54 protein-coding genes, 2 tRNA genes, 1 other RNA gene and 1 pseudogene (1 of these 58 only partly in view) are annotated in these 55464 nt (G+C 70.2%); 30 read left to right on the plus strand and 28 right to left on the minus strand.

Going from position 1 to position 55464, the window contains the following annotated elements; genetic code table 11:
• Nucleotides 1-59 precede the first annotated feature (59 nt).
• Entirely contained in the window at nucleotides 60-1001 is a 942-nt protein-coding gene (locus ACZ6ZR_RS25725; RefSeq protein ID WP_465646059.1) for a metallophosphoesterase, read from the plus strand.
• 101 nt (nucleotides 1002-1102) lie between these two features.
• Nucleotides 1103-1176: transfer RNA gene (locus ACZ6ZR_RS25730), tRNA-Pro, on the plus strand.
• Nucleotides 1177-1294: 118 nt separating this feature from the next.
• Here ACZ6ZR_RS25730 and ACZ6ZR_RS25735 read toward each other — a convergent pair.
• Nucleotides 1295-1768 (minus strand): annotated as a pseudogene (locus ACZ6ZR_RS25735) (tyrosine-type recombinase/integrase); the annotation flags it as partial.
• Between the two features lie 512 nt (nucleotides 1769-2280).
• On the minus strand, nucleotides 2281-3954 hold the full coding sequence (locus ACZ6ZR_RS25740) for a DEAD/DEAH box helicase (protein ID WP_465646061.1): 1674 nt from the start codon (nucleotides 3952-3954) through the stop codon (nucleotides 2281-2283).
• A 781-nt stretch (nucleotides 3955-4735) separates the two neighbouring features.
• Between ACZ6ZR_RS25740 and ACZ6ZR_RS25745 the strand changes: the two genes are divergently transcribed.
• Nucleotides 4736-5059, plus strand: a complete 324-nt coding sequence (locus tag ACZ6ZR_RS25745; RefSeq protein ID WP_465646063.1) for a hypothetical protein — start codon at nucleotides 4736-4738, stop codon at nucleotides 5057-5059.
• 7 nt (nucleotides 5060-5066) lie between these two features.
• Here ACZ6ZR_RS25745 and ACZ6ZR_RS25750 read toward each other — a convergent pair whose 3' ends face one another.
• Nucleotides 5067-6479 carry a DHA2 family efflux MFS transporter permease subunit gene (locus ACZ6ZR_RS25750; RefSeq protein ID WP_465646065.1) on the minus strand — a complete coding sequence of 471 codons (1413 nt, stop codon included), beginning with the start codon at nucleotides 6477-6479 and terminating at the stop codon, nucleotides 5067-5069.
• 9 nt (nucleotides 6480-6488) lie between these two features.
• Nucleotides 6489-7118: an NADPH-dependent FMN reductase gene (locus tag ACZ6ZR_RS25755; RefSeq protein WP_465646067.1), complete on the minus strand. Its 630-nt coding sequence runs from the start codon at nucleotides 7116-7118 to the stop codon at nucleotides 6489-6491.
• Nucleotides 7119-7233: 115 nt separating this feature from the next.
• Here ACZ6ZR_RS25755 and ACZ6ZR_RS25760 point away from each other — a divergent pair, with 115 nt between their 5' ends.
• Nucleotides 7234-7938, plus strand: a complete 705-nt coding sequence (locus tag ACZ6ZR_RS25760; RefSeq protein ID WP_465646069.1) for a TetR/AcrR family transcriptional regulator C-terminal domain-containing protein — start codon at nucleotides 7234-7236, stop codon at nucleotides 7936-7938.
• A 58-nt stretch (nucleotides 7939-7996) separates the two neighbouring features.
• Nucleotides 7997-8524, plus strand: coding sequence for a gamma carbonic anhydrase family protein (locus tag ACZ6ZR_RS25765; protein ID WP_465646071.1), 528 nt, complete (start codon nucleotides 7997-7999; stop codon nucleotides 8522-8524).
• 118 nt (nucleotides 8525-8642) lie between these two features.
• Here the strand turns inward: ACZ6ZR_RS25765 and ACZ6ZR_RS25770 are convergent, their stop codons facing one another.
• Both ACZ6ZR_RS25770 and ACZ6ZR_RS25775 read right to left on the minus strand, forming a co-directional pair.
• Nucleotides 8643-8882, minus strand: a complete 240-nt coding sequence (locus ACZ6ZR_RS25770) for a hypothetical protein (RefSeq protein WP_465646073.1) — start codon at nucleotides 8880-8882, stop codon at nucleotides 8643-8645.
• A gap of 149 nt (nucleotides 8883-9031) precedes the next feature.
• Nucleotides 9032-9466, minus strand: a complete 435-nt coding sequence (locus tag ACZ6ZR_RS25775) for a hypothetical protein (protein ID WP_465646075.1) — start codon at nucleotides 9464-9466, stop codon at nucleotides 9032-9034.
• Nucleotides 9467-9805: 339 nt separating this feature from the next.
• Here ACZ6ZR_RS25775 and ACZ6ZR_RS25780 point away from each other — a divergent pair, with 339 nt between their 5' ends.
• Both ACZ6ZR_RS25780 and ACZ6ZR_RS25785 read left to right on the plus strand, forming a co-directional pair.
• Nucleotides 9806-10315 (plus strand): hypothetical protein, encoded by a 510-nt coding sequence (locus ACZ6ZR_RS25780; protein ID WP_465646077.1) that lies wholly within the window; start codon nucleotides 9806-9808, stop codon nucleotides 10313-10315.
• 80 nt (nucleotides 10316-10395) lie between these two features.
• Entirely contained in the window at nucleotides 10396-12213 is a 1818-nt protein-coding gene (locus ACZ6ZR_RS25785) for a S9 family peptidase (RefSeq protein ID WP_465646079.1), read from the plus strand.
• A 60-nt stretch (nucleotides 12214-12273) separates the two neighbouring features.
• Here the strand turns inward: ACZ6ZR_RS25785 and ACZ6ZR_RS25790 are convergent, their stop codons facing one another.
• The 10 genes from ACZ6ZR_RS25790 to ffs all read right to left on the minus strand — a co-directional run bounded on the left by ACZ6ZR_RS25790 (nucleotide 12274) and on the right by ffs (nucleotide 21914).
• Complete coding sequence (locus ACZ6ZR_RS25790) at nucleotides 12274-13074, minus strand: SURF1 family protein (protein ID WP_465646081.1); 801 nt, start codon at nucleotides 13072-13074, stop codon at nucleotides 12274-12276.
• Nucleotides 13075-13173: 99 nt separating this feature from the next.
• Nucleotides 13174-14256, minus strand: a complete 1083-nt coding sequence (locus ACZ6ZR_RS25795) for a hypothetical protein (RefSeq protein ID WP_465646083.1) — start codon at nucleotides 14254-14256, stop codon at nucleotides 13174-13176.
• On the minus strand, nucleotides 14249-14812 hold the full coding sequence (locus ACZ6ZR_RS25800; protein WP_465646228.1) for a SigE family RNA polymerase sigma factor: 564 nt from the start codon (nucleotides 14810-14812) through the stop codon (nucleotides 14249-14251). The genes ACZ6ZR_RS25795 and ACZ6ZR_RS25800 overlap by 8 nt, the downstream gene beginning before the upstream one ends.
• A gap of 244 nt (nucleotides 14813-15056) precedes the next feature.
• Nucleotides 15057-16124 carry an aspartate-semialdehyde dehydrogenase gene (locus tag ACZ6ZR_RS25805; protein ID WP_465646085.1) on the minus strand — a complete coding sequence of 356 codons (1068 nt, stop codon included), beginning with the start codon at nucleotides 16122-16124 and terminating at the stop codon, nucleotides 15057-15059.
• A complete protein-coding gene (locus ACZ6ZR_RS25810) occupies nucleotides 16121-17401 on the minus strand; it encodes an aspartate kinase (RefSeq protein ID WP_465646087.1) in 1281 nt (426 codons plus the stop codon). The genes ACZ6ZR_RS25805 and ACZ6ZR_RS25810 overlap by 4 nt, the downstream gene beginning before the upstream one ends.
• A 303-nt stretch (nucleotides 17402-17704) precedes the next feature.
• Nucleotides 17705-18358 carry a DUF5063 domain-containing protein gene (locus ACZ6ZR_RS25815; RefSeq protein ID WP_465646088.1) on the minus strand — a complete coding sequence of 218 codons (654 nt, stop codon included), beginning with the start codon at nucleotides 18356-18358 and terminating at the stop codon, nucleotides 17705-17707.
• Nucleotides 18351-18950, minus strand: a complete 600-nt coding sequence (recR, locus tag ACZ6ZR_RS25820) for a recombination mediator RecR (RefSeq protein ID WP_465646090.1) — start codon at nucleotides 18948-18950, stop codon at nucleotides 18351-18353. The genes ACZ6ZR_RS25815 and recR overlap by 8 nt, the downstream gene beginning before the upstream one ends.
• A gap of 154 nt (nucleotides 18951-19104) precedes the next feature.
• Nucleotides 19105-19443: a YbaB/EbfC family nucleoid-associated protein gene (locus ACZ6ZR_RS25825; RefSeq protein ID WP_465646092.1), complete on the minus strand. Its 339-nt coding sequence runs from the start codon at nucleotides 19441-19443 to the stop codon at nucleotides 19105-19107.
• Nucleotides 19444-19532: 89 nt separating this feature from the next.
• Nucleotides 19533-21773 (minus strand): DNA polymerase III subunit gamma and tau, encoded by a 2241-nt coding sequence (locus ACZ6ZR_RS25830; protein ID WP_465646093.1) that lies wholly within the window; start codon nucleotides 21771-21773, stop codon nucleotides 19533-19535.
• Nucleotides 21774-21823: 50 nt separating this feature from the next.
• Nucleotides 21824-21914: signal recognition particle sRNA small type (gene ffs / locus ACZ6ZR_RS25835), an RNA gene on the minus strand.
• 132 nt (nucleotides 21915-22046) lie between these two features.
• Between ffs and ACZ6ZR_RS25840 the strand changes: the two genes are divergently transcribed.
• Nucleotides 22047-22131: transfer RNA gene (locus ACZ6ZR_RS25840), tRNA-Ser, on the plus strand.
• 1287 nt (nucleotides 22132-23418) lie between these two features.
• On the opposite strand, the gene ACZ6ZR_RS25845 is transcribed toward ACZ6ZR_RS25840, so the two are convergent.
• Together ACZ6ZR_RS25845 and ACZ6ZR_RS25850 are read right to left on the minus strand one after the other, a co-directional pair.
• Nucleotides 23419-23910: a TrmO family methyltransferase domain-containing protein gene (locus ACZ6ZR_RS25845; RefSeq protein ID WP_465646095.1), complete on the minus strand. Its 492-nt coding sequence runs from the start codon at nucleotides 23908-23910 to the stop codon at nucleotides 23419-23421.
• A 13-nt stretch (nucleotides 23911-23923) separates the two neighbouring features.
• Entirely contained in the window at nucleotides 23924-25306 is a 1383-nt protein-coding gene (locus ACZ6ZR_RS25850) for a Tat pathway signal protein (protein ID WP_465646097.1), read from the minus strand.
• Between the two features lie 218 nt (nucleotides 25307-25524).
• Between ACZ6ZR_RS25850 and ACZ6ZR_RS25855 the strand changes: the two genes are divergently transcribed.
• From ACZ6ZR_RS25855 to ACZ6ZR_RS25870, 4 genes are read left to right on the plus strand one after another with little or no spacing between them, the layout of a single operon-like run.
• On the plus strand, nucleotides 25525-25761 hold the full coding sequence (locus tag ACZ6ZR_RS25855; RefSeq protein ID WP_465646099.1) for a hypothetical protein: 237 nt from the start codon (nucleotides 25525-25527) through the stop codon (nucleotides 25759-25761).
• On the plus strand, nucleotides 25758-25907 hold the full coding sequence (locus tag ACZ6ZR_RS25860; RefSeq protein WP_465646101.1) for a hypothetical protein: 150 nt from the start codon (nucleotides 25758-25760) through the stop codon (nucleotides 25905-25907). Before ACZ6ZR_RS25855 ends, ACZ6ZR_RS25860 begins: the two co-directional genes overlap by 4 nt.
• Nucleotides 25904-26107, plus strand: coding sequence for a hypothetical protein (locus ACZ6ZR_RS25865; protein ID WP_465646103.1), 204 nt, complete (start codon nucleotides 25904-25906; stop codon nucleotides 26105-26107). The genes ACZ6ZR_RS25860 and ACZ6ZR_RS25865 overlap by 4 nt, the downstream gene beginning before the upstream one ends.
• A 52-nt stretch (nucleotides 26108-26159) precedes the next feature.
• Nucleotides 26160-27167, plus strand: coding sequence for an NAD-dependent epimerase/dehydratase family protein (locus tag ACZ6ZR_RS25870; RefSeq protein ID WP_465646105.1), 1008 nt, complete (start codon nucleotides 26160-26162; stop codon nucleotides 27165-27167).
• On the opposite strand, the gene ACZ6ZR_RS25875 is transcribed toward ACZ6ZR_RS25870, so the two are convergent.
• Complete coding sequence (locus tag ACZ6ZR_RS25875; protein WP_465646107.1) at nucleotides 27164-28027, minus strand: glycosyltransferase family 2 protein; 864 nt, start codon at nucleotides 28025-28027, stop codon at nucleotides 27164-27166. The two genes, ACZ6ZR_RS25870 and ACZ6ZR_RS25875, sit on opposite strands and share 4 nt — an antisense overlap.
• A 28-nt stretch (nucleotides 28028-28055) precedes the next feature.
• On the opposite strand from ACZ6ZR_RS25875, the gene ACZ6ZR_RS25880 reads away from it, so the two are divergent.
• From ACZ6ZR_RS25880 to ACZ6ZR_RS25890, 3 genes are all read left to right on the plus strand, one after another.
• Entirely contained in the window at nucleotides 28056-28814 is a 759-nt protein-coding gene (locus tag ACZ6ZR_RS25880) for a hypothetical protein (protein ID WP_465646108.1), read from the plus strand.
• 10 nt (nucleotides 28815-28824) lie between these two features.
• Nucleotides 28825-30162 (plus strand): hypothetical protein, encoded by a 1338-nt coding sequence (locus ACZ6ZR_RS25885; protein WP_465646110.1) that lies wholly within the window; start codon nucleotides 28825-28827, stop codon nucleotides 30160-30162.
• 504 nt (nucleotides 30163-30666) lie between these two features.
• Nucleotides 30667-33414: an AAA family ATPase gene (locus ACZ6ZR_RS25890; protein WP_465646112.1), complete on the plus strand. Its 2748-nt coding sequence runs from the start codon at nucleotides 30667-30669 to the stop codon at nucleotides 33412-33414.
• A 559-nt stretch (nucleotides 33415-33973) separates the two neighbouring features.
• Here the strand turns inward: ACZ6ZR_RS25890 and ACZ6ZR_RS25895 are convergent.
• Nucleotides 33974-34726 carry a hypothetical protein gene (locus ACZ6ZR_RS25895; RefSeq protein ID WP_465646114.1) on the minus strand — a complete coding sequence of 251 codons (753 nt, stop codon included), beginning with the start codon at nucleotides 34724-34726 and terminating at the stop codon, nucleotides 33974-33976.
• Nucleotides 34710-35045: a hypothetical protein gene (locus tag ACZ6ZR_RS25900; RefSeq protein WP_465646116.1), complete on the minus strand. Its 336-nt coding sequence runs from the start codon at nucleotides 35043-35045 to the stop codon at nucleotides 34710-34712. Before ACZ6ZR_RS25900 ends, ACZ6ZR_RS25895 begins: the two co-directional genes overlap by 17 nt.
• 591 nt (nucleotides 35046-35636) lie before the next feature.
• Here ACZ6ZR_RS25900 and ACZ6ZR_RS25905 point away from each other — a divergent pair.
• Nucleotides 35637-36167 (plus strand): hypothetical protein, encoded by a 531-nt coding sequence (locus ACZ6ZR_RS25905; protein ID WP_465646118.1) that lies wholly within the window; start codon nucleotides 35637-35639, stop codon nucleotides 36165-36167.
• Nucleotides 36168-36290: 123 nt separating this feature from the next.
• Nucleotides 36291-36890: an RICIN domain-containing protein gene (locus ACZ6ZR_RS25910; RefSeq protein ID WP_465646120.1), complete on the plus strand. Its 600-nt coding sequence runs from the start codon at nucleotides 36291-36293 to the stop codon at nucleotides 36888-36890.
• Nucleotides 36891-37023: 133 nt separating this feature from the next.
• On the opposite strand, the gene ACZ6ZR_RS25915 is transcribed toward ACZ6ZR_RS25910, so the two are convergent.
• Nucleotides 37024-37947, minus strand: coding sequence for a helix-turn-helix transcriptional regulator (locus ACZ6ZR_RS25915; RefSeq protein WP_465646122.1), 924 nt, complete (start codon nucleotides 37945-37947; stop codon nucleotides 37024-37026).
• 501 nt (nucleotides 37948-38448) lie between these two features.
• Between ACZ6ZR_RS25915 and ACZ6ZR_RS25920 the strand changes: the two genes are divergently transcribed.
• The 3 genes from ACZ6ZR_RS25920 to ACZ6ZR_RS25930 all read left to right on the plus strand — a co-directional run bounded on the left by ACZ6ZR_RS25920 (nucleotide 38449) and on the right by ACZ6ZR_RS25930 (nucleotide 40170).
• Nucleotides 38449-38664, plus strand: a complete 216-nt coding sequence (locus ACZ6ZR_RS25920) for a response regulator transcription factor (protein WP_465646123.1) — start codon at nucleotides 38449-38451, stop codon at nucleotides 38662-38664.
• A gap of 76 nt (nucleotides 38665-38740) precedes the next feature.
• Complete coding sequence (locus tag ACZ6ZR_RS25925) at nucleotides 38741-39184, plus strand: hypothetical protein (protein ID WP_465646125.1); 444 nt, start codon at nucleotides 38741-38743, stop codon at nucleotides 39182-39184.
• Nucleotides 39185-39615: 431 nt separating this feature from the next.
• Entirely contained in the window at nucleotides 39616-40170 is a 555-nt protein-coding gene (locus tag ACZ6ZR_RS25930; RefSeq protein WP_465646127.1) for a DUF5994 family protein, read from the plus strand.
• Nucleotides 40171-40208: 38 nt separating this feature from the next.
• Here the strand turns inward: ACZ6ZR_RS25930 and ACZ6ZR_RS25935 are convergent, their stop codons facing one another.
• Entirely contained in the window at nucleotides 40209-40460 is a 252-nt protein-coding gene (locus tag ACZ6ZR_RS25935) for a hypothetical protein (RefSeq protein ID WP_465646129.1), read from the minus strand.
• A 161-nt stretch (nucleotides 40461-40621) separates the two neighbouring features.
• On the opposite strand from ACZ6ZR_RS25935, the gene ACZ6ZR_RS25940 reads away from it, so the two are divergent.
• Nucleotides 40622-41014: a PRC-barrel domain-containing protein gene (locus tag ACZ6ZR_RS25940; RefSeq protein ID WP_465646131.1), complete on the plus strand. Its 393-nt coding sequence runs from the start codon at nucleotides 40622-40624 to the stop codon at nucleotides 41012-41014.
• Nucleotides 41015-41026: 12 nt separating this feature from the next.
• Here the strand turns inward: ACZ6ZR_RS25940 and ACZ6ZR_RS25945 are convergent, their stop codons facing one another.
• The 3 genes from ACZ6ZR_RS25945 to ACZ6ZR_RS25955 form a co-directional block, all read right to left on the minus strand.
• On the minus strand, nucleotides 41027-41272 hold the full coding sequence (locus tag ACZ6ZR_RS25945) for a hypothetical protein (RefSeq protein WP_465646133.1): 246 nt from the start codon (nucleotides 41270-41272) through the stop codon (nucleotides 41027-41029).
• Between the two features lie 55 nt (nucleotides 41273-41327).
• A complete protein-coding gene (locus ACZ6ZR_RS25950) occupies nucleotides 41328-41819 on the minus strand; it encodes a DUF5994 family protein (protein WP_465646135.1) in 492 nt (163 codons plus the stop codon).
• 154 nt (nucleotides 41820-41973) lie between these two features.
• Nucleotides 41974-43176 (minus strand): PP2C family protein-serine/threonine phosphatase, encoded by a 1203-nt coding sequence (locus ACZ6ZR_RS25955; protein WP_465646137.1) that lies wholly within the window; start codon nucleotides 43174-43176, stop codon nucleotides 41974-41976.
• Between the two features lie 462 nt (nucleotides 43177-43638).
• Between ACZ6ZR_RS25955 and ACZ6ZR_RS25960 the strand changes: the two genes are divergently transcribed.
• Nucleotides 43639-43917, plus strand: a complete 279-nt coding sequence (locus tag ACZ6ZR_RS25960; RefSeq protein ID WP_465646139.1) for a ribbon-helix-helix domain-containing protein — start codon at nucleotides 43639-43641, stop codon at nucleotides 43915-43917.
• On the plus strand, nucleotides 43914-44183 hold the full coding sequence (locus ACZ6ZR_RS25965; RefSeq protein ID WP_465646141.1) for a hypothetical protein: 270 nt from the start codon (nucleotides 43914-43916) through the stop codon (nucleotides 44181-44183). Before ACZ6ZR_RS25960 ends, ACZ6ZR_RS25965 begins: the two co-directional genes overlap by 4 nt.
• Here ACZ6ZR_RS25965 and ACZ6ZR_RS25970 read toward each other — a convergent pair.
• Nucleotides 44180-47110, minus strand: a complete 2931-nt coding sequence (locus ACZ6ZR_RS25970) for an AfsR/SARP family transcriptional regulator (protein WP_465646142.1) — start codon at nucleotides 47108-47110, stop codon at nucleotides 44180-44182. The genes ACZ6ZR_RS25965 and ACZ6ZR_RS25970 overlap by 4 nt on opposite strands.
• Before the next feature lie 142 nt (nucleotides 47111-47252).
• On the opposite strand from ACZ6ZR_RS25970, the gene ACZ6ZR_RS25975 reads away from it, so the two are divergent.
• From ACZ6ZR_RS25975 to ACZ6ZR_RS26005, 7 genes are all read left to right on the plus strand, one after another.
• The gene (locus ACZ6ZR_RS25975; protein WP_465646144.1) at nucleotides 47253-47402 is read left to right on the plus strand and encodes a hypothetical protein; all 150 of its coding nucleotides are present in this window, start codon (nucleotides 47253-47255) and stop codon (nucleotides 47400-47402) included.
• A gap of 174 nt (nucleotides 47403-47576) precedes the next feature.
• On the plus strand, nucleotides 47577-48488 hold the full coding sequence (locus tag ACZ6ZR_RS25980; RefSeq protein WP_465646146.1) for a CAP domain-containing protein: 912 nt from the start codon (nucleotides 47577-47579) through the stop codon (nucleotides 48486-48488).
• A gap of 45 nt (nucleotides 48489-48533) precedes the next feature.
• Nucleotides 48534-49253, plus strand: a complete 720-nt coding sequence (locus tag ACZ6ZR_RS25985; protein ID WP_465646148.1) for a peptidoglycan-binding domain-containing protein — start codon at nucleotides 48534-48536, stop codon at nucleotides 49251-49253.
• 143 nt (nucleotides 49254-49396) lie between these two features.
• Nucleotides 49397-49543, plus strand: coding sequence for a hypothetical protein (locus tag ACZ6ZR_RS25990; protein WP_465646150.1), 147 nt, complete (start codon nucleotides 49397-49399; stop codon nucleotides 49541-49543).
• 153 nt (nucleotides 49544-49696) lie between these two features.
• Complete coding sequence (locus ACZ6ZR_RS25995) at nucleotides 49697-52165, plus strand: DUF6624 domain-containing protein (protein ID WP_465646152.1); 2469 nt, start codon at nucleotides 49697-49699, stop codon at nucleotides 52163-52165.
• Nucleotides 52162-53349, plus strand: a complete 1188-nt coding sequence (locus tag ACZ6ZR_RS26000; protein WP_465646154.1) for a hypothetical protein — start codon at nucleotides 52162-52164, stop codon at nucleotides 53347-53349. The genes ACZ6ZR_RS25995 and ACZ6ZR_RS26000 overlap by 4 nt, the downstream gene beginning before the upstream one ends.
• Entirely contained in the window at nucleotides 53346-54632 is a 1287-nt protein-coding gene (locus tag ACZ6ZR_RS26005; RefSeq protein ID WP_465646156.1) for a JmjC domain-containing protein, read from the plus strand. The genes ACZ6ZR_RS26000 and ACZ6ZR_RS26005 overlap by 4 nt, the downstream gene beginning before the upstream one ends.
• A gap of 23 nt (nucleotides 54633-54655) precedes the next feature.
• Here ACZ6ZR_RS26005 and ACZ6ZR_RS26010 read toward each other — a convergent pair whose 3' ends face one another.
• Nucleotides 54656-55464, minus strand: the 3' portion of a protein-coding gene (locus ACZ6ZR_RS26010; protein ID WP_465646158.1) for a TerD family protein. 412 nt of this gene lie beyond the right edge of the window; 809 of the gene's 1221 nt are visible here — the last part of the coding sequence; its start codon lies off the right edge, out of view — the gene reads right to left on this strand; it ends in the stop codon at nucleotides 54656-54658.

Here is a 55464-nt window from a genome sequence, read left to right on the forward strand (position 1 = left end):
GACCGAGGGTCAGCCCGGGGACGTTCCCGGTGCGATCAGCAGTCTGAGAGCATGGACCGATGCGACCGCTGTACTCCGTCCCGCTCGGAATCGCCGCCACCGGCGCCGCCTGCCTCGCCTACTCCGCCGGCTACGAGGTCCGTTCCTTCCGGCTCCGCCGGGTCGAGGTACCGATCCTGCCCGCCGGGGCCCGGCCGATCCGGGTGCTCCAGGTCTCCGACATCCACATGGTCGACGGACAGCGGAAGAAGCAGCGTTGGCTCCAGAGCCTCGCGGGCCTGCGTCCCGACCTGGTGGTCAACACCGGCGACAACCTCTCCGACCCGCTCGGCGTCCCCGCCACCCTCGACGCCCTCGGCCCCCTCCTCGACTTCCCCGGCGTCTACGTCTTCGGCTCCAACGACTACTACGGCCCCGCCCGGAAGAGCCCCACCCGCTACCTCAAGGCCCTGCGCACCGGCGTCCACGGCCTCAACAACCCCGACGGCACCAGCCGCCACGGCATCACCGGCGCCGTCCACAACCCGTGGACCGAACTCCGCGACGGCTTCGACGCCGCCGGCTGGCTCGACCTCACCAACACCCGCGGCCGCCTCAACCTGGCCGGCCTCGACGTCGAGTTCACCGGCCTCGACGACCCCCACATCCGCCGCGACCGCTACAACAAGGTCGCCGGCGGCCCCTCCCCCGACGCCGACCTCTCCCTCGCCGTCGTGCACGCCCCCTACCTCCGCGTCCTCGACGCCTTCACCGCCGACCGCTACCCCCTGATCCTCGCGGGCCACACCCACGGCGGCCAGCTCTGCGTCCCCTTCTACGGCGCCCTCGTCACCAACTGCGACATCGACACCCGCCGCGTCAAGGGCCTCTCCGCCCACCGCGCCGGCGGCCACCAGTCCTACCTCCACGTCTCCGCCGGCTGCGGCACCAACCGCTACACCCCCGTCCGCTTCGCCTGCCCCCCCGAAGCCACCCTCCTCACCCTCACCCCCCGCCGCTGACACCCCAGCTCAGAGCCCCGCGAAACCGGATTTCGCATCTCGGCGCCCGTCCGATAGAGTTCTACTCGTTGCACCGGAGACGGAGAGCAACGAAGCAGGACCGGGGTGTGGCGCAGCTTGGTAGCGCGCTTCGTTCGGGACGAAGAGGCCGTGGGTTCAAATCCCGCCACCCCGACCCAGTAAGACCAGCTCAGGGCCGGTCTCCCGCAAGGGAGGCCGGCCCTGACTGGCTTTCAGGGGTCTCTCTGGAGAAATCCTGGAGAAGATCATGGAATCTCTCTCCAGAGCGGCTCCTACTGACGGGCCTTCAGCAGAGCGTCCAAGACGGCCACCGGAGAGCCTGGGCTCATCTCCCGACGGGCGTCGAGTGCCTCCTCCCACATCTCGGTGAGCGCGGCCATGAGCGTCTGCCGCATCCGCGCGGTGACGTGGTCGTAGCGAGCCTGTACCGAGCCGTCCTCGTGTCCCATCCGCTCGTCCATGAGCTTCGGCGGGGTACCCATCTCCCGCATAAGGGTCTTGTGCGTGTGGCGCAGTCCGTGCGGGGTCAGCCCCGGAGCGATCGGCAACCAGCACGCCTCCGCCCGCCGTGAGGCCCCGCGCCCGCGTGCCGGAATTCCCGGCCCGGGCTCAGCGACCAGCGGCACCGGGTGGGCCTCGTGCTGGCCCCGCTTGCGGTAGCGGTGGCGGCGGGGCTGGAACAGCCAGGTGGCGAACCCGGAGCGGCGCCAGTGCGCGGCCAGCTCGCCGGCCGCCGCGTTGCGCACGTTCGAACCTCGGATTCTCCGCACCCGCCCGCCCGGGCAAACGAAGGCCCCGACCGCTCAGCGGTCGGGGCCTTCGCCGTACCGCCCACACGCTCAGGTGATGGCGCCGGCCAACGGGACCGGGCCCTCATCGGGTGAAGCGGTGCCGTGTCCGGCTCACGCCGGACTGCAGCAGATCCGCTGGCTAGGAACGGCCCTTCCTGGGAGTGGCCATCCATGACTGCGGGATTTCGTCGTTCCAGCCGTGCTCGGCAGTGAAAGTAGCTGCTCGGCAGCCTCGGCTACCGTCAGAGCTGTGGAGCCAACGCTCGCGATCCCGGGAGTCGGTCTCAAGGGGCTGCCCGCACTTGGCGCACACGTCCCGATCAGGTTCGCTCGCCTTCGCCGCCTCGTCTGCCCGGCTGACGCCAGGACGGCGGAGCTGCCGTCGAGCGGTGCGCCAGGTTTCCTTATATTCCTCATGAGCTGTCGGTTAGATTATGAACCCGAGATCAGAACTACCCTCAGCCGATTCACCGCACGTCATCGATCCAGCGGTCGAGGATAACCAGTCGCTCGTTGAGCGTCTCCACAGTAGCCTGCTCGATATTGATTTCTCGGAAGGTGTCATGGAGCCTACGGTGGATGCTCTTGTGGGGTTGTCGGGTAAGGGCAGCCAGGTGACCAACCTTACGGTTAACGACCAGCCTCAGCTCCTTTTTCTGCTCAACCAGAGTCTGTTCCTTAACAACGGGCCACGGCTTTCCGTCTCCGAGTCGGACCCCGGCTAGCCGCATCAGGCGGATAATGGCAGACGGTTCGGCGCTGGCCGGAAGCCCGGCTTCCTGGCCCAGGCGCCGAGCCTGCAAGAGGATGGGTTCGCCAAATGCCTCGCCACTGTTGATGGTGTAGGGGTGCACAGCCTGCGACGAACCGATGACCTCGACCGTGCGCGCAAGGGCAGGATGAGAGGTGTCGGTGTTGCCGCCAGCCTCACTGGCAAGCTGACGTGATCGAGCCCTCTCCTCTTCATCGCGCAATACATGCCGGACAGTCAGCTCGATACGTGCAGCAGGACCCAGGAGAGGCTGGATAGTAGGGATGAACACACGCGCGCAAAGGTCGTCATCATCACCGCGGCGGCGGATGCAGCGGCCGACAACCTGGCGGAAGAAGAGCTCAGTGCGAGTGCGAGTGGCGTAGACAATCACTCCTAGACGGGGGATGTCGACACCTTCGGCCACCATCTGTACAGCGACGATCCAGCGGGATGAGTCTGCGGAGAACTCGAAGATGCTTTTTGAGGAACGACGGCTTTCCGAGATCGCGACTGTCGCGGGCTCACCCGTAATTTCTTCGAGGATCGCAGCGTAGGCACGCGCGTGCTTCTGGTTGGTCGCCAGAACCAGGCCACCAATGTCTGGGGTGTCCTGCCGGATCAGTGACAACTCGTCGTTGGCGCGGCGCAGGACCGAGGGAATCCAGTCCTTGCCCGGGTCGAGGGCAGCAGTAAGCGCATGGGCAATGGTCTTCGGGTCGGTCTCGGACAGTCTCTTCGCTGTCGCGTACTCGGATGCCAGACGCCACCTGGCTTCGCCATCCAATGCCGGAAAGACAACTGGGCGAACGACCTCCTGATCCTGCAGAGCCATGCCGTAGTCATAGTTGATATCGGGGATGACACAGCGTTCCTCGTCGTATCGCAAGAACGGAATGGGCTTAGCGTCAGTCCGAAACGGAGTTCCGGAGAGCATGAGTCGCCTGTGTGCGTCGCCGAACGCCTTAAAGAGTGCCGGCCCCCACGAGAGGTGCTCGGCATCTCCGGCGTGGTGGACCTCGTCCAGGATCACCAGGCACGGCCGCCCTGGTTGACTAGCCATCTGCGCCCACAGGTCCGGATTAGCTGCCACAGACTGATAGGTCGCCACCACACCGTCGTAGTCCGGTGCCGTTTTCTTCCAGCTGTTGGTGAATGCCGGGTTTAGCTTGATACCCTCTCGAGCTGCGGATCTCGCCCATTGATCCCTGAGATGATCGGTCGGCACGATGACGGTGATCCACCTGATCTCACTCCGCTCGATCATGGCTTTGGCAGCGAGCACGGCGAACGCTGTCTTTCCTGCACCTGGAGTAGCGACCACAAGAAAGTCGCGGTTCGTCCCCAAGAAACTACGCAGGCCGTCGTCCTGCCATTGTCGCAACCGCATGATCCGCACCTTCCGTCCTGACTGCGCCGGCCATAAAGGGGAGGACATCGACCCAAACCGCGGCAACCAGCGCGGTGAGGGATCGACGAATGAGATTCAGTCGGAACCGCGCATATAACAGCAGAGCCCCTATGGGGGTCTCAGCATGGCACTGCAGGTTGCCCTTTCAGCGCGTCAAACCCAGCAGACGGGGGGCGCTAGTGGGTCAGTTGGAGCAAACCGAAGCGCGGCGGGGGCGCATAGAGCGCAGATGACCCCACCCTGCAGGAAGGCGAGCCTCGACCCTGGCCCCGGGTCCGCCTCTATGCGGCCCCAAGTTGTCCCAGGGGGACGATCTCCTGCACGACGGCTGCAGCCCGTCCGAGCCGCCTTTGTACAGCAGCAAAGTACAGCAACCGGGCCGTCCAGCAGTGACCATCAGCGCCCCTGGTACCACCCCTGACCTGCGCAGATAACCTCAGCAACCACGCTGCCTGTAATTCGGGACGAAGAGGCCGTGGGTTCAAATCCCGCCACCCCGACCCAGTTGCAGAGGCCCTGCCGGAGAAATCCGGCAGGGCCTCTGTCGTTCCTGAGTGACTACGCCTCAGAAGAGTCCGCCCATCGTCCTCGTGCCCGCCTGGATCACCAACCGGATCCTCCCCCGGCACACCATCTCCGTCCGGCAGTGGTGAGGTACCCGACGAGTCGTGAGATCCCCTCCATTGCCACGCCCTTGCGGGTGACGGTTCCTCAGGTGACCGGGCGGCTGCTGGTCTGACGGCCTTGGGATCATGGTGGGGTGACGACGACTTCCGTGCGAATGACCGAGCCGCTGCCCCTCGTCGAGGTTGTGCAGGTGGAGGTGGTCGGGCCGGGGCTCCTGGCTGTCATCGGGCGGTGCCTGGCGGCCACGCGGTTGGGCTCGCGCTTTGGTTGTGCCGGGCAGGACGGCCGCGAGGTCGAGTTGGTGGTGGCGGAGATCCGGCGGTATCCGAAGGTGACGGTGGATGAGGTGGAGCCGCCTCATGGAGCCCGGTGTCTCCTTGCCGTCAGCGGCGGGGACGCAAACGGTCTGGATGTCGGGCCCGGGGATGTGCTTCGGGGGGTCGGGGCCCAGGGGTGAGGGGACGTCAGTTCCCGGCGGGGTGGCGGTTGGGGAGGAGGAGGGCGGGGATGAGGGCGAGGGCCAGGAGGACGGCGGCTGCGGTGTAGGCGGTGCGGAAGCCGGTGGTGGTGAGGAGGGTGGAGATCAGGGCGGTGCCGGAGGCAGCCCAGAGTTGGGAGTTGATGCTGAGGGCGGTGCCGGCGGCGGCGAGGCGTTCGGTGGGGAGGCCTCGGGAGGCGGTGGCCATGGTGGGCATCAGGACGGTGCCGGCGCCTGCGCCCATGAGCATCGCGGTGGCGATCAGGCGCCATGCCGGGACGGTGGGGTCGCCGATCTGGGCGGCGGTCAGGGCCATGCCGAGGGCGCCGACGGCGATGCCGGCCGGGATCAGGCGGCGGGGTGGGGTGCGGTCGATGCGGCGGGCGGCGACCTGCATGGCGAGGCCGACGGTGAGGCCGACGGGGGCTCCGAGGAGTCCGGCCGCGGTGGTGGAGAGGCCTCGGGACTGCTGCCAGTAGACCGGGCCGAGCAGCATCGAGCCGAAGTAGCCGCTGGTGAAGAGGGCCAGGGTGACGACGGAGACCGTGAAGGTGCGGTCGCGGAGGAGCCGGAGGTCGAGCAGGGGGTGACGGGTGGTCAGGGCGTGCCGGACGAAGGCGGTGATCAGGGCCGCGCCGGCGAGGGTCGGGAGGAGCGCGCCCGGGGTGGTGAGGCCGCCGCGTTCGCCGCCGAGGGTGAGGCCGTAGAGGAGCAGCGCCAGGCCGGGCGAGAGGGTGAGCAGGCCAGGGAGGTCGAGTTTGGGCGGGGCCGCCTCGGAGGAATCGGGGGACGGGGTGTCCGGCCGGAGCAGGAGGGCGGCCAAGGTGAGGGCCGCGGCACCGATCGGCAGGTTGACCAGGAAGATCCAGCGCCAGTCCGCGACGTCCAGCAGCCAGCCGCCGAGGACGGGGCCGAGGACCGGGCCGATCAGGACGGGTAGTCCGGAGAAGGCCATGGCGCGGCCGAGCCGGCTGCGGTCGGCGGCCCGCATCACCATCGTCATGCCGACCGGCATCAGCAGTCCGCCGCCGAGGCCCTGGAGGGCGCGGAAGGCGATCAGGCTGCCCGCGCTCCAGGCGCAGGCGGCGAGCAGTGAGCCGAGGGTGAAGAGGGCCAGGGCGGTCAGGTAGGTGCGTTTGGCGCCGATCCGGCCCATGGCCCAGGCGGCGGTGGGGACGACGGCGGCGAGCGCCAGGGTGTAGGCGGTGGCGGTCCACTGGACGGTCTCCAGCGGGGCGGCGAAGGCGGTGGTGAGGCTGCGCAGGGCGACGTTGACGATGGTGATGTCGAGCACCGACATCACCGAGCCGGTGATGACCACCAGGAGGGTGCGGTTGAGCACCGAGGAGGAGTGGGGGGCGGTCGCGGCGGGCGCGACGGCGGTCCGGACGGAGGGCATGACGGCGCCTCAGCCCTGGTAGGGGTGGGCGGCCCGGGCGGTGCGCAACGCGCGTCCCCACCAAGAGAGTTGGCCGAGCATGCCCTTGGCCGCACCCTCGGCGACGGCGGGGTCGCGCGGGGCGCCGTCGGGGCCGAGGCCGGACCAGGGGCCGTGCAGGCTGACCGTGTCGCGGACCGTGGTCGCGTGCAACTCGGCGAAGACCAGCCGGAGTTGTTCGACGGCGCGCAGCCCGCCGCCGAGGCCGCCGTACGAGACGAAGCCGACCGGCTTGGCGTGCCAGGGGCCCATGTGCCAGTCGAGGAGGTTCTTCAGGGCGGCCGGGAAGCTGTGGTTGTACTCGGGGGTGACGATCACGAAGGCGTCGGCGGCGGCGAGGCGGGGCGTGACGTCGGCCAGTGCCGCGGCCACCTCGGGGGACGGCTCGCTACCCCAACTCGGCATCACCAGGGGGAGGTTGACCTCCGCCAGGTCGATCACGTCGAACACCGCACCGCCCTGGCGGGCGGCCACCCCGAGGAACCAGTCGGTGACGGCGGGCCCGTGGCGGCCCTCGCGGACGCTGGCGGTGATCACGGCGACGCGGAACGGCGCCTCGGCGGAAAGAGCGGTGAGCTGGTCAACAGCACTGGCGGACATGGGCGTTCCCTCCCCTGCGGGCCACCTCGTGCGGCCCGATGTCGAGTAAGGTACAACGGGCGTTGTAAAAGTAACAACGGTCGTTGTACCTAGGCCGGAAGTAGGAGGAGGCACGGTGGGCAGCAGCAGCAACGACGCCTGGGTGGCGCAGGCGCGGGAGACGGTGCCGCCGCGCCGGCTGGAGAAGCAGATGGCCATGGCGAGCGCCGCCTGCACGGTGTTCGGCCGCGAGGGGTACGCGCGGGCCTCGGTGGACGCGCTCGCGGCCGCCGCCGCGGTCTCCACCCGGACGCTCTACAACCACTTCCCCGGCGGCAAGGCGCAGCTCTTCGAGACCGTCATCCGGTGGACCGCGAGCCAGGTCAAGGACGCCCAACTGGGGCTGCTGGACACCCTGTTGAACCCCGCCCGGCCGCCCCGCCCGGAGGACCTGGAACGCGACCTGACGACCGTGGCCTGGGCCTTCGTCGAGCTGATGGCCGCCTACCCGGACCACTTCGCGCTGGTGCGGCACATCCACGCCGAGGCCGGCCATGTACCTGCGGAGGTCCTGGCCACCTGGCAGGAGGCCGGGCCGGCGCCGGTCGCCCGCGCGCTGGCCGGGGCGCTCGGCGGCCTGGCCGAGGCCGGCCTGCTCGACCTGCACGGCGACCCGGAGCTGGCCGCCACCCACTTCATGGCCCTCGGCTCGCAGCCGATCGTGCACCTCTCCCACTACGGCGTCCTGCCGCTGCCCCCCGAGCGGATCGAACGCCTGGTCACCGGCGGCGTCGCGGCCTTCCTCCGGGCCTACCGGAGCGGAAGCCAGGGGCAGCCCTAGGCTGGCGCCGACATGGCCGACAGCAGGCCGGAGCAGCCGGAGGAAGAGGGGTACTGACATGGCTGAAGCACTGATCACCGGGGTGGGCGGGCTCGAACCGAAGGTGGACCCGGGGGCGTACGTCGCACCGAACGCGGTGGTGGTCGGGGCCGTGACGGTGGAGGCCGGGGCGAGCGTCTGGTACGGGGCGGTGCTGCGCGGGGACGCGGAGACCATCACCGTCGGCCCCGACACCAACATCCAGGACAACTGCACCGTGCACGCCGATCCGGGCTTCCCCGCGGTGCTCGGGGCGCGGATCTCGGTCGGCCACAACGCGGTGCTGCACGGCTGCGTGGTGGAGGACGACGTGCTGGTCGGGATGAACTCCACCGTGCTCAACGGCGCCCGGATCGGCACCGGTTCACTGATCGCCGCCGGGGCCGTGGTGCCGCAGGGCATGGAGGTCCCGCCCGGCTCCCTGGTGGCCGGGGTGCCCGCCAAGGTGAAGCGCGCCCTGACCGAGGAGGAGAAGGCCGGCATCAAGGCCAACGGCGAGGGCTACCTGCTGCTCGCCCGCGCCCACGCGGAGATCGGCCGCGACTGAGACTGCGTCACGGCCGACACGGTGTCACGGTGTCACGGTGTCACGGTGTCACGGTGTCACGGTGTCACGGCTGAGACGGTGTCAGGGCCGAGACGATGCGAGCGGCGGCGGCACCTGCTCAGCGGGGCTCGCCCGAGGGGATGGCCGCCGGCGCGCCGCCCGTGAGGTGGTCGGCCAGGAGGGCGTGGAGGCGGGCGGGGGTGAGGGGCCCGGTGGTGAGGGTGGCGGCGAGGGTGGGGAGGAGGTTGGGGGGCAGGGTGCGCGGGTCACCGATGAGGACGGACTCGTCGGGGAAGGTGAGCAGGACGAGGGGAGCGCCGTCGTCGAGCTCGGCGTGGTACCAGCTGACCCTGTTCATCTGACCCCCTTCCCGGTGGCGGTGGACGCGTTCGGCCGAGGCGGAATCGAACGTACACCCGATTATGAGGGCTGGCGAGAAGCGCGCGGAACCGCAATACCGCACGGGTGTGACAACAGGGGTGAGAAGAGGACAAGGAACGGGCCGGATCAGGCCTCGGCAGGGCCCTCGTCGCGAGCGGGGTTCGAACGGCGGGCGACGAAGGCCTCCACCACCGCGCGGACCTTGGGGAGGTCGGCCGGGTCGAGCTCGGCCAGGTGGGCCACGATGGCGCGGGCGTCGGCGGGCAGCCCGGTGAGCTCGGTGGTGACGTAGTCGAGGTACTGGGCGGCGGCGGCGCGCTGGACCCGGGCCAGCGGGAGGCCGAGGCCGGTGGCGAGGGCGCGCAGGACCTGGGGCTCGGGGGCGCGGACCACCTCGTTGCGCACCAGCTTGTGCAGCCAGGTGGTGCCGGGGCGGTAGCCGGTGGCCGGGTCGACGGTGGCCTCGGTGAGCCGGCGGAAGGTCATGCCCGGGCGGTCGAGCGCCTCGCGCACCAGCACCGAGAGCGCGTCGGCGGCGCCGTCGGTCGTCGTCGCAGGCATCTCGTGCTCTCTCCCTCGCGGCCACCGGCCCCGCTCTGGGGCGCGGACGCACTGGCTCGGACCGTCGCCCCGTCGCCCCCGTCGGTCGGCGCGCGAACAGCCGCGTTCGCGACCGAGGCTAACAGCGCCAACCGGCCGATGCTGCCACTTCCACCGGCCCTCGGACCAGCCCGTTTCGCTCCGCGCCACGCCGTTCGAAATAATTCGAATACGTGTTCGCGTTCGCGAACGCATCTAGGTAAGGTCCTGTCCGCAGCCAAGCCAAGCCCGCCCAGCCAAGCCCAGCGGTCCAGAGCACAGCAGAGAGCCCAGCAGCACAGAGCAGCAGCAGGAGGCACCGTGTCCACGCCGGCCCAGTTCTTCGGAGTCCCGATCCACCGCAACCGCCGCCCCGTCGCCACCCGGGTGCCCCAACGGCCGCTCTCCGCGCTCCGGCCGCTGTTCGAGGCGGTGCAGCGGGACCCGGCGATCGCGGCGTTCGGCTGGTCGCAGTCCGGGCCGGTGCCGGGCGAACACGGACGGACCGCCGGGCTGCGGATCGGGCCGCCGTGGTTCCGCACCACCACCGACCACGCCGAGCAGGACCTCTACGCGCTCTCCCTCGACCTCCCGCACCCCAGCCTCGGCGGCCACCGGTACGGGCCCGGCGCCACCTCGCTGCGGTGGCGCCGCCTGCCGTACCAGGGGCCGGACGAGGAGCGGTACTGCCGGGCCAGGCGGCTGGCCGACGCGCTGGAGTCCGGCGCCTTCGACCGCGCGCTGGCCGAGTCCTTCGGCGGCGGCCGGGGCGCCACCGACGTCACCGTCTGGCGCGACCGCATCCGCGTCGTCGAGACCACCCTGGCCTGAGCCGGAGCCACCCGCGCTGACGCCACGTCAGCTCCGCCGATCCCTGCTGGAGCGCCCCCGGACCGTGACACCCTGGGGGGATGACTGACGAGACGACTGCCGTACCGGCGTGGGAACAGCGGTTCCGTGCAGCGCGGGTCTCCCTGCCGGACTGGGCCGAGGAGGCACCCGACCGGGCGCTGTACGTGTCGAACTCCACCGGTACCTACGAGGTCTACGCCTGGGACCGCGCCACCGGCTCCCACCGCCAGGTGACCGACCGCCCCAACGGCACCACCGACGCCGAGCTGAGCCCGGACGGCGAGTGGATCTGGTGGTTCGACGACACCGACGGGGACGAACTGGGCGTCTGGCGGCGCCAGCCCTTCGCCGGCGGCCCGGACGAGGAGGCCGTCCCCGGCATCGCGGCCGCGTACGGCGCCGGCCTGGCGCTGGGCCGGAACGGCACGGTGCTGGTCGGCACCTCGGAGGACGACGAGGGCACCACCATCCACCTGCGCCGCCCGGGTTCGACCGCGGTCGAGACGGTCTACCACCACGAGGAGTACGGCGGGATCGGCGACCTGAGCCACGACTCCTCCCTGCTCGCGGTCGACCACACCGAGCACGGCGACGCGATGCACTCCGCGATCCGGGTGATCCGCCTCTCCGACGGCGCCACGGTGGACGAGCTGGACGACGTGACCGGCCGTCAGGAGCCGCGCGGGCTGGCCTGCCTGGGCTTCGCCCCGGCCGACGGGGACACCCGGCTGCTGGTCGCGCACCAGCGCCGGGGCCGCTGGGAGCCGATGATCCGGGACGTGGCGACCGGCGCCGAGACCGAGCTTGCGCTCCGGGACGAGCAGGGCCGGGAGTTCCCCGGCGACCTCTCGGCGCAGTGGCGGCCGGGGGCCGCCTCACTGCTGGTGGAGCACGAGTACGAGGCCCGCAGCGAGCTGTTCTCCTACGAGCTGACGACCGGTGAGCTGACCAGGCTGGCCACCCCGCGCGGCACCGTCTCGGGCGCGACCGCGCGTCCGGACGGCACGGTGGAGTTCCTCTGGTCCTCCGCCGCCGAGCCGGCCGCGGTGCGGTCCACCGCCGGGCACGTGGTGCTGCGGGCGCCCGGCCCGGTGCCGCCGGGGTCGGTGGCGGTCGAGGACGTCTGGGTCGAGGGCCCGGGCGGCCGGGTGCACGCGCTGGTCCAACGGCCGGACGGCGAGGGGCCGTTCCCCACCGTCTTCGAGGTGCACGGCGGCCCGACCCACCACGACAGCGACTCCTTCGCGGCCGGTCCGGCCGCCTGGCTGGACCACGGCTTCGCCGTCGTCCGGGTCAACTACCGCGGCTCGACCGGCTACGGGCAGGCCTGGACGGACGCCCTCCAGGAGCGGATCGGCCTGATCGAGCTGGAGGACATCGCCGCCGTCCGCGACTGGGCGGTATCCTCCGGCCTGGCCGACCCGGCCCGGCTGGTGCTGTCCGGCGGCTCCTGGGGCGGCTACCTCACCCTGCTCGGCCTCGGCACCCAGCCGGAGAGCTGGTCGCTGGGCCTGGCCGCCGTGCCGGTGGCCGACTACCTCGCCTCCTACGAGGACGAGATGGAGGCGCTCAAGTCGCTGGACCGCACGCTCTTCGGCGGCTCGCCGGAGCAGGTGCCCGAGCGGTACCGGGCCTCCTCGCCGATCACCTACGTCGAGCGGCTCAAGGCCCCGGTCTACATCAGCGCCGGGCTCAACGACCCGCGCTGCCCGATCCGGCAGATCGACAACTACGTGGCCCGGCTTGAGGAGCTCGGCAAGGAGCACGAGGTCTACCGCTACGACGCCGGGCACGGCTCGCTGGTGGTCGAGGAGCGGATCAGGCAGCTGCGGCTGGAGATCGGCTTCGCGCTGCGGCACCTGGGCCTGGAGCGGTGACCGGACGCCGGGCGGCCGGCTGACAGGTGGTCGGCCGACGGAAGGCCGGCTGACGGAGGGTCAGTCCAGGACCGGGTCCAGCCCGAGGGCCCGGTCCCTGGCCTTCTCCGCCTCGCGGCGGGCCAGCCGGAACCACATGAAGACCACGAAGCCGCCGAAGACGAACCACTCCAGGGTGTAGCCCAGGTTCTGGAAGGCGCGCAGGCTCAGGCCGTTGCCGCCCTGCGGCTGCACCGTCGGCACGGCGGTGAAGCCTTCCGGCACCGTGTCGGCGGCCAGCCAGCCGTCGGTGGTCGGGTACGGCAGCACGTTGACCAGGGCGGCCGGGCTGATGGTGCCCAGCTGGCCGGCGGGCAGACCGCCCGTCACGGCGCCGTCGCTGCCGCTGTTCTCCGGCGCCTGGAGGCGGCCGGCCACCGTCACCGTGCCCTCCGGCGCGGCGGGAACCTCGGCCGGGGTGCCGGGAGCCCAGCCCCGGACCACCGGGACGCAGGTCGCACCGGCCGGCCGGCCGCCGGTCTCGGGGCAGAGCGGGGTGAGCACGTAGTGGCCCTGACGGCCGTCCACCGTGCGGTTGGGGACCAGCAGTTGGTGCTCGCGGTCGTACCGGCCGGTGACGGTCGCGGAGCGGCCGACGGTGTCGGTGGTCACCTTCGCGTCCGGGCCGGGCAGCAGCTCGGCGAGCGGTACGGCCGGCCCGGTCGAACCGGCGGTGGCGGTCCTCGCGGCGTCCTTGTGCCGGTCGACCTGGTCCTCGAAGCGGCTGAGCTGCCAGCTGCCCATGAGCACGCAGACCGCGATCGCCAGGACGGCGACCACGGCGCCGCCGAGCCAGCGCGAAGTCAGGAGGAACCGGTACACACGCACCACGGTAACCGCCCCTACACCGGCCCCCGCCACCAGGTCCGCCGGTCCGGCCTCCACCGGCGCGGCCACGTACGCCCGGCCACGTACGTCGGGCTACGGCGTGGGCGAGGCGGTCGGCTGGGCGTCAGGTTCGGGGGACGTCCGGTAGACGGTGCCGCTGCAGGCGTTCGGGACGGTGGCCGAGACGGACTGGCCGCCCGGGTCGGGGACGTGGGTGAGCAGCAGGGCGGCCTCCGGCCCGGGGGTGGGCGAGGGGGTCGGGGTCGGGGTGGGCGAGGGATCGGGGCCGGGGCCCTCGGAGGGGGCGCCGGAGGTGGAGGGGCCGGGGACGGCGGCCCGGGCCTGGACCACCTCGCCCTTCTCGGGGACGGTGGCCGCGGTCGGCGCCGGGGTCGGGGTCGGCGCGGGGCAGGCGGTCTCCGGCACCCAGCCGAAGCGGACCAGGTACCCCGCCGAGGGCGCGAGCAGCAGCGGCCCGTTCGAGGCCGGTGCGGGCAGGGCGGTGGCCGGGCCGCCGGCGGTGTGGGCGGTCACCCGGATCCGGGCCTGGTCGGAGGTGACCACCCCGTCGCCGCCGAGCAGGCAGCTGCGCGCGGAGACGTTCTGCACCCGGAACCAGCCGTACACGTTCCCGGCCGCGTCGGGCCGCCCCACCGAGACGGAGGGCCGGCCGAGGTCGGACGCCGTGCAGGCGGGGGTCACCGCCGTGGGCGTCGGCGAACTGCCGGGCGACGCGGTCGTGGTCACGCCGGCACTGGTCTGCGGCACCGGGACGGCCGTGGCGGAGGGCGACTCGGTGACCTGGCTCGGACTCGGGCTCGGACTGCCGGGGCTCAGCGGGGCCTGCGGCACCGGGCGGTTGGTGCCGCTGGGGCTGGGCCGCACGATGCCGGTCGCCTTGGGCGCGGCGCCGATGGTCGGGCTCTCCACCGGGCCGCCGGAGAGGTCGAGGCCCTGGACGCCCTGGATGGTGGGCCAGGCGGCGGCGCTGAGCAGCACCGCGGCGGCGGCCGTGGTCCAGAGCGTGCGGTGCCGGGCCCGGCGTCTGGGGACTTCCTGCCGCAGCCGCGGCAGGGCGGCCGCATCGGGTTCGAGCCGGGCCACCGCCTGCTGCAGGCGGCTCCGCAGCTCGTTCGCCAACTGGTCCTCCCCCAAGGGCAGTTGGTGGTCAGTCATCGGCCGTCCCCGCACCCTGGTCCATCCGCACCCGGAGCGCGGCCAGCCCGCGCGAGCCGTACGCCTTGACCGAACCGAGCGAGATCCCCAGCAGGTCGGCGACCTGGGCCTCCGTCAGGTCCGCGTAGTAGCGCAGCACCAGCACCTCCCGCTGACGGCGTTGCAACCCCCGGAGCGCGGCCTTCAACTCGTCGCGCTCCAGCGCATCGTAGGCTCCTTCTTCTGCACTGGCCATGTCAGGCATCGGCTTGGGCAGCAGGCGCAGCCCCATGATCCTGCGGCGCAGCGTGGAGCGGGAGAGGTTCACCACGGTCTGGCGTAGGTACGCCAGTGTCTTCTCGGGTTCGCGGACCCGGCGGCGGGCGGCGTGCACCCGGATGAAGGCCTCCTGCACCACGTCCTCGCAGGAGGCGACGTCGTCCAGCAGAAGGGCGGCCAGCCGGAGCAGGGAGCGGTAGTGCGCCCGGTAGGTCTCGGTCAGGTGGTCGACGCTGGCCCCAAGCGCCTCCGGCGCGGTGCCCACCAGGCTATCGACGGGACGCGCCGCCACGCGCACCGCACCCACGCCGACGTGCACCGGGCCGATGTGCACCGCTCCGATGCGCACCGCGCCCACGCGTACCGCCCCCACCACGTTCGCCACGCCTGTTGGACACTCGATCCCCTGTCATGGTTGCCCCGGACTGCGGGACATTCTCGCCTACCGGACCGAGGCCCTCCAGTGCTCCGGGGAGGGAATCTGACGGAACGTCCGGGATCGAGCGGCCCAACTCCGGGCACCCGCCGGGGCCCGCCGCAGCTCAGCCCAGGGCGGCGAACTCGGCGGCGACCAGCTCGGCGGTCTGCACCAGGTTGAGCGCGGCGCCCTTGCGCAGGTTGTCGCCGCAGAGGAAGAGGTCGAGCGCGTTGGGGTCGTCCAGCGCCCGCCGGACCCGGCCCGCCCAGACCGGGTCGGTGCCGACGGCGTCGTTCGGGGTGGGGAACTCGCCCGCCGCCGGATCGTCGTAGAGCACCACGCCGGGCGCCCCCTGGAGGATCTCCTGCGCCGCCTCGCGGGTGACCTCGCGTTCGAAGACCGCGTGCACGGCCAGCGAGTGGGTGGTGAGCACCGGGATCCGGACGCAGGTGGCGGAGACCTTGAGGCCGGGCAGGCCGAGCACCTTGCGGGGCTCGTCGCGCAGCCGGACCTCCTCGGTGGACCAGCCGCCGTCGGCCGGTGTGCCGACCCAGGGCACCGCGTTCATCGCCAGTGGCGCGGGGAAGGGGCCGTGGTCGCTGACCACAGCCCGCAGGTCGCCGGTCAGCTCGCCCACGCCGGTGCCGGCGATCTCGCCCAACTGCCCGCGCAGGGTGGCCATTCCGGCCCGTCCGGCGCCGGAGGCGGCCTGGTACGAGGCCACCACCAGCTCGCGCAGCGCGTACTCGGAGTGCAGCGCGGCCAACGCGCCGATCATGGTGAGGGTGGCGCAGCCGGGGACGGCCAGGATGCCGCGCGGGCGGATCATCGCGGCCGGGGCGTTCACCTCGGGCACCACCAGCGGGACGTCCGGGTCCTGCCGGAAGACGACCGAACCGTCGACCACCACCACGCCCTTCGCGGCGGCGATCGGTGCCCAGCGGGCGGCCACCTCCCCGGGCACCGCGAACACGGCCACGTCGATCCCGGCCAGGGCCTCCTCGGTGAGCTCGCCCACCTCGGTCCCGGTCCCACGGACCGTCAGCTTCCGGCCCGCGGAACGGGAGGAGGCCAGCAGCCGGACCTCGCCCCAGACGTCCTGCCGTACGGAGAGGAGGCCGAGCAGCACCCCGCCGACCAGGCCGGTGGCGCCGACCACCGCGAGGTTCGGCCTCCTCCCCGCGGAGGTCATCGGCCGGTGCCGCCGTAGACGACCGCCTCGTCGCCGTTGCTGTCCAGGCCGAAGGCGCTGTGCACGGCGCGGACGGCCTCGTTGACGTCGTCGGCCCGGGTGACCACCGAGATGCGGATCTCCGAGGTGGAGATCAGCTCGATGTTCACGCCGGCCTCGGAGAGCGCCTCGAAGAAGGTCGCGGTGACCCCGGGGTTGGAGCGCATGCCCGCGCCGACCAGCGAGATCTTGCCGATCGCGTCGTCGTAGCGGAGCGACTCGAAGCCGATGCCCTCCTTGACCCGGCCGAGCGCGTCGATGGCCTTCTGGCCCTCGGTCTTCGGGCAGGTGAAGGAGATGTCGGTGAGGCCGGTGGACGCGGCGGAGACGTTCTGCACCACCATGTCGATGTTGACCTCGGCATCCGCGATGGCGCGGAAGATCCGGGCGGCCTCGCCCGGCTTGTCGGGCACGCCGACGACCGTGACCTTGGCCTCGGACGTGTCGTGGGCGACTCCGGAGATGATCGCCTGCTCCATCTCGCCCCCTTCGGGCTTGGTCGGGTTGGTGCTGCTGACAATGGTCCCCGGCAGGCCGGAGAAGGACGAGCGTACGTGAATCGGGATGTTGTAGCGCCGCGCGTACTCCACACAGCGGTCAAGCAGCACCTTGGAGCCGGACGAGGCCAGCTCCAGCATGTCCTCGAAGCCGATCCAGTCGATCTTGCGGGCCTTCTTCACCACGCGCGGGTCGGCGGTGAAGACGCCGTCCACGTCGGTGTAGATCTCGCAGACCTCGGCGCTCAGCGCGGCGGCCAGCGCCACCGCGGTGGTGTCCGAGCCGCCCCGGCCCAGCGTGGTGATGTCCTTGCTGGCCTGGGAGACGCCCTGGAAGCCGGCCACGATGACGATGTTGCCGTCGTCCAGCGCGCTGCGGATCCGGCCCGGCGTCACGTCGATGATGCGCGCCTTGTTGTGCACGGAGTCCGTGATGATGCCGGCCTGACTGCCCGTGAAGGACTGGGCCTCGTGGCCCAGCGCGCGGATCGCCATGGCCAGCAGGGCCATCGAGATCCGCTCACCGGCGGTCAGCAGCATGTCGAACTCGCGCCCGGAGGGGATCGGGGAGACCTGCTCCGCGAGTTCGATGAGCTCGTCCGTCGTGTCACCCATGGCGGACACCACGACGACGACCTCATGGCCGGCCTTCTTGGCGTCTACGATCCGGCGGGCGACGCGCTTGATGCCCTCGGCATCCGCAACGGATGAGCCGCCGTACTTCTGCACGACAAGGCCCACGTGCGCTCCTCGACTAGTGTCGTTTCGGGGGGTGGTGTCCCCCGCACCCCCGTTGAGCGGGGGTTCTGCGGTCGGGCGTCAGTCTAGCGAGCGAGCCGGGCCCGACCGGCGGATTCCATATGATGAGACGGTGATCTCGCTGTCCGGTCAGGGCGTACCGGCGAGTCTGCGGGCCCGGCCCGGCTGGCCCGGAGATTTGCCGGGACGGGGACCGCGCGGCCCCGGTTTTCCCGCCCGGACGGCGCGGGTGACTGGTGCGTCACATCCACCGCCCGGGCGTGCCGCCCACCGGCCGCGGACCGCCTACAGACCGAGCTCGGCGGCCATCAAGTCGCCCGCCTGCTTCTCCAGCTGTTCGTCCGTCAGACCGTCGTCGTCGGTGTCCGCACCGTCCGGCACCGCGCCGATCGGACTGTCCAGCCGGACGTGCGCGATCAGCGACTGGAGCGCCCGCAGCACCGCGCTGCAGGTCGAGCCCCAGCTCGACAGGTAGGAGAACTGCCACCACCAGAGCGCCTCGCTGATCCGGCCCTCCTGGTAGTGCGTCAGCCCGTGCCGCAGCTCGCTGACCACGCCCGCCAGGTCGTCCGAGATCCGGAACGCGTTCGGCTTCTCCGGCGGCCCGTACGGGTCGAAGACCTCGTGGTAGACGTCGATCGGGGCCAGCAGCTCGGCCAGCCTCTCCCGCAGCTCGATGCCGTCCGGCTCCGGCCCGGCGTCCGGCTCGAACCGGTCCTCCGGCAGCACGTCCTCGATCGCGCCGAGGCGGCCGCCGGCCAGCAGCAGCTGCGACACCTCCAGCAGGAGCAGCGAGACCGCGCTGCCCGGTTCGTCGCCGCGGGCGACCTCGGTCACGGCCAGCACGAAGCTCTCGACCGAGTCCGCGATCTGCACCGCGAAGTCGTCGGGCTCGTCGGCGCCGTGAGCGGTCTGGGTGCCGCTGGTCTGGTCAGACATCGAGAAGTCGTCTCCCTTCGAAAGCCCGTCCGAGGGTGACCTCGTCGGCGTACTCCAAGTCCCCACCGACCGGCAGGCCGCTGGCCAGCCGGGTCACCTTCAGGCCCATCGGCTTGCAGAGCCGGGCCAGGTAGGTGGCGGTCGCCTCCCCCTCCAGGTTGGGGTCGGTGGCCAGGATCAGCTCGGTGACGGTGCCGTCCGCGAGCCTGGTCATCAGCTCCCGGATCCGCAGGTCCTCCGGGCCGACGCCCTCGATCGGGCTGATCGCCCCGCCCAGCACGTGGTAGCGGCCCCGGAACTCGCGGGTGCGCTCGATCGCCACCACGTCCTTGGGCTCCTCCACCACGCAGATCACCGTGAGGTCACGCCGCTGGTCCAGACAGACCCGGCACTGCTCGGCCTCGGCGACGTTCCCGCAGGTCACGCAGAACCGGACCCGCTCCTTGACCTCCAGCAGCGTGTGCGCCAGCCGCCGGACGTCCACCGGGTCGGCCTGGAGCACGTGGAAGGCGATCCGCTGCGCGCTCTTGGGCCCGACGCCGGGCAGCCTGCCCAGTTCGTCGATCAGGTCCTGAACAACGCCCTCGTACAACGTCGCGCCTCTCTTCGGCCCGGCCGGCGATCATGCCGCCGGCTCCGGTGCCATCATCCAACGAATCGGGCGCCGGACACACCGTCCGACGCCCGACTCACGATAAATCCCCGCAGCTCGTTCGAACCGGCGCCGCGGAAGCCTGCGCAGGACCTCAGAGACCGAGGCCGGGCAGACCGCCGCCGAGGCCCTGGGCCAGCGGGCCCATCCGCTCGGCCTGCATCTTCTGCGCCGAGGCGTTGGCGTCCCGCACGGCGGCCAGCACCAGGTCGGCCAGCGTCTCCGTGTCCTCCGGGTCCACCGCGGCCGGGGCGATGGTCAGCGCCACCAGCTCACCGGCGCCCGTCACCGTCGCCTCGACCAGACCGCCGCCCGCCGAACCCGAGACGTGCGTCTCGGCCAGCTCGCGCTGCGCCTTGCCCAGCTCCTCCTGCATCTTCTGCGCCTGCTTGAGCAGCTGCTGCATGTTGGGCTGGCCACCACCAGGGAACACGGGTCACTCCTGTGAGATCTCGGGTCGTTCTTGCTCGGTCCAACGCTTCGGGCCGAGCCTACGTGCCCGGCCCCTCCCGCCGGGCGTCCTCAGCGGTTGTGCCGGATCTCCTCCAGCACCGTCGCCCCGAGCTCACGGACGATCAGCTCCGTGGTGTCCACACCCGGCTGCTGCGCGTGCGTGGGCGGGCCGGTGTAGACCGCGTCGCCCTCGATGTCGTAGTCGTCCGGCGGGTAGTCCTCGTACGGGGGCTCGGGAGCGGGCGCGGACGCCGCGGACGCCGGGGGCGCGGACTGCGCGGGGGGCGCCTGCACGGCGGCGGGCGCCGGGGACTGCTGCTGGACCGGAGCGGCGGCCTGCTGTGGCTGCTGCTGGACCGGCTGCTGCGGCTGGACCACCGGCGGGACGGCCTGCTGCGGCTGCGGCTGCGTCGGCTGGACCGGCTGCTGCGGCGGGCGGGCCTGCTGCTGGAACGCCTGCTGCGGCTGCTGCGGCGCTCCCCAACCACCACCGGCCGGGGCGGCCGGAGCCGCCGGGGCCGGCTGCGCGGCGCCCGACCCGCCCGACGGGTCGACGATGCACTCCACCCGCCAGTCCACACCGAGCGCGTCCGCCAGCGCCTGCTTCAACACGTCGTCGCTGTTGCTGCTGACGAAGCTGTCGCGGGCGCCCGCGTTGATGAACGAGACCTGGAGCGTGCTGCCGTCGAACCCGGCCACCTGCCCGTTCTGGCTCAGCAGGATCCAGGTGAACCGGCGGCGGTTCTTCACCGCCTCCAGGATCTGCGGCCAGAGCTGCCGCACCTGGCCCGCCCCCTGCTGCGCGGCCACCGACGGCTGGCCGGCCGCGGGCGGCTGCTGCACCACCGGCGGGGCCGGCTGGACGGCCTGGGGGGCCGGCGTGGGTGCGGGCGCCGGCGCCGGAGCACCTCCGCCGGCCGGGAAGCTGCGCGGGATCGGCCACGCACCGGGCGCGGGCTGAGCCTGCGTCACCTCGCCCTGCGGAGCGGCCTGCTGAGGCGCCGTCGGCTGCTGCTCCTGCACCGGAGCCGACTGCACCGGCTGCGGCGGCGCCACCGGCATCTCCACCGGGGCCGGCTGCACGGGCTGCGGCACCGGCGGCATCTGCTGCATCCCCTGGCCGGCCTGCACCGGACCGGCGAAGCCACCCGCCGCCGCGCGCCGCTCCAGCTTGTCCAGCCGGGCCTGGAGCGACAGCTCGTCCCCGTACGCACCGGGCAGCATCACCCGGGCGCAGATCAGCTCCAGCTGCAGCCGGGGCGCCGAGTTGCCCCGCATCTCGGTCAGCCCCGTGTTGACGATGTCCGCCGCCCGGCTGAGGTCGGCCGGGCCGAAGCGGTCGGCCTGGGCCTGCATGATCGCGATCCGGTCGGCCGGCGCGTCGATCAGGCCCTTCTCCCCCGCGTCCGGCACGGTGGCCAGGATCACCAGGTCGCGCAGCCGCTCCAGCAGGTCCGTGACGAAGCGGCGCGGGTCGTTCCCGCCCTCGACCACCCGGTCGATCACCTGGAACACCGTCGCCCCGTCGTGCGCGGCGAAGGCGTCCACCACCTCGTCCAGCAGCGCCGAGTCCGTGTACCCGAGCAGCGCGGTGGCCATCTGGTACGTCACGCCGCCCTCGGTGGCGCCCGCCAGCAGCTGGTCCATCACCGACATCGAGTCACGGACCGAGCCCGCGCCGGCCCGCACCACCAGCGGGAACACCGGGTCCTCGACCTGGATGCCCTCCCGGCCGCAGACCACCGTCAGGTAGTCCCGCAGCGTGCCGGGCGGCACCAGCCGGAAGGGGTAGTGGTGCGTCCGGGACCGGATGGTCCCGATCACCTTCTCCGGCTCGGTGGTGGCGAAGATGAACTTGAGGTGCTCCGGCGGCTCCTCCACCACCTTGAGCAGCGCGTTGAACCCGGCCGAGGTCACCATGTGCGCCTCGTCCAGGATGAAGATCTTGTACCGGCTGTGCACCGGCGCGAAGAACGCCCGCTCACGCAGCTCGCGCGCGTCGTCCACACCACCGTGCGAGGCCGCGTCGATCTCGATCACGTCGATCGAGCCCGGCCCGCCGGTCGCCAGGTCCCGGCAGGACTGGCACTCGCCGCAGGGCGTCGGGGTCGGGCCCTGCTCGCAGTTGAGGCAGCGGGCCAGGATGCGGGCGCTCGTCGTCTTGCCACAGCCTCGCGGCCCGCTGAACAGGTACGCGTGGTTGACCCTATTGTTGCGCAGGGCCTGCTGGAGCGGAGCGGTCACGTGCTCCTGCCCGATGACCTCGGCGAAAGTCTCGGGACGGTAGCGGCGGTACAGGGCTAGGGACACACCCCGACGATATCGGGCCAGACGGACAGCCGGGCCGCTCCCGAAAACGCAAGGACCCCTCGTGCACCCGCCAGAGCCCTCCTACCCTTGCTGCCTTCCGGCCCTGGGGGAGTTCAGAGAGATGACGCCACACGAGGGGCTGGTCCCCACAGTAGCGGATCCCGGACCCCAGCCGCACCACCCCACCCGCCCACCCATCCCCAGGCACCCACCCCCGACCACCTGCAGATGGTTGGTCGCGAGCACCCCCGAACATGTACTAAGCTCTCCCACGGAGGATTCGCCTAGAGGCCTAGGGCGCACGCTTGGAAAGCGTGTTGGGATAAAACCCTCACGAGTTCGAATCTCGTATCCTCCGCCTCCGCCCGCAAGGGCAGACGAGGGCCCCGACCGCTCAGCGGTCGGGGCCCTCGTCGTTGCGTGGTTGCAGTTTTGGTTGCAGTAGCTCCAGATCGTCTGCGGCGGACACAACCCGAGGCACCGACAGACCTGGGTTCCAAGAGAGCTTGCCCGACACTCTGCCGCCGTGCCGCTCCCAGACGCGCAGCGCGGACTGCCGCCCTACGAAGCCGCGCCGCCCGAGGCCTGCAGCCGCTGACCAAGCCATTGCGGCTGCGGACTACGACGTTTCCGGGTCAGCGAGCCGCCGCCCCTCGTAGCCTGACCCGGTGACCGCCGTCTCGACTTCCGCACGAGTACAGCAGCGGGTTCAGGCCCGCATCCAGACAGCCGCCAGAGCGCGCCTGCGCAGTAGAATCTCGCAGCGTCTAGAAGAGGACCCAACCGAGCAAGCGCTCCTCTCAGTGCCGGATGGTCAGCGACCTCTGATGGCGAAACAGCTCAAAGGGGCACTGGTCCGCCTGCACACCGCCGAGCTGTACGCGGAACGGCAGACGAAGCGACGTGCCATCCAGACCCTCGCAGCTGTCGCGCTCCTCTTCCTCCCTGCTCTCCTCCACGGCGCCTCGGCCGCTCTCTCCTCATGGCGTGTCGTGGGCGGCTTCATCGCCGGCGTGTGGGCCACCGGAGTGCCACGCAGCCAGCAGCCCGCCGACTTGCTGACCGGCCCGTCGAACGACCAACGGGCGGCACCCGCCAGGGCCAGCGGTCGGCCGGTCAGTGAGCGGATCACCAGCCCAACCGGGCACCGACAACCAGGCGCGGATCGTTCACGGGACCGTACACGCACCCCTCCCGCGAAGGGCCCGGCGAAAGCCGTTCACACCGTCCACGCGGAGCAAAGAAACCGCAGGTAGAGCGATCACGGAGGCGTACACGCCGTCCACGCGACCCAGCGTTCACGCGCGAGCCCCCCTTTAGAAGGGGGCTCGCGTGTACGCCCCACGGTGAACGCCCCGTCTTCGAGGAGACTCCAAGCCACTGCCCGCTGTGACCAGATGGACCCAGCAACAAGAGATCACCGTGATCCGAATCCTGATCAGACCACCGGAAGCCGGAGCAAGTTGTGGGGTAAGGACTCCTTACCCCGGCCCCGCTCCTGGCGGAGCAAGGTGTCGCATTGGACGGTCCTATGGCCCGCCGCCGCACTTGCCCTCGCCCAGGGGTGCGAGAGCAAGTCCAGAACCAGCGGCAGCGGGGGGCATGGAGCCACTGATGCTCGCGATCTGACAATTACGGTCTGCCGTCAGTCATTGGCTACGGGCGCGAAGTAGTCGCGGAGCATGACGGTGGTCCACTCGGCCTGGTGCTGCTCTCCGCGAGGTCCCATCTCACCGAACCACGGCTTCACGTCCAGGACCGGCGTGCCGTCGACAGCGTCGAGGTCCTCGACGTGGAGGTCCAGGCCATCGACCTTGATCAGGCGGCAGCGGGAGACCCCGAGCCAGTTCAGGCGCCGCATGTTGCGGTGCCCGAAGATCCCGACCTCCGGCCACTCTGGGTTGTCCCGAGGCCGGCGGGCTCCGAGGTTCAGGTCGGTCGGGTCGGTTAGGTGGAAACGGAAGACGATCTCCAGGTGCGAGAAGTCCTCAAGCCCCTTGGTCGCATCGGCAGTGAAGCGGGATCCGTCCAGCCGGATGATCGCCCGGGTGCCGCCCCAGAAGTCGTCTGTTGGTTCGATCCGCCCGCCGACCACGTGGCCGAGGGCCTCGACCTCGAACGTCTCACGGTCTGCCATCAGTGACTCCTCATCAGGCTGTTTCGGACAGGTACGCGGCAGCACGCGCATCGATCTCGCTGATCGCCGCGGTACCGCGCCGCCGGTAGGGGGAGAGCAGGGTACGCATGTCGGCGGCGGCCTGGCGGGTGCGGCCGGACCGCACGCCGTCCATGGCGTCGAGCGCCTGCGACCAAGTGCCGCAGGCCCGGTCGATGTTGTTCATCTGTGCGTACACGGAGCCGAGATATCCCAGCGTCACCGCGTGGGTGCGGGTGAACTTCGTTGCTTTGCGGGTGCGGACGCTGTGGTGGAACTCGCGCACCGAGCCGTCAAGGTCTCCTATGTCGCGCAGGGCGCAGGCTGTCTCGTGGGCCAGGCTCGCCTCACCGAAGAAAAACACCCGGTCCGGCTCAGCAATGTCGTCGCTCGCGGCGGACAGGTCGTCTTCGGCTCGCAGCAGTGCCTTGACGGCGGCGTTCTTGCGGCCAGCGGAGGCCAGGCTCCGGGCGTGGACGACGCCGAGGAGAGCCCGCTCACGTGGGGAGGCAAGTGCGTACCGGTCGCCGTCGACGGAGGCTGCGGCGAGGTTGAGAGCCTGCTGGTGGTGGCCGAGGTCGATGGCCTGGTGCGCCATCGCCCGCAGTACGTGAGCGGCCATCGGCGGATCGCCGGCCTCGGCCGCGAGTTTCACCGCCTCGGCGAAGTACCGCTGCGCTGTCGCGTGCTGGCCACCATCGAACGCCATCCAACCCGCCAGGTAGGCGAGTTCGCTGGCTGCGGAGAACAGATCACGGCGAACACGCTCGTCCGTGAACTTCCCCCGCAGGTAAGCGGTGACGTCGGTCGCCAGGTACTGCACCACGGACGTCCAGGCGTGACCACCGCCCCGCCGCTGATCGACCTGCGAGAACAGGGTGGTCATGTCGCGGACGGCTGCCAGGTCGCCAGGGCCAACCCGCCGCGTTGCGGCAGAGCTGCGCGCACTGCCCCGCTCGGCCATGCGCTGCCACCAGTCTTCGCCGGGCAGGGAGAGTGCGGCCACCGAGTAGACCGCCACCCCCAGGGCCCGCCTGCGTTCCACGTCCACGTCGGCTCTCCCGAGTTCGGCCAGCGCGCTCAGCGTATCGGCGTCCCAGTCGGGTTTTTGGGGTGCGGGCGCGATCAGGCCGATCTGCTCCAGCGTCACGACCCGTCCGCCGAGCGCGCGGCCCAACGCCTCGGCCAGGAAAGCACCGACGTTCCCAGCCGGCTGACCACCGTTCTTCCAGTGCGTGATGCTCGACTTGTTGGTCTCCAAGAGCTCGTCATGCTCGGCAGCCACCCGCCTGACCAGGCGCGCGATCGCATCGCCGGAGAGTTTCGTCTCGTCGATGACCTTCCGCAGCCGCTCGTTCGGTTCCCTCGTCGACGCCAAAGCGCACCTCCCTGACGGGCCGTTAAACCGCTTAAACCGCATAGCGTGCCCAACACCGTACTCCCAGTAGCGATTAGGCGGTTCACTAAATGCATGCCGCTCGCCGGGTGGGCCGATTCGGGTCCTGGACCCCTGCGGAGCTGCGGCCTGCGGTGGCTCCAGCCATGCATTCGGCATCGAGAGAGCCGCCCCGCCAACTCGCGACCCCGGAGACGCTGATGACGACTGCCGACCGCACATCGCACCCGTGGAGCCTCAACGGCATCTCCACGCTCGTGGACCCCAACCGGCCGATCCCGCGCCGCCCCACGACTCCGACGCGGGAGAGCGCCGCCGCGACCAGCAACCGCATGCTGCTGGACGATCACCGCAGCAAGGACGGGCTGTGCGTCCGGTGCGAGAGCCTCTGGCTCTGCGACCTGACCAGGAGCATCCGCTTCGGGAGCGCCGCGTGAACAGCGCCGAGATCCGAATCCAGGCCGGCGACCGAACCGTCATCTTCGTCCCGAACCGGGAACGCGCCCGCCGACGCGCCCTGGTCCTGCGTCAGCTCGCTGCCGGTCGTCGCCGCCGCAAGCGCCACCGGGAGTCGGCGGCGTGAGCACCGAGAACTCCGCGGGCTTCAAGCTCCCCGAGGAGCGCCACCAGGGCTTGCACATCCGGACGTTCAAGATCGCGAAGGACGGCACTCGGTACGACGATTCCGGCGTCATCACCGTGGAATCGGAACCCGGCGCCCACGCCTACCACCCATCGGCCATCTGGCCCGCCTGTCGCTGCCCTCAGCACCGCGACAGCTGACCCGCGCGTCGCCACAGCACGCCCATCCCACGTGTGAGAGGAAGAGCCTCCCTTGTCCCTCGAACAGCTCTCAGGAAAGACCGTCCTGGTCACTGGTGCCGGTGGCCTCATCGGCAGCCGCATCACGTCCCAGCTCCGCCGGCTCGGCGCCCGCCCCATCTCGGTATGCAAGCTCGACGCCTACCCGCACGAGGTGTACCGCGAGCGGTTCGGCATCGACGCCTCCGCCCCGGACTTCATCGTCGGCGACATCGCCGAGCCGGACGTGATGCGCAAGGTGATCTCCGGCTGCGACTACGTGATCCACGCCGCCGCCCTGGCCGACGTGGCAGCCTGCACCCGCCGACCGCTGGACGCCATCGAGACCAACATCACCGGCACCCAGCGCGTCCTGGACGCCATCGCCGCCTCGGACCGGGTGCGCAGGATGGTGTTCGTCTCATCCGCCAGCGTCTACGGCAATGGCAGCCCACAGTTCGTGGAGGGCGCGGCGGTCCAGCCGGTGTCGGTGTACGGAAACAGCAAGGCGTGGGGCGAGTACCAGACCGCCGCCGTGCTCGGCGGCGCCGGCATCTCCTACGCCGTGGTGCGGTACTTCTCGGTCTACGGCGAACCGCAGGTCGTCAAGGAGCGGAGCCACTCCTGGGTGGTCGCCTGGTTCGCCATGCGGGCCGCGCTCGGCCTGCCTCTCCACCTCAACGGCGGCGGCCACCAGATCCGCGACATGGTCCACGTGGACGACATCGCCACCGGCACGCTCTTGGCGCTGGTCGCACCCCGCGCGCACAGCGAGACCGTCAACATCGGCACCGGAAGCGGTACTTCGATCCGGCAGATCGCCGAACTCGTCCGCAGCCACTTCCCGGACGTGCCGCTGGTCGAGACGCCCATGCCGCCCGGCGATCCCGAGGGCGGTTACGCCTCCGTCCAGCGGATGGAGGACCTGCTGGGCTGGCGACCGGCCATTACGGTGGCGGAGGGAGTCGCCCGCTACGTGGCCTGGCTGAAGGCCACCCCGGAGGCCGTCCCTGACTGGATGCGCCAAGCGGCAGCGGCCTAGATGATCGGCGGTCGGCCCAGCCGGGTCATGGTCCACACCGTGCGCCAACGCATCGGCTTGCGCCGGCCGCACGGTGTGCGCCAGCCCTCGCCGAACCCCGCGAACCACGCCTTCAGCCCGGCCGCATCACGCGTACGAGCTAGCGTCAGCGCCACCCACACCGCGAGGTAGACCGGCACCAGCAGGGCTGGGAGGTGTCGCCGTGCCAAGTAGACCCGGTTGCGGGCGTTCGTCCGATAGAAGAACGAGTGCCGGGCCGGGCTGGTGCGCGGGTGCTGCAGCAGCAGCTCCGGGGCGTACAGGATGCGCCAACCGGCATCAAGCGCACGCCAGGCCATGTCGGTCTCCTCGTGGGAGAAGAAGAAGGCGTCGGGCCAGTCGCCTACCTGCTCCAACATCTTCGAGGACATGGCGTGGCCGCCGCCGAGGAAGGCGGTCACCTCTCCACCGCGCATCGGATCACCGGCCCTAAGCCGGGGGACGTGGCGCCGCTGGGTGAATCCGGTCTCGTCCGCGACGCGGAAACTCACGATGCCCAGCTGCGGGTCGGCCTCGTACAGGGCGACGATCCGGGCGAGGACATCGTCGGCGACCAGCAGGCCATCGTCGTCCAGGTCCACCGCCACGTCCACGTCCCGCAGGTGCTCCAGCGCGACGTTCCGCCCGCCAGTCACCCCGAGGTTGTCCGCCAGCTCCACGCCCTCAACCCATGACGGCAGTTCCGGCAACGCACACCCGTTGCCGATCACCACGACCTTCGCGGCCTTGACCGTCTGCATCTCCACCGAGGCCAGCAGCTCGGCCAGCTCCTTCGGCCGCCTGCCCATGGTCAGGATCGCCACACCCAGCTTGACGCTCACCGAACCTCTTCCCTTCGAGGAACCAGAGATGACCTCACGAACGCCGGATCACAGCACCGCGTCGCTCAGAGAACTCGCCGAGAACCGGAGCCTTCCAGCCCATCAGGTCATGGACCAGGACACACTCGCTTGGATCGCCAGAAACCAGCCCGAAGCCTCGGCAGCGCCGCCCACCCTGCCACATCCGCCGCTCATGCTGGTACCGGACGTCACCTGGTTCGCGCCCCAGCTCGTCGACTCCATCCACGGCATCCGGCACAACGCCCGCGTCTCCCTACTCGCCGGTCTGCTCGCCCAGGAGTACGGACTCGACCGCAACCACACCGCCGCCCTGTGCGCCGCCGCAGCGGTCCACGACTGCCGGCGGCGCGACGACCGCGACGATCCCGGGCACGGCCGACGAGCAGCGTCCTGGTTCACCCGCAACCAGCACGCCGTGACCACGAGTCTCGGCCGCGAACTGCCGCCGCACCTGGCCGAAGAGGCAACCGCAGCGATCGGCCTCCACGACCTCCCGTACGCGAGCTTCACGCCGCAGCAGAACCTCGCCTACCAACGGGCGCCCCACCTGATCGACCTACTCAAGGCAGCCGACTGCCTGGACCGCTACCGGCTTCCCCTCGCCCGTTGGTGGCCGGACCCCTCCCACCTGCGCATCGTCATCCCCGCATGGCTCCACCCCGTCGCCTTCGACCTGGTTCTCCGAAGCGAACAGGCAAGGCTCAACGGCGCGACAAACCACGGGGCACTCATCCACGCCAGCCAGATCCTCACCCCCCAGCAGTAGGAGGTCGTCCATGCACAGCGAGTGGGACAACGCCCACACCGACCACACCAGCAGCACCACGCGACCCGGCCCGTCCGGCCTCGCCGAGACCGACGCCGACTGGCGCCATCACCTCGCACACGAAACGCCCAACGGCTGGCTGCTCAGCGGCAACGCCATGACCAAGACGCTGGCCTCGGGACGCCCCATCCACCTGATGCACACCACTGTGGCCCTGGACGCGATCCGCGCCAGCGGACACCTCTATGCCTCCACCGGTTGCCTGATCGCGGCCCTCTACTGCGCGCCCCTCACCCCCGAGCCCGCCGGCCTGCGCCCGCACAACCTGGGGACCTACCTGCTGGAGACCAAGACGCACACCCGCACCCTGGTCTTCGAGATCACCCCCGACGCCCCCGTGCCGCCCAAAGGCATCGACTACCTCCGGCTCGGCGCCATCCACCTGCGCACCTTCCTCACACACCGCAGCTTCCTCACCGAGCCCGAAGACACCCAGCTCCGCCGAGCCGTACTGAACCGGCTGCGCGCGGCTGCCCCTTTCCTCGACACACTCCTCGCCAACGCCGCCGGGACGCCGACACCGGACGCCAAGTTCATCGACCAGCTCTCCGCCACCGTGCCGGCCTTCCCGTTCCTCGGATACCTCTACTTCGAGGTGCTCTCTGAATACCTGATGCTCAACTCCACAACCGCCGAGACCAAGGCGTACGCCCAGCTCGGAGAGATGAACAACCGCCTCTACAAGCGGCTGGCCCTCTCCGCGGTCCAAGGCATGGACCAGCTCTTTGACCTGTCCCGCTTCAACCCGGGACATAAACGCCTCCTCCAACTCGTCGGGCAGATCGATGCCGGCCTGGCGTCCGAAGTGGCCCGCTTCACCAGGCAGCGCTTGTCACACTTGTTCGCGACCGTGGCGCTCGCGCCCGCCCAGGACGTAGCATCCTTCACCTTCCACGACTTGGACTTCGACGCCCTCGCCGCAACCGCGCCGTGCCTGCTGGGCCAGCTCATCTTCCGCGAGATGCGGATCATCGACCGGTACCCGCAGCTCTACCTCGCCTTCGAGCATACGAAGGCTTTTGAGGCGTGGGCCTACTGGAACACCGAGGGCATCCCGACCCCCTTCAACGGCACAATCCCGAAGGGCGAGATCGGCATCAACACGGCTTACCCGCGAGCCAGCCACACGGTATGGACGGCAGAGACCTGCGAACGCGGCCTGCTGCACCCGATCGAGCAGCTCGACGCCATCCTCCTCCCCCGCCTCGCTGAGCTATCCATGACGGCAATGCGCAGGGACCAGACGGGGAAGGCCGCCGGACACCTGCGGCAGACCTCGACGCACTGATCCCAGCCACAGCGACGTCTCAAAGCTTGTCCCAGGCTCGCAAGCACCCGCTGACCTGGAACGAACTCACGCTCACCACGAACTTAAATGCAGGTCGGCGCTGCACTGGCAGGCCACCGGGCGGGAGCTGGAGCTTGAACTCCGATTTGTTCGGCGCGACCGTCGTGGAGATGACCAGTCTCTGGCCAGACCGACCTTCTCCAGCAAGCCCTTGCCCCGGAACTGGCAGCCACGGCGGGGAGTTCACCCGGGAACGTACATGTCAGGTCAGGAGCCAGCACATCAGGCCGGACAGTCTTGAAAAAGGCCCGCTTGTGGGCTCTTGAGTGGTTCCATTGTTGCCTGATGGTGTGGACCGGGGCCGGGTCCGCTGTTCGGCAGCAGCCAGAGCGCCTTCGTGCATGCTGCCCGGTCCGCCTCGGCAACGCTCGGGGCGGGAGCAGCCAGGACTTCTCACCCCGATCGCAGGTAAGGCGCGAGCCTTCGGGGAGTGGAGCGGGAACGATGGCATCAGTAGAACAGCAAGTGAAGAGCGCCGACAGCGTGATCTGCCAAAACCTTGCCAACCCGGTAGGCGACCGGGGCTTCCTCTCGCAGAACGTGCTGGGGCAGCTCCGGAACCTCGTCGAGGGGCTTGCTGTCTGGGCGCACCTCGGCGATCGCTCGACTGAGTTTCACTACAACCAAGTCGGGCCGGCCTTGGATGCTGTCAGAGCGCTCGCCAAGTTCAGGCTCCTGAGCAGATTCCATGGATTGCTCCAGGCCAGCGTCTCGCACTACACGCTGGATCGCGATCCGTCTGAGCGGTTGATGCTGAAGTACTACGAGTACCTGCTCCGCACACGCGACCTGGCACAGGATCTCCTCGGAATCAAAATCCTGCACAACATCGAACAGTTTCCAATCGATCTCGACCCCTCATTGCATGAGTACTACGAGAGGATTGCCGCCCGCATCCAGCAGCAAAGGACGGTAACGTCCTCAAGCGCACGTCGCGAGCGGTACTACATTCACAGTTCGCGCCCCTTCTTCGTCTCCGGCCGCATCTACTACGAAGTGACGTTCTATCTCGCCCACAATCGGACGAGTAAGTTCGATCGCATCATTGGGTTCACCGACATCGACGTCACCGACAAATATGCGGCTAGTCTGGAGCTGGCCAGCGACACGATCGAGGTCCTCGGACAGACGATGCCGATCACGCTGATCCGCTCATGGGAGGTGTCAATCCGGCCGTGTGAGTTCGACAATTTCGCTCGCCTCTTCGACGCCTCTCACGGAAAGGTCAGGGCGTCGAATTCCGAGTACCGAAACCTGATGCGGTACCTCACGACAACACGATCAAGTCTGCTTGATCTCATGGATATGACCGACGCAGCATACGGCTCGTTCCGCTCCTGGGCGCTAGCCGGAGCCCAACGAGATGCGGTTATCTTCCCCATTCTTGACCGCGCACGATCACTCATTCGCAACGACCAGCCAGGTTCTCGTCTGTTGCGGTACCTCATGCTGCGGATGAACAATCGTGTCATCAAGGCACAGTTCGATGCTGGCCGGTGTTCTGCACTCTCCGGGCTGCGCGTTTCCTGGAGTTGCAAGCCCTTCGACACGATGCCGTTCTGCACATCACCGCGCGGACACAACCCGCGCTTTGGGGACCTTGCCGAGAGTCTGGACGCGAGGACCCGACCTCACGAGCTGCTGGCCAGACGAGTCCGGAGCAATGTCGAGCAGCGCGGTGTGATCTATACGCCGGCGGCCGAGCTGGAGGACCTCGGTGACGTCGATGATCTGATCGCGCGCCACAATCGGATGCTGCCACCCACTGAACGGCACAAGCCGCGGAAGCTGGCTCATGAAAATGGGCACGTTTTCATCGTCGGATACGAGGACGACACGGTCTCGATCATCAACGAGCTCCGAAAGATCTCTGCCAGTGGCGTCTCTCAACACAGCAGCGATGTACAGGCATGGATTGATGCGAACCCAGGTGCCATCGATGACCCTTTGAAGGTCAAGGCACTGACGGAATTGTTCGAGCACTCGAAGATCGCCCTCGTCTACGGCGCAGCCGGTACTGGAAAGTCAACGATGGTGAATCACATTGCAAACTACTTCAGTGGCGCACGGAAGCTATTCTTGGCACACACTAATCCGGCCGTCGACAATCTGAAGAGGCGAGTACAAGCGCCGAACGTCGAGTTCAGCACGATCAGCAAGCACGTGCGCAAAGGTACGCCGCTCGGCGCAAAGTACGACGTATTGGTGATCGATGAGTGCAGCACTGTAAGCAACGCAAGCCTGCTCGATGTGCTTGAGAAGACCTCCTTCGATCTGCTCGTACTCGTTGGCGATGTCTACCAGATCGAGTCAATCGAGTTTGGCAACTGGTTCAGCATCATCCGGTCGTACATCCCGAGCGAGTCAGTCTTCGAACTTACAGAGCCATTCAGGACGACGGATCAGAGCCTTCTCGCACTATGGGACAGGGTGCGGAACCTGGACGACCGCATCGAAGAGTCACTCTCCAAGAATGGCTACTCTACGGTTCTGGGAGACTCGCTGTTTCAGCATCGAAGCGACGATGAGATCGTGCTCTGCCTGAACTACGACGGCCTGTACGGCATCAACAACGTCAACCGGTTCCTACAGGCGAGCAACCCGAATCCAGCTGTGGCGTGGAGCGAGTCTACGTACAAGGTCGGCGATCCCGTACTCTTCAACGAGTCCGATCGGTTCAGCCCGGTCATCTTTAATAACTTGAAGGGCAGGATCGTCAAGATCATTCGCACGCCCGGCCGTATCACTTTCGATGTGAATCTCGAACGGGATTTCACTGAAGCCGATGCAATTTTCTCAGGTCTGCGCTGGGCAGGAGACTCGACGGTCCAGTTCGATGTCTTCGAACGTGGCGACAGTGACGATGACGATGACTCGGTCATTACCATGGTGCCGTTTCAGATCGCTTACGCCGTATCGATCCACAAAGCACAGGGCGTTGAGTATAAGTCAGTCAAGGTTGTTATCACGGACGCCAACGAGGAAAGCATCTCCCACAGCATCTTCTATACCGCGATCACCCGCGCTCGGGAGCGTCTTGAAGTGTTCTGGACTCCAGAGACACAGCATCGAATCCTGAGTCGTCTCGCAGTGCGCGAGAACACGAAAGACGAGCATCTGATGAAGATCCGCCGAGGTTTGGCCCCTGTTGAGAAGCGACCGAAGCGCAGTAAGACGCGCCAGCTACCATAGACACGAGGTTGGAAGCAGAGGCCAACAGTCGATTGCTGGCCTCATCTTCGATGCGCTCGGTCGGATCGCAGCAATCAAGGTCACGATAGGCGGGCACTGAACCGCACTGAGCGAAGCCGTCGCCCACGACCAGCGGCGATCGACGCTGGCTTGGTTGCAGTTCTGGTTGCATTCACCCTCGTCCATCGCCGTTCGGAAGTCAGCCGGCAGGCTGCTCCGCCCCAAGTCAGGACCTCTCCGACCGTCCTCGGACAGCCGGACGAACAGTTGGAAAGCGTGTTGGGATAAAACCCTCACGAGTTCGAATCTCGTATCCTCCGCCTTCACGAAGGCCCCGGACCGCTCAGCGGCCCGGGGCCTTCGTCGTTGTGTGGTCCCAGTTCTGATCCCAGTTGGAGATCTGGGCCTCAGGCAGCGTCTTCGCCGGGCTTTCCTGAGCCGGGTTCGGCCCCGCCCCAGCGCAGGACGGTTGAGGCGGTGTGCCGGCATCATGCAGACCGCTGCCACCGATACCGGCCTCGCGCAGGCAGGAGAACCGGCACGGCCCGCGAGGCAGCTCTCAACCGCGGAGTTCGATGAGGTGGCCGATACGGGCCCGTAGCGGGCCTTCCAGCTCGGTTGTGGTCGCCGCGTTCGATGCCTTGGAGCAGCTCGGTGGCGACCACGAGTTCGGCGAAGCGCCCGGCCGGGGTATCGAGGATGTGGCCGAGGCGGTGCCGGATCTCGGCTGCGGTCTCGGGGACGAGCAGGGTGTAGGCGTGCAGGACGGCGGCGTCGTAGCCGGCCGGTGCCACGCCCCAGCCCTCCCAGTGCCGAGGTAGCGCGGCATCGCCCGGTCGAGGTACTCCTGCCGCACCGCGACCCGATCGGTCGGCACCGTCGCCACAACGGTAAGAGTGGTGTCCAGGGACTCCCACCAGGTGTCACCGACGGCCGGGACCTCGCGCAACAGCGGCCCGTCGCCGGTGATGGTCGGGTCGGTGATCCGGTCGTACAGCTCGGCGAGGTAGCCGTTACCGCCCTCGGTCCAGGTGTGCCACGCCCGGAAGTGCGGGCGGGGGACCGCAGGAGGCATGGAGCGTTCGGCCTCCTGCGGTCCGTCCCAGATCTTCCCGCCGGCCTTCTCCGCCGGAGCGCACACCAGACGCAGCCAGGCGTTGCCGCTCACGCTGGTGACCGGGCGGCCGAGGGTACGGCCGCGCCAGCCCCATGCCTCCCGGTCCCCGTCCAGTGCCACGGCGAGGGCCGAAGCGGCGGCGTGGTGGGCTTCGCGCATCCGCGCGGCGGTGTCGATCTCAGGTTCCGAGTACATCCGTGACCTTCCGGAGCAAGTCCTGCGACAGGGGCGCGCGGCCGACGGCATCGGCGGCGCGGCTCCAGTGTTGCGGGTTGCCGGTCGAGAGCAGGACACGCGAGATCCCGGGTGCGGAGGCGACCACGGACAGGGCCGCCTCGGCCGGAGTGCTGCCGGGGGCGATGAGCTCGGCGAGTTCGGGCCCGACCATGTCGGGGATCTCCCCGCCGTGCAGCGGGGCCGACGCGAACACCACCAGGCCCGCGCTCGCGGCTTCCACCAGGACGCCCAGGCCGTCGAGGGCCAGCCCGACGGGCGCCAAATGGACGACGGACACCGAAAGTTAGACCGAGCGCAGGTGATGGTTCTCGATCCGGTTGTGGGGCCCCAGCCAACACCCACGCCGCCCGTCACCAACACAAATGCCCCGGGCGGGACGTGCCAGCCCGCGAACCACGCATCCTGGATCATCCCGGAGTCGCACCAACGGACATGCGCCTTCGACCCGCTTCTCCCCCGCTGGTAGACGTTCGCCACCTGCAGCATCCGGGTGCCCGTCGACCGGTGGACCTCGTGCTCACGCACCAGCCATGCCCGCTGGGCAGCCAGCGCCTCCTGACGACGTCGATCACGCACCCGCGAGACCAGACCACGAGGACCAGCACGCCGGCGCCCAAGAGAATCGCAGGAAGGCACGGGGCCATGTTCGTCATGACCCCATCAGTACGTGAATAACCCCTGCATGTGCCACCTAACCCCACGTCACCTCGGCCACCGTCGCCAATCACCTGCACCTCAAACGGCTCGTCTCGTAACTGCTGAAGTTCTACGCCGCCGCACCAGATGCCTTCTCTTGGACACGCGTTCACGTGACCTGATGTTCGGTAACCACTCCATGGGCACGGCAAGTCGGGACTACCTCAGGGGAATGGCATCCGACAAGATTAGCCATGTCGCCGGGAACGCCACCAGCGACATGCGGGGAATTCAGCAATGGAGGGTTGGGCAGGTGACCAGCACCGGGGCAGAGCATCTCATTTCAGTTCAGCAGTATCTCCGAGAATTGGCGATGTTCCTGTGCGAGCACGACGGACGGGAGGCGAGCCTCATCTGGCCGGAGGTCGAACATCCGGCCATCGAGAACCCGGCCGCCTGGGGGGATGCGTGGAGCCCCGTCGCAGCGAGTCTCAGTCAAGCCCTGGGACGGCCAGTCTCCCTGCGGCAGTATTCCCGGACCGCCGCCCATCCCCGCTTGGCGCACACCTTCCAGGGTCTGTTGATCCAGCAGGTCGAGGGCGCCTCCACCTGGCGCGTGCGGTCACCAAGCCAGCCTGATCTCAGATCCTTCAGGGTGCGCAAAGGGGAGGTCTTCTACGTTCCGGCCGGGGTCGCGTACGAAACCATTCCCAGCCCGATGTCGAATTTCGCAGTTTTTACCGTCGGCACCGCCGGGCATTAGCCTCTCGCAACATCAATGGCGACGGCATGTCGAATTCAAGGCATCGTTCGCCAAGTTCTGCACGCAATCATATCGCCCATCCGGGCCACTCGAGCGTCGAATTTAAACACTAGGAGTAATGTCGTGAAGAAGTCCTATCGTCTCGCCCTCGCCGGGATTCCCGCTCTCATGGCGGGGCTGCTGGTCTCCACTCCCGCTCATGCGGAGGTGTCCAGCACGCCAGACCAGATCCGCCTGGATTCCGGCGCGAACATGTGCATCGACGTACAGAGCGGTGGAACGGCCAACGGCACTCCCATCCAACTGTGGGACTGCAACGGCAGCGGCGCGCAGAAGTGGCAGGTTGTCTACACCAGTGGGGGCGTCGGCGGGCGCGGTGCCTTCTACCGCAATCCGCAGAGCGGCAAGTGCATCGATGTCCCTTCGGGCAGCAGCACCCCTGGCACCAAGTTGCAGCTGTGGGATTGCAACTGGAGTGGCGCCCAGCAGTGGAAGTACGAAATGTACGGCGACCGAAGCATCACGAACAAGGCGTCCGGTCTGCGCATTGATGTCACTGACGCCAGGTTCGAGAACGGCACCCGGCTCCAGGTCATGAACGGGCCGGGTTGGGGCAGCTCGCAGCGCTGGTACTGGGACAACAACATCGGCGGAGACATGCTGTGGTGCGACCCGTCCGGTGGGTGGGCCGTTATTCAGAAGCCCTGCTTGGACCCCCGCTGACCGGATCGCCAGGGCGCCGCGAACAGTCTGTTCGCATCGAGTGGCAGGGGCTCCTGCCAGGGACCTTCCGAACGACGGTGGCCTGCCCCCAGCTATGGGTGGGGGCGCTGGCCGCCTCGACGTCCGCGCCCCGTCACGAGTCGAGCAGGCCACGCTGGCTCGCGGCGGCACCTGCCTGAAACCGGCTCTCCGCCCCGAGTTGCTCCATGATGTCGGCGATGTGCCGTCGGGCGGTGCGCAGTGACATGCCCAGACGGCGGGCGATCGTTTCGTCCTTGAGGCCGCTGGCGAGCAGTCGGATGATGGTCGGGTCGAGCTCGCCGGCCACCTGTCCCGCGCCCTGGACGGGGGCTTCGGCGAACGGCTCGGCGTGTGTCCACGCCTGCTCGAAGATGTCGCACAGGTAGCCGACGGTGGACGGGTCTCGCAAGACGACCGCTCCATACGACGTGCCGTCAGCGGGAATGAATGCGATCTCGCGGTCGAAGGCGATGAGGCGCCCGAACAGCTCGTGCGCGGTGCGGTATTCGGCACCCAGCGGGGAGGCAGCTGCCACGTATGCCTGGCTTGGCCGGTTGAAGCGGGCGGTGTGGTGGTACAGCGTCCGCATCCGCACGCCCCGTCCCAGGATGGCCCGGTCACGGGACAGCGCCTCCTCCAAAGCCTCCGGCACCCGGTTCCCCCCAGGTTGGCAGGTGAGCATCTCCTCTCGGCATCGCGCGGACGCCGAGTTCAGGGCCGCCCGTACCTCGGGCAAGGTGTCGAGAAGCTCCAGTCCACCGCCGGACTGCCGGGCCTGCAGCTGGTAGGTGTCAGCAAAACGGCCCATCGCCGCCCGGGCCTGTGCGATGCGGTCCTGCTCCGCCCGTACATGGGCTTCGGCCGGAGCGACCAACTGATTGGCGGCGACCTCCGGCGAGACCGCGTATGCGGCCGAACCATCGCGGTGCACCAGCATCGCCGCGGTCAGTCGATCCACCGCTTCCGCGGCTGCCTCCAGGGTGATTCCCAGCGCGGCTGAGATCGGCAATGGGTCTGCAGCCCGGTGCTTCAGCACCCATCCGTATACGGCCGTGTCATGGGGTCCCTGATCAAAGCCAGATCGATCTGTCCAGATATGAGGGTCATTGATCATACTTGCGTCTAGCTCTCTTTGCTGCCAAGCCCACTGCTGAGGCCAACGATCTCTTCTAGTGAGTATGGAACGAGGGCACAGTGGTTCCACAAGCAACCGCCGGCTACCTCCAAACAGCGTCGGCCCTACGAACTCTTGCTGAGGAACCCGTGAAGCGACTCGTTCTCTCCATTGCCGCAACCGCAGCCGCCGCTCTCCTGGTTCTGGCCACGCCCGCAAGCGCAAGCGCCTGGACCTGGAAGCCCCCGTGCAAGGGCAGCGGCGGATCCGTCGTCATGTCAGTCGGCAACCAGCAGCAGGCAGCCGCGACCACGACAGCGGACGACGAACTCCCCCAGGGCACCTGCGACAGCGCCTGGGGTGGCTGACACCCTCTCGTCAGCCACCCGTCCTGTCGTAGAGCACGCGCTCCGGAGTCCCGCTATGCCAGTGAACACCCCACACCCCGCACTGACCGTTCGCGAACGTGAAGTGCTAACCCACCTCGTCCGCGGGGGCACGTGCCCCAGCATCGCCCGCACCATGAACCTCAGCCCACATACGGTGGACACCTACCTGCGACGCCTGCGGCACAAGACCGGCACAACGAATCGCACACAACTGGTCGTCCTCGCCTGCACCCTCGGCTACGCCCAGTAGAGACCGTCATCGGTATGACATCGATGACGGGGCCTTCCACCAGGCCCTGCAGACTGGACTGGCCAGCCGAGCGGCAGTGAGCGTCCGTTGGCCCCTGATCGAGACGCTCGAACGGACGCCTTCCAAGGCAGAGATCTCGGCAGCCAACAGGGCCGCGCGAGGAATCGCTGAAGATGGGGATGCGGTCCTCCCCTCGCTGCTTCCCGAGCGGGCCGACACCGACACGTACGTGCCCGCCACCCGCAGGGCCGCAAGGCATGCGTCGTACTACCTGACCGTGGATGAAGCGCTCGTCAAGGCTCTGCCCTGCCGCATCGAGCTTGCCGCCGAGAAGCGGGACACACTCATGGACGAGGGCCTGCATGCCACCCAGAAGATGGTCGAAAACGACCCAGTCCTGCCGAGGTTCCCGCCCGACTGGAAGACCGAACCTCACGCTGAGGAGCGGGCTTCCCTCATCGTGAGAGTGGCAGGGGTCTGCCCCAAAGACATCGCAAGTAGGGTTCGTCGGAGCCGGTGAGCGGGGCCATCTGGTCTCAGTTTTGGTCTCATTCACCCTCGTCCGGCCAGGTTCAGCCGCCACAGGGCAGTTCACTTCGCCGCAGGTCAGGACAGGGGCGAACCCCGGCGGACACCGTTCGAGAGAATTGGAAAGCGTGTTGGGATAAAACCCTCACGAGTTCGAATCTCGTATCCTCCGCCTTCACGAGGGCCCCGACTGCACTGCAGTCGGGGCCCTCGTCGTGTACCCGGAGGAGGCGGCGCACGAAGACGGTCTCCGCTGTCGTGCCAGATCCGGACCGGACCGAGAGTAGCCTGGGTGTTACCGAAGGCACTTCGCATGCTGGCACCGGACACTGGCGTCGTCTCCGGCGAACGGCTACCCCAGGCCCGGCTCTGGCCGGGCCCGGAGACAGGCCTTTGATCATGACTACGATCCTCGATCGTGCGATGACACCGACCGAACCCAGCTTCCCCTTGCGGCTCTCCATGGCGCCCGGCGGCGTGCGCGCCGGGCGCCTGGACGGAGCATGGTGGCCCCGGTCGCGTGACCTTCTTCTCGAGCTCCCCGCCCTGGCCGCCGAGATCGACGAGCGGTGGGGCCGGGTCACCAGGATCACCGTGAACCCCGCGCAGTGGCCGGTCGTCCCACGGCGGATCCCGGTCGCGGGCCACACCGTCCACGTGGGTTGGTTCACCACCGAACAGGACGAGCACATGATCATGGTCTGCTCGTACGCCCCGCGGCGACTGAACCTGCTGGTCGTCCCGCCGGCGACCGATGCCGTCGATGCCGCCCGGCTGATGGCCGCGGCCGCCGATCCTGCCAGCACCAGGACCGCGAGCGAGCTGCTCGCCACCGAGACGGACGGCGGTGCGGCGGAGCCGGAGTTCCGCTCCGACTTCCTGCCGTCGGCCGTCGCACCCTCCGAGGGTGTCGGTGAGGCCGACCTGCGAGCGGATCTCGCCCGGAGCCGGGCCGCTTCGTGGCCGGCGTCCGCCTAGTCAGCCGGCGGGGGGCCGACGGGCCGCGGCCGGGTGGGTCACTCGCGTGACCACTCGGTCTCGGCCTGGGGCTCGCCGACTGTGTCGGCCCCTTCCCAGAGACGAATCCTGACGGCCCGGGGGCCAGGAGCCGGGTGGGAGAGCGTACGCACGAAGACGTCGCGCAGGTGGTTCGCCGCCCGCTGCGGCGGCCCGTCGTACTCCAGAGGATTCGCCATCGGGGCACCGTCCCGCCGGGACCAGTCGCCGTCGTCGTCCTGGATCTCCAGAATCCACCGGTAGTGCTGCATCGTGGCCTCCTGTGACAACGATCCCGCCCGGAACACGACGGTATGAGACGAACCGCCCGAGGGCGACCGGGTAGTACCGAGCCCACCCAGACTGCGCGCACCCGGACCGGACCTGTCCACTCACGGTCTCGGTGTCACGATGGAACCACAGGCAGAAGAGGTTGTCGGTATTCGAAGCAGATGACATCCGGGACTGGCGCGGCCACCACGTGGTCGACGTCAACGGCCGCAAGATCGGCACGCTGGAGTCCGTGTACGTGGACACCGCGACGGATCAGCCCTTCTTCCCCACGGTGACGGTCGGTTTGCCCACCCGCCACCGGCTGGTGTTCGTCCCCCTCACGGGTGCGACGGTCGGCCCCGGCTACCTGAAGGTCCGCTGGCCCAGGGGCCAGGTGAGACAGGGCCCGACGATCGGCACCGACGCGCGCCGGGCGCCGACGGGAAACGTCGCCTGGCCCGCCGCTGGGAGTCCTGGTCCCGCAGGCCACCGAGGAGGCCGACGATGGCACTGGTGCTGTTCCTCATCAGCGTGGCGATCGTGCTCGGGCTGATCGGGATCGCCGTCAGTACCCGGAGCCACTCCGCAGATAGGCGCCCACGACCTGAAGCCACGCCGCCGGGCTGAAGCACGCCTCGACACGGTGCGGCGTGTCCTCGAAGACCCGCAGGATGCGCAGCGCACCGCTCGGGTGCAGGTCGTACTCGAAGGTGACGCCGTCCGAGCCGTCCTCGTACTGGAGGTCCAACGGCCCCTTCGACGGCTCTGCGGGAGGCCGGGCCTCGGCCGAGAGTTTCACATAGACGGACATCTTCCCGTATCGCCTTTCCTGTCGGCCCGGAGTGGCCGGCTCACGGGCCCGTCCCTCAGGACGCTTCGGCCGGGGGGCCGGAGCTGGCGCCGGTCGCGATGAGGATCTGCCGGGCCGAGTCACTGCCACCGGCCCGGGCCGCGCGTGCCATGGAGGCCAGGGCCGCCTCCCGACTCGCATGCGGGGGGACGACGAGCAGGCTGAAGTGGTCCCGGTCACCCCGGGTGATGATCACGGTGTCGTCGCCGACCAGGTAGCGGTCGACGTGAACCGACTGGCCGTCGATCATCAGGCTTGCTGGGACGTCGTCCCAGGCGCCCGCGTCCAGACCGACGCTCGCGATGGGACCGAGGTGTTCGGTCAACGCGCGGACCAGGTCGGGAAGTTCGGTGCTGATGTCCCGTGACCGCGGCCACCACGCACCGTCGAGCACACCTTCGCGTGACCGGGTGGTCTCCAGGCGCAACGCGACCGTCCCCGGCTTCGCGGCCTGCCGGAACCGCTCTGGCAGAGATCCGTACCGGGAAGCAGCGGCTTCGTCCGACATGGCTCGCCACCTGTCCGCCCTGAGAGACCGGGCACGCCGGGTGCGGGCCGGGCCTCGCAGCATGCGACACCTCGAACCGCTCCGGTATCCCACCGTACTCCGCCCGCACCTGGCCGAGCCGGTCGGTCGCGAGAGCCGCGGCGGGGTGCTGCTCTCAGCGCCACTCGATCAGGAACAGGGTGGCATCGTCACTCGTGTGCCCGCCCCGCTTCTCCTTCAGCACCTGGGAGAGTGCCCGCACCACGGCCCGCACCCCCTCCTGCGAACGCTCGACGCGGTTGACCCAGTCGATGAGCTGTTCCTCCCCGAACTGTTCCCCGCTGACCTCACGCTCCTCGACCAGGCCGTCGGTGAAGCACAGGACACGGTCACCGTGCCGCAGCACCCGCTCGCTGATCACCGGCTCCTCGCCGCCGAACCCGACCGGCAGAGTGGTGACGCTCTCCAGCCGCTCGACGACGACGTGGTCGCGGATCAGCAGCGGCTGTGGATGGCCGGCGTTGACCCACTGCAGGTGGCCGCTGACAGTGTTCAGGCGCATCATCTGCGCGGTGACGAAGTGGTCCGGCCCGAACTGCTCTGCGATGGCCCGGTCCATGAACGCGTAGATCTCGGCCAGTCCGATGTCGGCGCGTCTGGCGTGCCGGTACGCGCCGATGGCCACGGTCGCCATGGCCGCGGCATCCAGCCCGTGGCCCATGGCATCGATCGTGGCCACGTGCAGGAGGTCGTCGTTCAGCGCGTAGTCGAAGCTGTCTCCGGCCACCTGGTAGGCGGGCTCGAGGATGCCGGCGACCGCGACCCGGGGGACGGTCATCGAGAGTGGCGGCAGCAGTGACCACTGGATCTCCGCGGCGACGCTCATCGGCTCCAGACGCCTGGCCTGGAAGATCCGGTCGGTGTAGCCGCTCTTGGTGACCAGCAGGTCCGCGACCAGGCCGGCGAACCGGCGAAGCAACCGCCGGTCGTCGTCATCGACGGTGTCCAGTGTGAGGGCGAGCACCCCGACCTCGTCGCCGCCGTCCAACAACGGCAGGTACACCCGCACCCCAACGGCCTGCGGCACCTCGACGGGCACGGCACGCAGAAAGGCCCTACCTGCGGGAGACCCGTCGATCGGGACCGGTTCCCCGGCAGCCGGCCCCAGGCCGGGCAGCGGCACCAGCGCCAGCTGGCCGTAGTCCTGTAGCAGGAGCACCGGGTCGCGACCGCCGAACCCGATCACCGCGTCGGCGACCAACGGTCCGATCAGATGAGGCGGCAACTCGTGGGCCTGATCGAGCAGTGCGCCCAACAGCCGTTCGCCGAACCGCTCCGACCGGTCCGGTCGCCGCTCACCATCTCTGCTCACCGCCACCTCCCCGTTGCGCGATCTGCACCGACTTGATCAATGCCGACTCCGGTTCACCCGTGCCGCTCCCTCCATTACGCCCGACAGCGGCCCGTTACGCCCCCAGCCACGCTCCTTCCCCCGCGCCGACATTGGCGAGATCCCAGGCCCCGACCCGTTTGGCGTATCCCGTGGCGCCGCACGGCACAGCCGGTCCTGGTCTCAGTTCTGGTCTCATTCATCCCCGTACAGCCGCTTTCAACCGCCGCTCAGCCAGACACTTCGCCGCAGGTCAGAACCGGTACGGACCCCGGCGGACGGCGTTCGGGAGAATTGGAAAGCGTGTTGGGACAAAACCCTCACGAGTTCGAATCTCGTACCCTCCGCCGGCCGAAGGCCCGGACCGCATCAGCGGTCCGGGCCTTCGTCGTTCCCCGGTCACGAGAAGGACCACCCCCAGCGTGGACGATGGCGAGCATGGTGACTTGTATGGCTTCCAAGAAGGTCACCGTCACTCTTCCTGAAGACCTGCTGGACGAGATCCGCGCCGACAGTGCCGAACGCGGCCTCTCCGCGTACGTTGCCGACGCCCTCCGGGCCAAGCGCGACCGCGACCGCCTGCAGGAGCTGGTCGTAGGGCTGGAGGAGGAACACGGGCCGGTCCGTAGTGACGAACGGGCCGCCGCCTATGCAGAGCTGGACGACCTGGATGCGGAACACGATCGGCGTCGGCCGTCCCGCGGCAAGAGCAGTGGGACGGCCGCGTGAAGAAGCGCGCCGAGGAAGTCCGGCGGTTGCGCGCCTTCGTGCTGGACAGCGAGGCCCTGTCGCTCGCGGTCCGCGGTGATCGCATGATGATCGCCGGGCACGACCTTGCCGCCCGCGGCGAGGCGGAGATCGTCACGTCGCCCATGGCCCTGGTCGAGGCGTACGACGCGCGGACCACGAAACAGCGCTGGGACTGGGTGCTGTCACGGGTGAACGTCGCCGAACCGGGCAAGGACGGCCCTAGGGATTCGACAACGCGGGCCTAGTCGGCCAGCAGGGTGCGGACGGCGGCCGCCTCCGGGGAGCCGAGCTGGTCGAAGAGGGCGAGGGCCGTGCGGAGGTGGGGGGCCGAGGGTAGGGACTGGCCCAGGACGGTGTGGGCGAGGGCCTGGGCGTAGGGCTTGTCGAGGTCGGTGGCGATGGCGAGGGCCTGTTCGGCGAGTTGGGTGGCCTCGGGGTGGTGGGCCTGGTCGAGGTGGCACTCGGCGAGCCGGGCCAGTGTGAGGCCTTCCCAGTCGCGGTGCCGGTGGGATCTGAAGTGGCCCAGTGCCTCGGTGAGTTGGGCGGCGGCCCGCTCGGGGTGCCCGGTGCGGTGCAGGACGCAGCCGTACTGGTAGAGCACCCGGGCGACGCCGGAGCTGTTCGCCACCTCCCGGGCGGCCAGCAGCGCGCCCTCTGCCGCGGCCAACGCCTGCTCCGGGCTGCCGAGTGCGACGTGCACCCGGGAGATCGTGGAGAGCACCCGCCCGGCGCTGCCACGGTCACCGAACAGCTCGGCCAACTCCTTGGCGGTCAGGAGGAGTTCGAGCGCCCGCTCGGGCCGCGCGGTGGAGAGGTGCAGCACGCCGAGCGCGTTCGCCGTCAGGTGCCGCGCGACGTGGTCGCCGGCCTGTTCGGCCAGCGCCAGGCTGCGGGTGAGCTGCTGCTCGGCGAGCCCGTACGTGTTGGTCAGGTAGTGCAGGACCCCGGCCAGGTAGCGGGCCCGGGCCTCCGCGCCCGGGCTGCCCTGTTCCCGGGCGGTGTCCGTCGCGAGGGAGATCAGCCGCTGGAACTCCCCTCGGTGGGCCGGTCCTTCGGCCAGGCCGAACCAGAGCAGCAGCAGGTCGACGGCGGGCCGCGCCGCTCCGGGCAGTTCCCGCAGGGCGTGTTCGACGGTGGCGGCGAGCAGGGTGTGCCGGTCACGCAGCCACTGCCGGGCGGCGCCCTCGTCGGCGTGTGTGACGCCCGGGGCGTCGGTCGGGTACAGGCTGCGGTGCAGCGCGTGGTCGGGCTCGATCAGGTGCGAGGCGTTCGCGGTGCCGGCCAGCAGATGGTCCAACAGCCTTCGCACGGCGTCCTGTTGGTCGGCCACCGAATCGGTGCGCTCGCGCAGTCGCTGGGCGTACAGCCGGAGCAGGTCGTGGTAGCGGTAGCTGTCGGCGCGGTACGGGTCCAGCAGGCCGGCGTCCACCAGGGTCTCGGCGAGTTGCTCGGCGCCGTCCCGGTCGGTGCCGAGCAGCGCGGCGGCCGCGTCCACCGGCAGGTCGGGCAGGTCGCCGAAGGCCAACAGCCGGAAGGCGCGGGCGGGTTCGGGCTGGAGGGCGGAGTAGCCGAGGTGCAGGGTGGCCTCGACGGCCAGGTCGCCGACCCGTAGTTCGTCCAGCCGTCGGTGCTGGTCGCGCAGCCGGGCCAGCAGGTCGGCCAGCGGCCGCCCGGGCCGGCCGGCCAGCCGCCGGGCGGCGATCCGGACGGCGAGCGGCAACCGGCCGCAGACGGCGACCAGTTCGCGGGCGGCCTCCGGTTCGGCGGCCACCCGCTGGGGGCCGATCACGGCGGTGAGCAGGGAGAGCGCCTCCGCCTCGGTCAGCACGTCCAGCTCGAACTGCCGGGCGCCGGGCAGCAGGATGGTCCGGGCCCGGCTGGTGACCAGCACGGCACAGCCGCCGCCCCCGGGCAGCAACGGGCGGATCTGAGCGGTGTCCTGGGCGTTGTCGAGCACCACCAGGACCCGCCGCTCGGCCAGCAGCGAGCGGTAGTGCGCGGCCCGCTGCTCCAGGTCCTCGGGCACGGCGCTGCCGGGCAGCCCGAGGGTCTGCAGGAACCGGGCGAGCACCGCGCCGGGTTCGGCGGGCGCGGGGCCGGCGCCACGCAGGTCGACGTAGAGCTGCCCGTCCGGGAACTCGGCCCGGACCAGGTGGGCGACGTGCACGGCCAGCGCGGTCTTGCCCACTCCGCCGGGGCCGGAGACGGTGCACACCGCGAGTGCGCCGCCGGGGCCGGGCCGCAGCCCGGCCGCGAGCTGCTCCACGGAGTCCGCCCGTCCGGTGAAGTCGGCCACGTCAGCGGTGAGTTGACGCGGCGTACGGTCGGCGGGCCGGGCCACGGCCGGCGGGGGCGGAGCACCGAGGCCCGGGTCGGCGGCCAGGATGCGGGCCTGCAGCTCGGACAGCGCGGCGCCCGGTTCGACGCCGAGCTCCGCGTTGAGCAGCCGCCGGGTCTCGGCGTAGACGCCGAGCGCCTCGGCCTGCCGCCCGCCGCGGTAGAGCGCCAGCATCAGCTGGGCACGCGGGCGTTCGCGCAGCGGGTGCTGGGCGGTGAGGGTCTGCAGTTCGGCCAGCGCCTCGGTGGACCGCCCGGTCTCCAGCAGACAGTCCAGCAGGTCCTCCTGCGCGCCCAGCCGAAGCTCCGTCAGCCGGTCGCGCTGCCGCTCGGCGTACGGTCCGGGCAGACCGGCCAACGGCGTGCCGGTCCAGTGCGCGAGCGCGGCGGCGAGGCGGGTGCGGGTCGCCTCCCGGTCGCCGTCCGCGTCGGCCCGCGCGGCCGCGGCCAGGTCCTCCTCGAAGCGGTACGCGTCGATCTGGGAGGGCGCGATCCGCAGCGCGTACCCGTCGGCGACCGACACCAGTACGGTGCCCGCGCCCCGGGCCGGCCGGTCCGGTTCCAGCACGGTGCGCAGACGCCAGGCGTACTGGCGGAGCATCCCGACCGCGCGCTGCGGAGGGTCCTCGCCCCAGATCGCCCCGGCCAGTTCACCGCTGCCGACCGGCCGACCGGGCCGCAGCAGCAGTACGGCGAGCAGGGCGCGCTGCTGGGGCGGGCCGAGGTCCAGTTCGCGGCCGTCGAGCCGGCCGTACAGCGGGCCGAGCACCTGGAAGTCGAGCCGGTCTCCGGACAGGTCTCCGGGCAGGTCTCCGGACAGGTCGAAGTCGGTCATGTGGTTCCCCCGTGTTCACTACACCGCTTCCGGTCCCCGATTCCGGTGCGGTCCGCCCCAGCCGTCCCAGCCACCCCAGCTGGTCCGGCATTCGGCGTTGATCGTTTGTTGATTCACGCTCCGCACAATGAGCCGTCATCCGATGCCCGCCAGAGAGGCCAGCGCCGTGAGCGAGTCCGAGAAGAGCCACCCGAAGCCCGCCGAGCAGGAGAAGGACCAGCCGCGGTTCCGGTACGAGGTGCGTCCGCTGCACACCATCATCGCAGAGGAGGAGAAGCACCCCAAGAGCTGATCCCGCTCCGCCCGCAAGAGACCGGCCGTGCCCTGTGCGCGGCCGGTCTTTCGTGTTCCCGGGCCGTTGAACCGGCGTCAAGAACCTGTGTACGCCATGGAGAACGCGCGTAGATCGACCGCGGTGAGACTCCGTCATGTCAGACGGCAAGCACGCACGAAAGGCACCGAACCCATGACAGTGCTCCCGCAGAACGGCCAGGTCTACGTCCTCAAGTCCGCCAGCGGCACGGCGGCGGACGTCAGTTCCTCCAGCACCGCGCCCTGCACCCGGGTCCAGGCCTGGCAGCCGAACGGCACCAAGGCCCAGAGCTGGGTCTTCTGGGCCAAGGAGAACGGCACCTGGCTGCTGGAGACCGGCCTCACCCAGGGCACCCACGGCCCCGGCCAGGCCATGGTGATGGACTACGACTTCAACGCCTTCAACACCCACCTCTACAAGGAGCACGGCCAGGACAACCAGCGCTGGTACGTCGAGGACGCCGGCGACGGCTGGGTCCGGCTGCGCACCGCCCGGAGCGACGGCGGCTACCTGACGGCGGACCAGGTGGGCAGCGCGCTCGGGGTCTGGGCGCTGGACCAGGGCGGAAGCGGGCAGCGCTGGCAGCTGGTGCCGGTCGGCGGAGCGGGCAGCCCGGGCGGCTCGGGCGGCGGCCAGAACCAGCAGCCGCAGCCTCAGCCGCAGCAGCCGTCGGGTGGTGGCGGTGGCGGCGACGAGGGCCGGGTGATCGCCCTGGTCAACGCCTACCGCGCCCGCCGCGGCCTCGGCCCGGTCCAGTACGACGGCCGGCTCACCCCGGCGGCGACGGCCAGCAGCCAGGAGCAGGCCCGGCGGGGGCAGCAGGGCCACTGGGTCAACCTCGGCGACGCGTTCACCCGGGCCGGCTACCGCTGGGGCGGCCTCGGCGAGGTGGCCGGTGGCGCGCCCGGCCAGTGGAACACCCCGGACTCGATGGTCCAGGGCTGGATCGACCACCCGCCGCACGAGGAGATCCTGCGCGGCGACTTCCGCAACGCCGGCGCCTCCCGCACCGTCGGCGGCAACGGCATCTCCTACTGGTCGATGGTCTTCGCCCGCCCGCTCTGACCCGCCGCCAGTACACAACATCGTTACGCAACAAGGGATTTGCTCATGGGAACCGCCGACGCGATGATCGCGGCCGCCACCGCCGACCTGGGCTACCAGGAGGGCGCGGGCAACGACAGCAAGCACGGGGCCTGGTACGGCCTCAACCACAACCCCTGGTGCGACATGGCAGTGTCGTACTGGGCCGACCGGAGCGGCAACGCCGAGGCCGTCGGCCACTTCGCCTACTGCCCGGACCACGTGGGGTTCTTCCAGGACCGGGGCCAGTGGGTGGACGCCGACTCCGCCGCCCGGCGCGGTGACGTCGTCTTCTACGACTGGGACGAGGACGGCGTGGCCGACCACGTCGGCCTGGTCGTCGAGGACAGCGCACCCGGCCACCAGCTGACCACCATCGAGGGCAACACCAGCCCCGGGAACGGCGGTTCGCAGAGCAACGGGGACGGCTGCTACCGCCGCAACCGCCCCCGGGGCAGCGTGCTCGGCTTCGGCCGGCCGCCGTACGGCTCCGCTTCCGCGTCCGCCGCCCCGACCACCGACGGCTACCCGGGAACGCTGATCCGCAACGGCTCCAACGGCGGCCCGGTGGTCGCCGTCCAGCAGGCGCTGATCCGCCAGGGCTACGGCGGTCTGCTCGAACCCTGGGGCGCCGACGGGGACTTCGGGGACGCCACCGAGCAAGGGGTCTGCTCCTTCCAGGAGGACCGCTCGATCGAGGTGGACGGCGTGGTCGGACCGGTCACCTGGGGCCACCTGATGGCGTGACACCTGACGGTGCATCCGGACGGCCGAATGGGAAATCCGAGTGCGAATGATCTGTTGACGATCCTGCCGGACCAGGGCAAGACTGTGCGGCGGCCCCGCGCCGTGCGAGGTCGAGGTATGTCCCCACTTGCCAGGAGGACCGCATGGAAGCTCTGACCGTACAGACCCTGCCGGCCGACACCATGCTCGGCGACGCCGAGTTCGACCTCGTGATCGGCGAGTTGGAGCAGGACGCGCCCAAGGGCCAGCTGCAGAACCACAGCTGCATCCGGGTCTACTGCTCCTTCTAGAAGGTGGCGGGGGGACTTTTGCGGAAGTAAAGATTCCCCCCCCTGAACGGAATCGGGTGTCACCGAACTCGGTGGCACCCGACTCCTGTCGTGGGAATTCCGTCGGCGGGGCACATCGACGGAGACGGCCGTGACCATCCGGTGAGGGGCTGAATGGAACTGCGCGACCTCGGAGACGCCACCCGCGCGTCCGAACTCCCCCTCACGACACGGAGGTTGCTGACCGCGCTGGCCGAAGGCCGGGCCGGCCGGGCGTTCCCGCCCGTGGTCGTTGCCGGGCCGGACGGCACGCTCGCCGTCGAGCGTCCGCTGGGTGGTCCGTCCGATGCGCGGGCGCTGGCGCACGCGCTGTCCGACCCCCGGTTCGCGCCTCTGCACGAGGTGCTGCGACGGATCGACGCCTGGTCGGCGTCGGCGCCGGCCTCGGCCGGGGCCCGGCAGGTCGAGCCGCGGCTACTGCGGCCGGAGAACGCCGAGCTCTTCGGACCGCTGCTCACCGAGGCGCTGGAAGCCTGCGTGGCCGGTCCGGCCGAGCGGGCCGCGGGCTTCGCCGCCGAACGGGTCGGGCAGTACCTGGGGTTCCTGACACTGTTCCTCGAACGGCTGGCCCGCGACCAGCCCGCCGACCGTCGGGTCACCGGCCTGTGGGCGAACGGCGCGGAGACGCACAACGGCGGGCAGCGGGTGCTGCGGGTCGAGTTCGCCGACGGCGGCCGGCTCGCGTACAAGCCGCGACCTGCCACCGGCGAGCTGCTGTTCCTGGCCACCGAGGGCTCGGTGTTCGCCCTGCTCAACCAACTGCCGCCGGTGGCAGGGGAGATCAGGCTGCCGACGATGGACGTGCGGCCGGGCAACGGGCCGGGCAGCGGGCCGGGCAGCGGGCCGGGCAGCGGGCCGGGCAGCGGGCCGGGCAGCGGGCCGGGCCGGCCGTGCTACTCCTGGCAGGAGTGGATCGAGCCGCCGCAGAGCTGGGGCGTGCTGCGGACCGAGGGCCCGCTGAGGCTGCGCGGCGCCGTCCTGGAGCCCGGAGTGGCGGGCCGCTACTGGCACCGCGCCGGTTCGCTGTCCGCCGCCGCGTTCGCCTTCGGGATCACCGACCTGATCGACGGCAACGTGCTGATCGGGCAGCGCCCGGAGGAGGGCGAGCCGCTCCCCTACCCGGTCGACCTGGAGGCCTGCTTCGGCTCCGTGGACCGCCTGTTCGAGACCGGGCTGATGGCCGACCCGTCACTCGCCGCCCACCACCACGCCGGGCTGGAGAACGTCCCGCGCTGGTGCGAGCTGGACGGCCCCGCGACCTGCTGGCACCCGCAGCCGGACGGCTCGCTGCGGCTGGAGCGCCGGTCCCGTTCCCTGACCAGGACCGAGACCCGCACGGTGGTCGGCGACACCGAGGGCCGGGTGGGCTACGGCCCGTACCTGCCGTCGCTGCTGCGCGGCATGTTCGACGCCTGGACGCTGATGTGCCGCAACCGGGCCCGGATCGCCGAGTTCCTCGCGGAGCGGGTGGCCGGGCACGTGGTCCGGGTGATCGCCCGGCCGACGGCCGAGTACCCGGACGGTGGCGAACTCCCGTTCACCGAGGCCGAGTCGGCGCAGCTCGCCCGGGGCGACGTGCCGTACTTCTTCCGGGCCGCCGACGGCGGACCGCTGCTGACGGTGCGGATGCCGCCCGGCCACGAGCTGCTCGCGGATCCGGCCGAGGCCCCCGCGTGGGGCGAGGACCGGCCCTGGCCGCCGGTCGGCGCCGTCCGCGAGGGCGGCAAGCTCGACCTCGCCGGGCTCGGCATCGCGCTGCGCGACGCGGTCGAGTACGCGCACGAGACCCCGCCGGGGCCGGGCGAGTTGCACGACCCCGCACTCGGGGTGTGGCTCACCCGGCGCGGGCCGCGCGAGGGCGAGGTCTCCTTCGACTGGCCGCAGACGGGCCGCCGCATCACCTACTCCTGGGACGAGGCCAAGCTGCGGCTGCGGATCGACCCGCTGACCGAGGCGGCCGGACCGGTCGGACCTGTCGAACCAGTCCAACCAGCAGCGCGGGACGCGGCGGCCGGGCCGGCGGCCCGGACGGGTGCCGAGCTCCGCGATCGGCTGCTGCGCTTCGGCCGGCTCGACGCCGCGCTACGCGGCCCCTGGGCGGCCGGGGGCTTCACCGACAGCGATCTCGAAGCGCGGCTGGAGCGGCTGACCGACGCCGGGATCGCCTGGCTGCGCGGTGTGGTCGCCGAGCACGGCTGGCCCGGCCACGGCCTGGTCGGCCCGGAGGCCGCCACGGTGGCGGGCGCGCTGCTCCAACACCACGAAGGCGAGCTCGACTTCCGGCGCGAGTGCCTCACCCTGATCGAGGCCGCGGCCGAGGCGGGCGACATGCTCCCGCGCGACGCGGCCTACCTCACCGATTCGCTGCGCCGGGCCGAGGGCCGCCCGCAGCTGTACGGCACGAAGTTCGAGCGGGCCGCCACCGGCGAGCTGCGGCCCTGCCCGATCGAGGACGAGGACCGGGTGGACGAACGGCGCGCCGCCGCCGGACTGCAGCCGCTGGCCGCCTACGCGGCCCAGCTCGCGGAGAAGTACCCGGCACCCGAGCCAGGTGTCAAGAACGAAGAAGGGGTACGGGCGTGACCGCCACCGACTGGACCGAACTCCTCGCCCCGGCCTGGGGCAAGGAGCCCGTACTGCTCACGGCCGCCGCGCCGACGGACCCGGAGCAGCTGCACCGGACGGTCGTCGCCGCCTGCGCCTCGTTCCGGGCCGGCACGGTGTTCCGGACCTTCCCGCAGGTCCGCTTCCACACCGCGCTCGGCTGGCTCGGCGCGCCGGGCCGGCTGCTGCCCGACGCCGAGGACCCGGACCCGGCCGCCTACCGGGCCCGGCTGCGCCGCGAGCCGGCCGGCAGCGGCCCGGACACCGGATTCCTGCTGAGCGTCCGTCAACCCCTGCACATCGACTACGCGTTGTGGTCCTCGGTCCGGGACGGCCTGGAGCGGCTGTGGCACCGGGTCGGCCTGCCCTGCCTGCCGGTCGAGGCCGAGCTGACCGAGGGCGACGGGTACACCCGCGTCCGAGGCTTGGCCGCCCCCTCCGAACACGCCGTGCTGACCTGGGTGTTGGGCGGCACCCTGGAGGCCGAGCTGCACGAGACGGACGGTTCGCCGCGGATGCTGCGGGCCACCGCCGGCGAGCTGCTGTACTGGCCCGAGGGGTCCCGCTGGCGCGAACGCCACCTGGACGGCTGCCTGACGCTGCGGATCTCCGTCCCGCGCGGCCGGCACCTGGTGGCCGGAGCCGTCAAGAACCTGCTGGCGGAGGAGGTCCGGGACCGGCTGGCGTACGACGGCACGGTGCCCTGCCTGCCCTACCCGCCGTCCGACGGCGGGCCGGCCGCCCCGATGCTCGCCATCGGCGCGGCGGCCGGCGCCGCCGCCGGGGGCCCGGAGCTGCCCGCCGCGCTGCGCACCCGGTGGGCGGCCTGGTGTTCCTCCGCCTCACTGGAGCCCGCGCCCGAGCCGCGCGGGGACGTGGCCCTCGCCCCCGGGCAGCAGCTGCGAGTGGTGCGGGAGATCCTCCGGCAGCCGGACGGGCCCGGCCGGCGGATCTGGGCCGTCAACGGGCACACCTTCCCGGTCGGCGGGGCAGCGGGGGAGCTGATCGCCCAACAGCTGCCACTGGGGCGGGAATTGACGGTCGGCGAGCTCTGCCGGGCGGTGGGTGTGGACGAGCAGAACGCCGCCGTGACCGCGCTGGTCCGGAAGCTCTACCGACTGCGCGGAATCGAGTTCACCAAGAACGGGAGGGCGGACGGATGACGACCGCACACGCGAGCGAGCTGGCCGTCGTCCAAGGCCCGCTCGCCTGGGACGAGTTCACCGCTCGCTACTGGGACCGGCGCCCGGTGCTGGTCAAGGCCGTCCGCCCGGCGCCCTACGAGCTGGGCGAGATCTTCGCCACCGCCGCGCTCGCCACCCGGCCGCCGAGCCTGTACCTGATGCCGCCGAACGCCCAGTTCGCCGTCGGCCGCTTCCAGCAGTCCGAACCGGCGAGCTGGCTCCCGCGCGCCGAGGACGGCACCTTCGACGGCTACCGGCGGCGCCTGGACGGCGAGTTGGCCGCCTTCTCGGCGGAGCGCCGGTACGCGCTGACGGTGCACGCCTTCCACGCCTTCCACGCCGGACAGTGGGAGCGCCAGCGGGCCTTCTTCGAACCGCTCTGGGAGCGCACGGGGTTGCCGCTCTCGGGAGCCATCACCACGCTCTTCCACGGCAATTACGAGCACACCCCGGTCGGCGTCCACAAGGACCGCTTCGCGACCTTCATGTTCGCGCTCGAGGGCCGCAAGCGGATGCGGTTCTGGCGCGAGCGCCCGTGGACCGAGCCGGTGACCACCGTGCTCGACTACCAGCCGTACCTGGCAAGCTCGTTCACCGCCGAGCCCGAGCCCGGCGACCTGCTGTACTGGCCGTCCGACTACTACCACGTCGGCGAGAGCGTGGACGGCCGGTCCGCCACCAGCGTCAACGTCGGCGTGCCGCGCGAGGCGCACCGCGCCGTCTACGACGTGGACGACCTGCTGCTCGACCTGACGGCGGACGCGATGGTCGACCCGGACGCCGGCCTGAGGCGGCTGCCCGCCGCCACCGCCCCGCTCTCGGTCCCCGAGCCGCCCGCCGACGGCGCACTGCCCGAGGTGCTCGAACAGACCCTGCGGCTCTTCCAGGAGTACCGCGACCCCGAGCGGATCCAGCACCGGGTCACCGCCGTCTCCCTCCGCAACCTGACCGCGGCCGGCCTGACCCCCGCCCCACCGCCCGACACCCCCCGCCCGCTCCCCGACCACACGGTGCTCCGCGCCCGCACCCGCGTCCTCCACGCCCCGACCGCCGGCTCCCACCTCTGCGCCGCCAACGGCCACGTCACCGCCACCGCCCTGACCCCGCATCACCTCGCCCCACTCCTGCACCACCTGGCCACCACCGAGCTCACCCCACTACCGGTACGCGAACTGCTGGCCCCCCTGCCACCCACCGCCCGGACGGAAGCCCGCCACCTGCTGGAAGCCCTGGAGACCTTCCGCGCCCTGAGCCGGCTCTAGGGTGCCGGCCTTCGTCGTTCAGGTCACCCGGTCTTGAACTCCACCGGGCCGACGCTCATCCGGAAGTTCCCGTTGGAGTACAGCGTCGGACGGGCCTCCCGGTGGTTGCCGCTGTACTTCTCCACGTGGCGGATCTCGACGCCGCCCGGGACCGTGAAGTCGATGAGGGCGATGGCGACCCAGTAGGACAGGTTGCGGTCGTTGTAGAGCGGGACGGTGACGGTGGATCCACGGCCGTCGGTGATGACCGCCCGTGCTCCGTAGGACCGGAAGGAGCCGGTGCCGTTCTCGACCGCGCTGTAGGCGCAGATGAGGACGTAGCCCTGGAGATCCGGCCGCCGGATGGTGACGGTCTCCTTCCCGGGCACGCGGGCGTCCCCGTCGAGGGCCATGTACGGCGGTTCGGTGAGGGAACCGAGCCGGCGGTAGTAGACGACCTGCTCGGACTTGGTCGGCCTGGGGCCCTTGGGGGTGACGAGGCCGCAGGGCACGTGGAGGGCGTAGAGGTCCAGGTCCGCACCGGCCTGACGCCGGCCCGCACTGCCGCCGTCCCACTCCAGGCCGGCGGTGACGACGAGGTCCGGGTCGTCCTTGCGCAGGTTGATGACGGCTTGGCCGCCCTTGACGAGGGCGATCCTGCCGAGGGGTCCGGTGGGTCGGGCGTACGGGTGCGGCACCGCCGGGGCGTGGGACGGAAGCACCGCCGGGGCGGGCGTCGGCGCGGCCGGGGCCGGCGGGACCGCGGGCCCCGGGTCGTCCACGACGATGCCGAAGTCCGCCGCGAGACCCGCCAACCCACTGGACCAGCCCTGCCCGACGGCCCGGACCTTCC

The organism is Kitasatospora sp. NPDC088742 (assembly GCF_055584905.1).

Bases quoted from the DNA above. Each gene is read 5' to 3' on its own strand.
- ACZ6ZR_RS25725 (WP_465646059.1), top strand. From the start codon at position 60: ATGCGACCGCTGTACTCCGTCCCGCTCGGAATCGCCGCCACCGGCGCC.
- ACZ6ZR_RS25740 (WP_465646061.1), bottom strand. From the start codon at position 3,954: ATGCGGTTGCGACAATGGCAGGACGACGGCCTGCGTAGTTTCTTGGGG.
- ACZ6ZR_RS25750 (WP_465646065.1), bottom strand. From the start codon at position 6,479: ATGCCCTCCGTCCGGACCGCCGTCGCGCCCGCCGCGACCGCCCCCCAC.
- ACZ6ZR_RS25755 (WP_465646067.1), bottom strand. From the start codon at position 7,118: ATGTCCGCCAGTGCTGTTGACCAGCTCACCGCTCTTTCCGCCGAGGCG.
- ACZ6ZR_RS25765 (WP_465646071.1), top strand. From the start codon at position 7,997: ATGGCTGAAGCACTGATCACCGGGGTGGGCGGGCTCGAACCGAAGGTG.
- ACZ6ZR_RS25770 (WP_465646073.1), bottom strand. From the start codon at position 8,882: ATGAACAGGGTCAGCTGGTACCACGCCGAGCTCGACGACGGCGCTCCC.
- ACZ6ZR_RS25775 (WP_465646075.1), bottom strand. From the start codon at position 9,466: ATGCCTGCGACGACGACCGACGGCGCCGCCGACGCGCTCTCGGTGCTG.
- ACZ6ZR_RS25785 (WP_465646079.1), top strand. From the start codon at position 10,396: ATGACTGACGAGACGACTGCCGTACCGGCGTGGGAACAGCGGTTCCGT.
- ACZ6ZR_RS25795 (WP_465646083.1), bottom strand. From the start codon at position 14,256: ATGACTGACCACCAACTGCCCTTGGGGGAGGACCAGTTGGCGAACGAG.
- ACZ6ZR_RS25805 (WP_465646085.1), bottom strand. From the start codon at position 16,124: ATGACCTCCGCGGGGAGGAGGCCGAACCTCGCGGTGGTCGGCGCCACC.
- ACZ6ZR_RS25815 (WP_465646088.1), bottom strand. From the start codon at position 18,358: ATGTCTGACCAGACCAGCGGCACCCAGACCGCTCACGGCGCCGACGAG.
- ACZ6ZR_RS25845 (WP_465646095.1), bottom strand. From the start codon at position 23,910: ATGGCAGACCGTGAGACGTTCGAGGTCGAGGCCCTCGGCCACGTGGTC.
- ACZ6ZR_RS25855 (WP_465646099.1), top strand. From the start codon at position 25,525: ATGACGACTGCCGACCGCACATCGCACCCGTGGAGCCTCAACGGCATC.
- ACZ6ZR_RS25880 (WP_465646108.1), top strand. From the start codon at position 28,056: ATGACCTCACGAACGCCGGATCACAGCACCGCGTCGCTCAGAGAACTC.
- ACZ6ZR_RS25885 (WP_465646110.1), top strand. From the start codon at position 28,825: ATGCACAGCGAGTGGGACAACGCCCACACCGACCACACCAGCAGCACC.
- ACZ6ZR_RS25890 (WP_465646112.1), top strand. From the start codon at position 30,667: ATGGCATCAGTAGAACAGCAAGTGAAGAGCGCCGACAGCGTGATCTGC.
- ACZ6ZR_RS25895 (WP_465646114.1), bottom strand. From the start codon at position 34,726: ATGTACTCGGAACCTGAGATCGACACCGCCGCGCGGATGCGCGAAGCC.
- ACZ6ZR_RS25905 (WP_465646118.1), top strand. From the start codon at position 35,637: ATGGCATCCGACAAGATTAGCCATGTCGCCGGGAACGCCACCAGCGAC.
- ACZ6ZR_RS25920 (WP_465646123.1), top strand. From the start codon at position 38,449: ATGCCAGTGAACACCCCACACCCCGCACTGACCGTTCGCGAACGTGAA.
- ACZ6ZR_RS25930 (WP_465646127.1), top strand. From the start codon at position 39,616: ATGACACCGACCGAACCCAGCTTCCCCTTGCGGCTCTCCATGGCGCCC.
- ACZ6ZR_RS25935 (WP_465646129.1), bottom strand. From the start codon at position 40,460: ATGCAGCACTACCGGTGGATTCTGGAGATCCAGGACGACGACGGCGAC.
- ACZ6ZR_RS25945 (WP_465646133.1), bottom strand. From the start codon at position 41,272: ATGTCCGTCTATGTGAAACTCTCGGCCGAGGCCCGGCCTCCCGCAGAG.
- ACZ6ZR_RS25950 (WP_465646135.1), bottom strand. From the start codon at position 41,819: ATGTCGGACGAAGCCGCTGCTTCCCGGTACGGATCTCTGCCAGAGCGG.
- ACZ6ZR_RS25960 (WP_465646139.1), top strand. From the start codon at position 43,639: ATGGCTTCCAAGAAGGTCACCGTCACTCTTCCTGAAGACCTGCTGGAC.
- ACZ6ZR_RS25970 (WP_465646142.1), bottom strand. From the start codon at position 47,110: ATGACCGACTTCGACCTGTCCGGAGACCTGCCCGGAGACCTGTCCGGA.
- ACZ6ZR_RS25975 (WP_465646144.1), top strand. From the start codon at position 47,253: ATGCCCGCCAGAGAGGCCAGCGCCGTGAGCGAGTCCGAGAAGAGCCAC.
- ACZ6ZR_RS25980 (WP_465646146.1), top strand. From the start codon at position 47,577: ATGACAGTGCTCCCGCAGAACGGCCAGGTCTACGTCCTCAAGTCCGCC.
- ACZ6ZR_RS25985 (WP_465646148.1), top strand. From the start codon at position 48,534: ATGGGAACCGCCGACGCGATGATCGCGGCCGCCACCGCCGACCTGGGC.
- ACZ6ZR_RS25990 (WP_465646150.1), top strand. From the start codon at position 49,397: ATGGAAGCTCTGACCGTACAGACCCTGCCGGCCGACACCATGCTCGGC.
- ACZ6ZR_RS25995 (WP_465646152.1), top strand. From the start codon at position 49,697: ATGGAACTGCGCGACCTCGGAGACGCCACCCGCGCGTCCGAACTCCCC.
- ACZ6ZR_RS26005 (WP_465646156.1), top strand. From the start codon at position 53,346: ATGACGACCGCACACGCGAGCGAGCTGGCCGTCGTCCAAGGCCCGCTC.